This is a genomic window from Novosphingobium sp. KN65.2, from assembly GCF_001368935.1.
In the GTDB taxonomy this organism is placed as follows: Bacteria; Pseudomonadota; Alphaproteobacteria; order Sphingomonadales; family Sphingomonadaceae; genus Novosphingobium; species Novosphingobium mathurense.
Genome location: NZ_CCBH010000147.1, coordinates 1 through 57,671 on the forward strand (window position 1 = coordinate 1; position 57,671 = coordinate 57,671).

The following is a 57,671-nucleotide window of genomic DNA, read 5'->3' on the forward strand; positions in this document are numbered from 1 at the left end:
GCGCCATTGCGCGCTAACCCAGATCGTCCTTTCCGGCGGCGATAATGGCAGGATCTCCGGTATGCGCCTGCCACAAGGCATCGCGGCGCACGATCCGCCAACCCTCCTGCCGCCGCTCCCAGTGGTCGATGTACTCGCCATTGGAATCGAATATCGCTCCGGCTGGAGTGTCGGCCCGCTGGTGGCGCGCCTGCACGTAACTGCGGCTCAGCGCCGTGTCGCCGGCGATGTCTACCCAGATGCTGCCCAGCAGGTGCTGCGTTCCACCGCAACGGTCGAGATATCGGGACATGTTGTCGACCAGTGCGGCCATTCCGGAGCGCTCCCCACCCTGCCCGTAATCGAAGGTGAGATCGTCCGCGAAGACCTCGCCCAATGCGGGCCAGTCTTTCGTGTCGAGGATTCGGGCAAAGCGGGCAAGGCCACGACGTATTGCGCGTTCGTCGATCAGTTCGCGCAGTTCCGGGAGTGAGGGCATGGCATCGGCCGAAACAGGGAGGGAAGAGGCCCGCTGGTCGACCAGGAACATGCGTGTCATCTCGCGGTCGAACAGGTTTTCCTCGTCCTCGGCGATGCGCAGCGCGATATCAGGCAGGGCCGCACGCTCGATGAAGCGATCATAGGCACTGCGATCGTCGAACGTGATCTGGGTCACGACATCGAAGTCCGGCGCGGCGGCAGCCGGAAAGATGAACGCCCCTTCGGTAATGAGGTAATTGCGCCGGTAATCCCTGATCTCCGGAAACAGCGACGCGATAAGCGGCGCGTGTTGCGTCTCGTAGTACGCGACGAAGGCCCCGGTGCTCATGGCCGTACGGCGTTTGAGCAGGGCGATGCATTTCACAGTCATGATGGTATCCTCAATGGGCAAGACGCTCGTCCCGGGATCTTCGGAGAGCCGCGAGGCGAGGATGCGTGAGTGGCGGCAGCGATTCTCATGGCCCTGCCATGGCGCGTGCCGCTCGACGGCCCGAATAGATACAGTCGGCATAGGACAGGCCGCTGACGTAAAGGTTAGAGCAGATCCCCACGGCATTGCGCCCGGCGGCGTAAAGGCCGGGAACGGTGCCCTGACCGTCGCGGGCGCACACGGCACCGGTGGTTTCGTCGACGGCAAGACCGCCAACCGTCATGCAGGCGATGGGGAACATGCGCGCGTCGACCGAAGCGTCGATCGCGTAGAAAGGCCCATGTTCCAACACGGCCATTTCGTCGGGGCTCTTGTGGAAGGGGTCGGGCTCTTCACCGCGTGCGGAGCGATTGTAGGTCGCCAGGGAAGCGGCAAGAATCTCCGGGTCGCAGTCGAGCTTCTCGGCCAGTTCCCGGGCCGTCTGGCCCTTGATTGCCGCGAACAGGACGTTGACGAGCGTGATGTCGCGCTGGAAGCCCAGAACGCCTTCGCCGAAGGCATCCCGCAGCGATTGCCGATATAGCTTGCGGTCCATCACGATATAGCCGCGTCCGCCATGGCGCTCGACCATCTCGTCACCGATACGCGCGCCGTACCAGGTCTCATTGCAGAACCGTTCCCCCTTGCCGTCGACCAGCATGGCCTGCCCCCAGGCCTGCGGCGGAGACAGGAAGCGCCAGGCCGATACCCGCTCCATCAGTGCGGTTCGGCCTCCGGCAGAAACGCCCAGCATGATGCCGCTGCCATTGTCTCCGAGCGTGCCGTTGGGCAGGCCATTGGCGTAATCGGGTGCGAAGTGGCGAACCATCTCGGGATTGCAGATGAACCCGCCGGCGCTGAGGACCACGCCGCGACGTGCACGGATCCATGCGCTCGCGCGGTTCTGCGCTTCCAGCGCCCGCGCCTTGGCGAGACGGCGGTAGCCCATGGCAAAGGTGATGCGTGCCCCCGGAAAGGTGGGCGAGAGCATCGACATCCATTTGTTCGCGGCGGCGACATGGCGCGAATGTTTCTTGCGGATCTCCGGATCGAGGAGGCATTCCACGCGCACGCCGATCACCCTTCCGTCTGAATCAAGCGCGAGTTGACGGGCTTCTGCATGAGTGCGCATGACAAGCCCGAGATCGAGCGCGGCCTGCTTCAGCGGCTCCCAGATTCCGGTACCCAGGCCCCAGGGTTTGCCGCCGTTACGGCGAACAGTGCGATGGCCGCGCGGGGCGGGCGGGGTCATGTCGCGAAACGGTCCGGCAAGGCTGCTGTCCGGGTGATAGAGGTACTTGTCCAACGGCGGATAGGAGGTCTTCTTCGGCCAGTAGCTGGCTTCGAACGGCGCGCCGTGATGCCGCAGCCAGTCGAGAGTTTCTGCGCTGCTTTCGCAGAAGTCGCGCAACGTCTCGGCGCTGACGACATCGCCAACCTCGTGGCGCAGGTAGTCTTCCATGCGTGCCGGATCGTCGCTGACACCCGCTTCGCGCTGGATCGATGTCCCGCCGCCTGCGTAGTAGACGCCGCCATTGGCGGCCGAAGAGCCACCGCCATCGAACCGATCGAGCGCGATGACCGACAGGTCGCTTTCAAGGCCCTGCAGCGCTGCAGCCACACCCGCACCACCGAGGCCGACCACCACCATGTCCGCTTCCTCGTCCCAGTCGTGCCCTTCAGGCTCCGAAAGGATGAGCGGGGCGTCGATCTCAAGTCCCCATAGGCGAATGTCTCGATGGGACGGCGGGATCGGCGCTTCTTCGCGCAGGGCCCAAGGGCCGCGCGCCATGGTTTTCGGGGGAGGCGTCACTCTGCCCGGATCCTGACCTTCGGCGCATCCTTGCCACGCCGCATGGTCTCGATGAACCTGTCGAACGGGGCCGGCTCGGCCACCGGGCCGCCGTGGTCGCCCTTGCGTGCCCAGAACTCGTCGAAGCTGGGGAACAGCTTGTGGAAGTTGCCCTCGGTCCATTCGGTCCCGGGCCAGCGCATCTTCCGGTCGCCGATCGGCGGCTTGTTGAGGTCGGTCGCGTACCAATAGAGCGGCAGGCGACGCGCAAAGTACCACCGCCCGTCGCGGCGCACGTAATTGTCCGAGTACATCATTTGCATGATGACCCATTCATCGCCGGTTTCGTGCTCGTTCTTGGAATAGACGATGCCCCGGGCGTGATCGGCATCCTCGAATTCGATCACGTGTCCGCCGATATGATGCGACGTCCCGGTGAAAGGGGCGCGCAGGGTCGTGTCCATATATTCGCGCAGGGCCTTGCGCCCGGTTGTGTCACGACCGACGCGAACGTCCTCGGGAAACAGCGAAACCATTGCGTCCATGTCACGCATGTCCAGGGCAAGTGCGTAGCGCGCGGGAAGCTGGCGAATGGCTTCGAGGGACTCGAGGCGATCGAGGCGGTCTTCAATGCTGCGTTCCGTCACGCTGAATCTCTCCATGAATGCATATATGCGTAGGATATTATGATATATGTCTTCGTAATAGACAATTCTATTGCCCATTCTGTCAAGAAATCATAGATTGTCGGCGTTCAAAAATACGCGATGCTCGAATCGGGCGCGTTCGCAGGAGGATGGGATGAGGAAGTTTCTTTGCAGCACCGCTATGATGACCGTTGCGGTCCTCACGGCCGTTCCGGCCCTTGCGCAGGAGAACTCTGCGCAGCAGGGGACGTCTGACGACGATTACGGAATCGGCGCCATCGTCGTCACCGCGCAGAAGCGGTCGGAAAACATCCAGGACGTTCCCATCGCGATTTCGGCGGTGAGCGAGCAGTATCTCGAAAGCCGAGGTGTCGATTCCATCGACAAGCTGGGCACCATCGCGCCCAACGTGAAGATCGAACGCGCGCCGTCGTCGAAGACGATCTCCCAGATCTCGATCCGCGGTTCGGTCACCATCAATCCCGCGATCACGTGGGAACCTGCGGTGGGGCTCTATCTCGACGGCGTCTATATCGCCAAGGCGCAGGGCTCGATCTTCGACATTGCCGATCTCGAACGGGTCGAGGTGCTGCGCGGTCCGCAAGGCACGCTTTATGGCCGCAATGCTCTGGCCGGTGCCGTCAATCTCGTGACCAAGAAGCCCAGCGGCGAAGCAGGCGGCATGGCAGAGATCACTTACGGCAGCTTCAATGAATGGAAGCTGCGCGGGGTCATCGACCTGCCGCAGATGGGAATCTTTTCGGCCAAGGTCTCCGGTCAGTATCGCAAGCGGGACGGGCTGATCGACCTTGTCCCCGATCCATACGATACACCCGGATCCTCGCTGCCGGTCCGCAACCGGACGGACTCGATCAAGTCGGGAAGCTTCATGGTGCAGTTGCGCGCGGAACTGTCTGACGACATTACCGCCGATTACACCTACGACTATTCCAGGAACAAGCAGACTCCGCCGTTCTCGCAGCTGCTGCGGGTCAACCGCAATGGCGATCCGCGCGACATCTTCGATCCGAACTCACCCGGTTACGCTTTCGGTGGGGCCTTCTTCCCGCTCAATCTCTACACCGACCCCAACCGGGTCGGCACGGCTTCGATCGATGGCGACGTCTACGAGCATTCGCGCAGCTATGGTCACGCGCTGACCCTGACCGCCAACCTTGGTTCGGCCGAAGTGAAGTCGATCACCGCCTATCGCGACCTCGCATGGTCCGATGGCCTCGACCTCGACGGATCGCCACTCGCCGTGGCCTACACGCAGCGCATTACCGACTACCATGCCTTCAGCCAGGAACTGCAGGTGACGGGCGAGGCGCTGTCGGACAAGCTCAAGTACGTCGTGGGTGCCTTCTACTTCAGCGAGAAGGCCGAGACGAATAACCCGCAAACCTATTTCGGGGGCGGCCTCGACCTGACATCGAACTACGGTTCGCATACCAAGGCCTATGCGCTCTATGCGCAGCTCGACTACAATCTCACCGACGCGCTCAAGCTGACGCTGGGCGGGCGCTATACGCATGAGAAGAAGGACATCAGCCGCTTCCTGCGGGTGAACCTCGACGCAGCCAACGGCATCTTCACGCCGACGGTCGTCGCGGATCTGCCCTACGGCACTTTCCCGGATGCGAAGTACAACAACTTCTCTCCCGCCGCGACGCTCAGCTACGAAGTGACTCCGGACGTCAACGTCTATGCACGCTTTGCCCGTGGTTTCAAATCGGGCGGGTTCAACGGTGAGACCAATGTATTCTTCGATCCTGCGGCCCCCGCAGGCTGTCCGGCCGGAGCCACCGAGCTGTGTCGGCCCTACCGCCCGGAAAAGGTCGACAGCTATGAGCTTGGTGCGAAGACCCAGCTTCTGGGCAACGCCCTTGTGTTCAATGTCGCGGCCTTCCGGGACGAACACAAGGACATGCAACTCGCCATCTTCACCGCGGAAGGGGCTGCGGCCTCGATCGTGCGCAATGCCGGTGCGGCCCGCATCCAGGGCCTGGAATTCGAACTCGTCGCGCGGCCCGTTTCGGGCGTGACGATCAACGGTTCGCTGGCATTCCTCGATTCCAAGTACAAGAGCTTCATCGACGGCGGCGTCGACGTGGCGGACAACCGTGCGTTCCCCCATGCGCCCAAGACGACCGCCGCGCTCGGCGTCGACTGGCGCGTGATCGAGGGGGGCTGGGGCAAGCTGAACCTCTACGGCGATCTCAGCTACGTTTCGAAGTACTATACTTTCCCTTATGCGCTCTCCACGGATATCGCTTCGGACCAGAATGCGCACAACACGCAGTCACCGGGTCGGACTATCGTGAACCTGCGGGCAACGGTTTCCGAAGTCATGCTCGGGGGTGTCGAGGCGTCCATTTCCGCCTTCGTGCGCAATCTCACCAAGGAGGACAGCCCCAACAACTTCATCGACTTCGGACCCGGTTTCGGCGGGATGACGCTGGGCTATTTCCCGGAACCGCGTACCTTCGGCGTTACCGCAGGCGTGAAATTCTGAGCCGGCCGGACGGGAAGGACAGACATATGCTTTTCGAAGGGAAAAGGGCGCTCATAACCGGCGCGGCATCGGGTATCGGGCGCGCAACCGCCATCCGATTTGCTGCCGAAGGTGCGCAAGTGACGATCGGCGATCGCAACGTGCAGGGCCTGCAGGAAACGGCGGCGATGATGGCCACGCCGCCGGTGATCCAATCTTACGATGCAATGGACCACGCTTCGTCTCGGCACCTTGTCGACGTGGCGGCGAAGGAAGGGCTCGACATCCTGTGCAACATTGCCGGAATGCTGAAGTGGGGCCCTTCCCAGGACTTTGCAGTCGAAGACTTCGAGCGCCTGATGACGATCAATGCGACAAGCGTTTTCGTGCTTTGCCAGGCGGCGCTGCCGTATCTTGCAAAGTCCAGGGGCAACATCGTCAATACTGCCTCTACGGCCGCGCTTCAGGGAATCGCCTATACTATCGCCTATTCGGCTTCGAAGCATGCCGTGGCTGCGATCACCAAGGGGCTGGCCATCGAATATGGCGCTCGCGGGGTGCGGGTAAATGCGATCTGTCCCGGGCATGTGGAAACCCCGATGACCCAGACCCCGCCGCCTGAAGGTGATGTCGACTGGTCATTGGTGATGCGCAATGCGCCCAAGCTCGAAAACGGCGCCTGCGCCCCGGAAGATATCGCCGAAATGTTTGCGTTCCTGGCCAGTGACAAGGCCCGGAAAGTGACCGGCTCGCTATTCACGGTCGATGGGGGGCAACTCGCGGGGTGAGTAGCATGCGGGCGGTTTCCTGCCCGTCGAGGAGGGCATTGGCGCGATGAATGACGCGCCAGCCCTCGGCCCTGCGTTCGAGAGTCCAGCAATTGGCCGCAACGCGGTGCGCCTCGAACTGCCCGTCGCCAAGATGGCGGAAGACCACACTGTGTCCGCGCGCACTGGCAAGGTCGCCGTCCAGTTCTATGGCGACGGGGCCAAGCAGGTGAGCGCATCCCTGACTCATCAGCGACCGGTGGTTCGCCCCCTCGATCAGGCCGGCAATGGCACCGCGCCCTTGTGCGGCGGCGAATCCGACGACTTCGTATTCACCGTTATCGGTCCAGAGTTGCGAGAGCGCTTCGCCGTCGCCGCTGTCGGCGAGCGGCCCGTATTGGGCAATGATCGAACGAATCGCCTCGAGGTCCTCGAGGCGTTGAAGACGCTCGGCAAGGCTTTCCAGGGAATGGGTCATGCCAACCGTTCTGGCGCCTCATGCGCCTTGAGCAAAGCGAAAAAACCGGGAGAACTGCAATGAATGACGCATCGTGCGGCAATGCCAAGCTCGGCCACGTATGGCGTGAATTCTGCGAAGAGCTTGCGCAGGCCGGAGATGTACTGATGCGTGAGGAAGCGCCGGGCGCGGCGATCGACCAGGCCGAAGGGCTGCGCTATCTTTCGCGCCTGACGCGCACGGCGCTCAACATGCTCGTCGACAGCGCCGATCCCGATTTTCCACGCCTCTTCCTGCTCTGCGACGACAAGATCAAGATCGGCGCAGACAATCCCGACAACCTCTATCAGCAATGCGTCGTCAGCGCGGACCGCGAGTATCGCATCACGGGCAAGCGCAATACGGTTCCCTATTTCTCTATCGGCAGCAAGGCGAACCGCTATGCGACCGACGGAACCATGGCCTCCACCGGTGAGATCGAGTTCGCGGACATGGAGTTCGGACCGGACGGCAGTTTCAAGATCGTCGTCAGCAAGGATGAGAAGCCGGGCAACTGGTTGCCCATGTCGGACGACACGTCTCTGCTGATCGTACGCCAGACGTTCGACGACAAGAAAACGCAAGTCCCCGCCGACGTCCGCATCGAGCGGATTGGCCCCGGTCCCGAGACACCGCTTGTGCTGAGGCCCGAGCAGATCGAGAGCCAGCTGAAAGGCGCGGCGCAGTGGGTGCGCGGAACCGCCAATACTTTCGCCGACTGGTCAGAGTGGTTCAAGGCGCAGCCGAACCGGATCTATGACGGTGATCAGGCGGTCTTCTACCGCGCCGGCGGCGATCCCAATATCTGGTATGGGCATATCTACTTCGATCTTCAGCCCGGCGAGGCGTTGGTCATCCGGGCAACGCCGCCAGAGTGCCGCATGTGGAATTTCCAGCTCGACAACTGGTGGATGGAATCGCTCGATCACGTGAACAACCCGCACGTCTGGATCAATGGCAGCATGGCCAGATACGAGCCGGACGGCAGCGTCATCGTCGTTTGCGCCGACACAGATCCCGGTTTCGCCAACTGGATCGATCTTGCCGGACATCGTGAGGGGACCGGGCTTTGGCGCTGGCTGGGTGCCAAGGACCACCCTGTCCCGCAAGTGGAAGTGGTTCGGCTCTAGGGCTCCCATTTCCCATGTGTAGCAACTTTGTCTGCTCCAGGCCCGGAAGCATTGCGCCGATGGGGCCGTCTTCCCTTATGTCCTCATGCAGGTCGGATCGACGACCGGCGCGATCCCTCGATAGATGTAAAAGGGCAAATCCTGCGTGATCGATATCTGCGTATTATTTTCCTTACAACTGGATGCAAAGATAATTTTATTATAAATAATAATGGCATTTTGCGTAAAAACTATGGCCTAATAAGGCCGGGGCGTGTACGGTGCGGCAATGCGCCTCTCACTCGATCATCTGACGGTCATCGATGCGGATCCGGTCGAACTTGTCGAGGCTGCGCACGATGCGCGCTGTACCGGTGTCTGCCTTTTCATCCAGTCGATGCCGGTATTGCCGACGATGCCGAGGTTCGACTTGTGCGCGGATCGTTCCGGTCGGCGTGACCTCGTCAAGCGCATGGCGGATCACGGCGTCACGCTGGACCTTGCCTATCCGTTCACTCTGGCCGGGCGTACCCGCGTCGAGGACTATGTGGTGGCCATGGAATGCGCAGCCGAGTTGGGTGCAGGTCTTGTCAACGTACTTTGCTACGATCGCGAGGTGTCGCGCCGCGCTGAAAACTTCGCCGGGTTTTGCGACCTTGCGGCCGGTTTCGACCTCGCGGTAGCCGCCGAGTTCTATCCGCTGTCTCAGATCGGATCGCTTGCTGGCGCGCTCGATCTGGTTCGGGCCTTGGACCGGCCGGGGAGGGTTGGTGTCAATGTCGACCTGTTGCATCTGATGCGGTCAGGCGGATCGATCACCGAACTTGCCGCAGCTCCGGACGAATTTGTCCTGTTTGCGCAAGCCTGCGATGGCCCGCAGGCATGCCCGACAGATGATCTCGGTGCGGAGGCGTCAGGCGAGCGACTCCTGCCGGGCGAAGGCGTGTTCGACGTAGGCGGATTTCTCGGGGCATTGCCGGAACACTGCCCGGTGAGCGTGGAGATACCCCGTCACAGCGCGCTGCTCTCGGGCGAGCCGCGTGGTGTCAGGGCTCGCCGTGCGGTCGAAGCGGTCAGGCGCGCGGCCGCGCCAGTTCCTCCGGGTTAAGATCTAGGTCGGCGGCTCTGACGCCTTCTTCGATGCGGGCCGGGCTGGATCCGCCCAATACGGGGATCGTCTGGTTCGGCTGGTTGACCAGATAGGCGAGCACCACGTCGTTGATCGCCACGCCATGGCACCTTGCCAAGTCTTGCGCCGCCGCAAAGCGCCTTTGGTTGACGGGATTGCCATAGCGCGTGGCGAGATCGGTTGCGACTTCACGCTTTTCTTTCATGGCGAAGTAGCCGCCGCTGGTGGGGGCATAGGCCATGATCGGAAGCGTTTCATGCAGCGTTTCGTATTCGGCCTCGTAGTAATGCCGGTAGCCCTGCGCGCGCGTCGAACATAGCGCCCTTGGTGGCGATAATCCTGTCGGAACGATTGCCGCTCGTCTTGAGCCAGGTGCCGATGGCGCGTTCGCTCAGACCGCTTGGGTCCATTCGATGAGATGGCTGATGTCGCGGCGCTCATCTGGCTTGCGCCCGGTTCGGGCAAGGTGATGCGCGGTGATCTGGATCGCCGGATCGAGTGGAAGGACGACTTCCATGACCCGGTCGTAGATGGTGCAGGCGATTTTCCAGACGCCCCCTTCACGCCGGTATTGATCGCGGTAGATCGCCGTCCCGGACGTATGGGTCTTTTCTTCGAGGTTGATGAAGATATCTTCCAGGTACCAGATCCCCTCGGCTGAATTGTCTCCGGTCAGCCTGATCTCCGGCATATGGCCGTGATGCATCGCCACTGTGCCGGAATGGAAGGAATTGGCGAGGAATTCGATCATGTCGTCCCGTCCGGACAGTGCTACCTTGTAGGAACCGCCGCGATACTCGACGGCGACGTCCTCCGTGAACAGCGACGCCAGAAGGTCCATGTCGGCAGTGTCGATGCCGCGGAAATAGCGGTGCTTGAGCGTCCTGATATCTTCCAGATCGCTCAGGTGTTGCAGGGTATAGGCCATGGTTTCAGGCTTCCTCTAGTGCCGTGAACATTGCTTCGGCGCGCGCTTTCAATGCCCGTGCGCTGTCGTCGAAGGCGCGTTTCACCCAGGGACCGGCGAACCGGTACACATGGATTCCGTTGTTGCCGAGAAACGCGTCGGTCGAATGGTAACGACAGGTGTTGTCGCCAGTTGCCTCGATGATCTGGTCGCGACGGGCGGGATAGGGCCAGGCATCGCTGTGGATCATTTCCCAGCTCAGCAGCCTTTCCGGTTCGAAGGCACAAATATACTCGCAGTTGGGGACCAGCGATCCCGGAGCGGCATAATTGACGAGCGTCATTTCGACCGCTGCGCCCATCTCCAGCGTGGAGACGGCGCGCACACAGAAAGGATTCCATTCGGCATAACGGGCCAAGTCGGTCAGGATGTCCCACACGATACGCGCGGGGGCGTCGATTTCCACCGTATCGCCCACGGTTACAGCATCGGGATCAAAGCCGCTGACCGGATCGTCGTTGAGCTTTGGCGCGTTTTTCATCCAATCCAGCATGTTCTTCGCTCCCTCAAACAGCAACCCAGTCGCCGCCGTTGACGTCCAGCGCGGCCCCGGTCATCTCGCTCGCATAATCGGAGAGCAGGAAATAGACCGCCTTGGCGCAATCGGCGTCGGGCGGAATGTGGCCGACCGGAATTTCGGCGCTGCGCTGGTTGCGGAAGGCCTCGGCCCCGTCACCCAGCGATGCGATGTATTCCTCGAGTGGGGCGCCCATCATCCATCCCATCAGGGCGGTGTTGACGCGGATGCCGCTGCCCGAAAGTTCGACTGCAAGCTGGCGGCTCATCTGGTTGAGGGCGGCCTTGGCCATCGCATAGCCGCCTTCCCCCGGCATCGGCTTGCGCGTGGCCAGCGTCGAGACATTGACGATCGAGCCTGACTTCTGCGCCCGCATCGTCGGGATGACGGCTTGCGCCATGCGCACCGCTCCCACGGCGATGACGTCCAACGCCATCAGCAACTGGTCGATGGAATGGGTGTCGAGGCCCAACCAGTCGGGGTGGTAGTATGCGGAATTGACGAGGCCGTCGATCCGACCCCACTTGTTCAGGGCGGCCTTGGCCAGTGCATTGCACTGTTCGGTCTTCGAAACATCGCAGGGTACGGCAATCGCCTCACCTCCGGCTTCGACGATTTCGCCGGCAAGCCTCTCGATCGCGTCTTTCGAGCGCGCTGAGACTATGACTTTCGCGCCTTCAGCGGCCGCGCCACGGCACATCGCCTGCCCCATGCCCGGGCCTGCTCCGGTGATGATGACGACCTTGTCTTTGAGGATCATCGTGTTCTCTCCCAATGTTTCTTGTCGTTTTTCCGGTCTCGTGGCCGGGCTATGTCTGCGCGGCCTTGGCTCCTGCCCGGCGGCCGAAAAAGGTGCAGTCGGCGAGGCTCAATCCGGAGCTGTAGCCATGGCCCCATGCGGGCAGGCCGGACGTGCAGCGTCCCGCGGCAAAGAGCCCTGCGATGGGCGCGCCCTCCCGGTCGAGCACTTCGCCGTCGATATTCGTACGCAGTCCACCGAGCGTGAAGAAGCTGAAGTAGCTGTCGTGGAAATCGAGTTCGAGCGCGACGAACGGCCCTTCCTCCAGTGGAGTCAGGATCGGCTGACGTTTGCCGAACAGGGGATCGCGACCTTCCCGGGCGTGGCGGTTGTAGAATTCCATGGTCGCAGAAAGGGTGCCTTCTGGCATCTCCAGTTCTGCTTCCACTTCGGCCCAGGTTTCCCCGGTGCCGGTAATGCGCATGTTGGCGATATCGAGCGGCTGCGAGAAATGCGCGCAGTCGAGCAGGAGGTAGACCTTGCCGCCGGGCTGATCGACCGCGTAGCGGCTGACGCGCCCGTGGTAGCAGTCCTCGTTGATGAAGCGCTGTCCGGCGACGTTTACGAAAACGCCGTAGGCGTGGGGTTCGGGCATCGTCCAGGGGCAGGTCGTGAAGAACTGCTCCATGTGGATGGCATCTCCACCGGCCCCCATGCCGAGCAGGATGCCGGTACCGTCGTCCTTGTCGCCGATGGGATCGCTGAGTTTGAAGGTCTCGGGGCAATATTTGCGACGCATCTCTTCGTTGAACACGAAGCCGCCGGTGGCAAGCACCACGCCCTTGCTTGCCTTGACGAAGTGGTTGGCGTTGTCGATGCGCTGCACTGCGCCGACGATCCGCTCGCCATCGGCAATGAGCGCGATGGCGCGGGCATCGGTGACGATTTCCACGCCGAGGTCGCGTGTGCGCGCCTCAAGGATATCGACCAATGGTCGTCCGCCGCCCCAGCCCGCGTGCTGGATGACATGACCGCGCGGGGCGGGCGTTGCGATATCGCAAAAGGGTTCGGCCGCTTCGCTGCCCGACCAGATCAGCGTGGAATCGTCTACAGGTTCGATGTGCTTTCCGGGCAGGTAGTTACCCCGATAGGGCACTCCCTGCGCCTTGAGCCAATCGTAATGCGCCAGCGAATGCTGCGCATAAAGGTCGCACTTGGCCTCGTCCGCGCAAGGACCGCCCGCCGCCTTGAGGTAGGCGGCGAGGGCTTCTGTGGTATCTTCGAAACCCGCCGCGCGCTGCGCATCGGTTCCGCCGCCGCCACCAATGTAGATCTCGCCGCCCGAGAGCGCCGAAGCACCGCCGCTGCCCGAATTGCGTTCGAACAGCGCCACTCTGGCACCTGCATCAGCCGCTTCGATGGCCGCACAGGCGCCGGCCGCCCCGAAGCCGATGACGACGACATCGGTGTCGAAGTGCCACTCGGGCACTTCGGCGACCGGCAAAGGCCGGTGAAGCGAAAATTCGGTCATGGGATCAGGCGTTCTTTTCCTTGAGCATGTCGAGGGCGACGTCGACGATCATGTCTTCCTGTCCGCCGACCATCTTGCGGCGGCCGAGTTCGACGAGGATCGCGCGGGTGTCGATGCCGTAAGTTTCGCTGGCCTTTTCGGCGTGCCGCAGGAAGCTGGAATAGACCCCGGCATAGCCAAGGCTCAGCGTCTCGCGATCGACGCGGACCGGGCGGTCCTGAAGTGGGCGCACGAGGTCTTCGGCCGCGTCCATCAGTAGATTGACGTCGCAGCCATGATTCCAGCCCTTACGGTCGACGGCGGCGATGAACACCTCCAGAGGCGCATTGCCGGCACCGGCGCCCATGCCGGTGAGACTGGCATCGATCCGCACCGCGCCGCACTGGGCGGCAACGATCGAATTGGCGACGCCAAGACCAAGGTTGTGGTGCGCATGCATCCCGCGCTGCGTTTCCGGCTTGAGCACCCGGTCATAGGCTTTGAATCGGGCGCGCACGCCGTCCATGTCGAGCGCCCCGCCGCTGTCGGTCACGTAAACGCACTGGGCGCCATAACTTTCCATCAGGAGGGCCTGCTGGGCCAGCACCTCGGGCTCGATCATGTGGCTCATCATCAGGAAGCCAGAGACATCCATGCCGAGATCGCGGGCGATGCCGATGTGCTGCTTCGATACGTCAGCCTCCGTGCAATGGGTCGCCACGCGGACCGAGCGTACGCCGATATCGTAGGCGCGCCGCAGTTCTTCGACCGTGCCAACGCCGGGCAGGATCAGAGTGGTCAGGACGCACTTGTCGAGCACATCCGCCACGGCCTCGAGCCATTCCCAATCGGTATGTGCGCCAAAGCCGTAGTTGAAGCTGGCGCCCGAGAGACCGTCGCCGTGAGCGACCTCGATCGCGTCCACGCCGCTCTTCTCAATGGCGCTGGCGATAGCGCGCACATGGTCGATGCCGTACATGTGGCGGATGGCGTGCATGCCGTCACGCAAGGTAACGTCCTGGATGTAGAGCTTCTCGCCCGCTTCCACGTTGAACTTGGCCATCATGCATTCTCCTTGGCGGCCATGCGCCGTTGGGCCAGCAGTTCGCCGGTCGCCTTGGCGGCGGCGGTCATGATGTCGAGGTTGCCGGAATAGCTGGGCAGGTAGTCGCCCGCACCTTCCACCTCGAGCATGATCATCGATTTGATCCCGGTGAACTCGCCCATGCCGGGGATCTTGAGCTTGTTGTTGTCGCCGAAGCGTTCGAACTGGACTTCCTGCTTCAGGCGATAGCCGGGCACGTACTTCTGCACTTCGGCCACCATGTCCTTCACCGACTTGCGGATGGCGTCCTCGTCGGCGCCTTCCGACAGCGTGAAGACCGTGTCGCGCATGATCATCGGCGGCTCGGCAGGGTTCAGGATGATGATTGCCTTGCCCTTTTCGGCGCCGCCGACCTTCTCGATCGCGTTCGCGGTGGTGCGGGTGAACTCGTCGATGTTGGCGCGCGTGCCGGGGCCTGCCGAGCGCGAGGAGACCGACGCGACGATCTCGGCATAGGGGACGCGGGTCGCGACACGGCTGACGGCAGCGACCATCGGGATCGTCGCCTGTCCGCCGCAGGTCACCATGTTGACGTTGGGCGCATCGAGATTGGCGTGCATGTTGACCGGCGGCACCGTGAACGGACCGATTGCGGCAGGCGTCAGGTCGACGACCTGGATGCCGTCGGCGCGCAAGGCTTCGTCGTGGACCTTGTGCGCGTAGGCACTGGTCGCATCGAAGGCTATGCCGATTTCGGGATAGCAGGCCAGCTTCTTGAGGCCCTCGATGCCCTCATGCGTCGTGGCGATGCCATGCTCGCGGGCCATGGCGAGGCCTTCAGAGTTGGGATCGATGCCGACGACGGCCGCGAGTTCCATGTTCTGGGGATACTTGATCATCTTCATCATCAGGTCGGTACCGATATTGCCCGAACCGATGATTGCCGCCTTCACGCGTGCCATGTCAGAGTCCTTTAAACCAATTGGCCTTCAAACGAATTGCGCGATGCAGGAGCCGAGCTTGCGGCCCCCATTTTCCGGGTTGGAGTCGCTCAAGGTCATTTCGAAACGGTCACCCTTCACCGCGGGGGCAAGGGGGACCAGCGAACCGGAGAGAATGACATCGCCCGCATCGAGGGTGACGCCGTATTCGCCCAGGGTATTGGCAAGCCAGGCCACGGCCTGCGCCGGATCGCCCTGGACCGCATGGCCGTAGCCTTCGGACAGCGGCTCGCCGTTCTTGGTGACGGCCACGTGCAGGCCCGGCAGGTCGAGCCCGGCAGGATCGAGGCGATCCTCGCCCAGCACATAGACGCCGCAGGACGCATTGTCCGAGACGGTATCGACGATGGCGATCTTCCAGTCGGAAATGCGGCTGTCGACGATCTCGAAGCACGGGACGATGCTTTGCGTCGCGGCCAGCACGTCGGCTGCCGTCACACCCGGCCCCTTCAGTCCTTGCTTGAGGACAAACGCGATCTCGGCCTCGGCGCGCGGCGCGATGAGCGCCTTGTCGTCGATGTCGATGTCGCCCTCGACATACATCCAGTCGGTCAGGAAGCCGAAGTCGGGCTGATGCACGCCGAGCATGTCCTGCACGGCCTTACTCGTGACGCCGATCTTCTTGCCGACGACCTTTTCCCCGTCCGCCTGGCGGCGGGCGAGAAAGTCCAGGCTGATGGCATAGGCATCGTCGATCGTCAGCGACGGATCCTGCTCGATGAGCGGCGTGAGCGTTTTGCGACCGCGAAGGGCGTCGTAGAGCGCCTTTCCGTAAGTTTCAGCAGTGCTCATCGAGGAACCCTGTCGCATATCGGTTGAATTCGGCCGCGCGCTCGAGCTGGACCCAGTGGCCGACCTTGCTGAAGGTCACGCAGCGCACGTCTTCGCAGGCTTCGAAGAAGTAATCGATCCCGGTCAGCGGCATGAAGGCCTCGTCGCGTCCCCAGAACAGCTGGATCGGCATTTTCAGTTCCGGCAGGCGGGGGCGCACGTTGTGCGTGCGCATGCGCACGATGACGTCCTTGGGCTGGGTCTTCGACACTGCGAAGCGTTCGGCCACGAGTTCGTCGGTGACCATGGCCGGGTCATAGACGAGACTCTCGTTGAGGCGGCGCTGGTCGGCCTCGGAGAAATCGGGGCTGCCGAAGGAAGAGCGCATGTTGGCAATGCCGGGCATGGCGAAATAGACATCGAGTTCCTCGATGCAGCCGGGCGCCATGAGGATCATGTTCTCGACGAAGTCCGGGTGATCGGCGGCGATTTCGATGGCGATGCCGCCCCCCAGCGAATTGCCCACGAGCGAGGCCTTCTCGATGCCGTGCTGGCGCAGGGCATCGTAAATGGTGTCGACGAAGAGCGTCAGCGTATAGTCGATTCCTTCAGGCTTCGACGAGGAGCCGTAGCCGATGAGATCGGGCAGCACGACGCGGTAGCCCGCCTCGACGAATGCGTCGACGTTCTGCCGGAAGTTGGAAATGCCCGACGCACCGGGACCGCTGCCGTGGAAGAACACCACGACAGGGCCCTGTCCGAACTCGCGTATGTGAATGTCGTAGCCGCCAGCGACGCGGTACGTCGCTTCCTTCATGTCAGCCATGCCTCGCCCCCTTACAGGAAAGTGAACTTGGGCTCTTCGCCCAGCATCGAACCGACGAGATCGGCGGTGCGGTTGTTCGGGTCATTGGCCACGTGGGCGCGGCCGGCGTGCAGGTCGAGCCACGGCTGGATGATCGGACTGGTGTTGTAGATCGCCCGTCCGCCCAGCAGCCGCATCATCTCGTCGGCAAGATCGGCAAGACGGCGGACCACGGTGGACGACTGGTAGACGAACAGCGTGCGCTTCTCCATGGGCACCTTCTCGCCGCGCTCGGCATAGCCCATGAGCTCGTCGAAGGTAACGCGCAGCGTGGTTTCCATCTCTATGATCTGGGCATGGGCCTTGGCGATGGCCGCGTGCAGGAACGGATCGGCCTTGGATGCCTTGCCGGTGTTGGTCGACACGCGGTCCTTCATGATCTGCACCGCGGCATTCACGGCCGCGCGGGCTCCGCCGAAGGCTGCGGTGGACACCGAGCGGGTGAAGACCTGCGCCCAGGGGAGGGTAAAGAGCGGCGCGTCGTTTTCCTTCTGGCCCGGATTTTCGCAAAGGAAGCCATGGACAGAGCGGTGCGTTCGGTATTCGGGGACGAATACATCGTCAACGATGACGTCGTGGCTGCCCGTGCCTTGCAGGCCAAAGACCTGCCAGGCATCGCGGTCGATCCTGTAGTCCTTGCGGGGCAGCAGGAAAGTGCGCATGTCCGGCGCGCCGCCTTCTTCGCTCGGCGGCACCATGGCGCCGAGCAGGACCCAGTCGCAATGGACGGAGCCGGTGGAAAAGCCCCAGTGGCCCGATAGCCTGAAGCCACCTTCGACAGGCGTTACCTTGCCGACAGGCTGGTAGGACGAAGAGACCAGTACGCTCGTGTCCCGGCCCCAGACTTCCTGCTGTGCCCGGTCATCGAACAGCGCGATTTCGTAGGGGTGACAGCCGACGACGCCGAACATCCAGCCTGTCGACATGCAGCCTTCGGCGAGCGCTTTCTGCACGTCGTAAAAGACATTCGGGCTCATTTCATAGCCGCCCCAGCGCTTCGGCTGGAGAATACGGAAGAAGCCGGCGGCTTGCATCTCGGCAATCGAGTCTGCCGGCACGTCCCGATCGGCAACGCACTTCGCGGCGCGCTCCTTCAATACCGGGATCATGGCGCGTGCGCGCTCAACGAGTTGCCCGGGCGTCGGGATCGCTGCGGCCGCATCTGTGACTGAAGCTGTGCTGGCCATTTCGGTCTTCTCTCCCTCGTAACGAATCGGAGCAACGCCGCTTTGCGCTGCATTCGTAAAAATAAATGGCATGTGATACGCAAATCGTCAATTGAAAAGCCATTGAGCTTTCGATATGTGCAGATAGGCAAGGTTAGAACGGACGCGAATTTCCGTTGGCCGAATCGGTTTCGCAGGAGAGAGGAGCCCGTGATGGGCAAGCAGACCATCGATCTTACTGGGCAGGTTGCCATCGTCACCGGCGGCACGCGTGGGCTGGGCCGCGGCATTGCCGCTGCACTCGCGCAGGCGGGTGCCTCGGTGGTGGTCTGTGGCCGTAACGAACCGGACGATCTCCCTGATGGCGTGTGCTTCCGTGCTGCGGACATACGCGAGGCCGATCAGGCTGGCGCGCTGGTACAGGCTGTCGTCGAAGACCACGGCCGCCTCGACATTCTGGTCAACAATGCGGGCGGATCGCCCGATGCCCCGGCAGCAAGCGCGAGCCCGCGCTTCTTCGATGCGATCGTGCGCCTTAACCTTCATGCGGCCATGTACATGGCCCAGGCCGCCCATGCGCCGATGCAGGCTGCGGGCGCAGGAAGCATCGTCAATATTGCGAGCGTATCGGGCATCCGGCCCAGCCCCGGCACGGCAGCTTATGGAGCTGCGAAGGCCGGGCTACTCAATCTTACGCAAAGCCTCGCGCAGGAATGGGGGCCTGACGGTATCCGCGTGAATGCCCTGATTCTGGGGCTCATGCAGACCGAAACGTCCGAACTCACCTACGGCGAGGCGGAAGCGCAGACCCGCGTTGGCGCCTCCATGCCGCTGGGCCGCATGGGGACGGGCAAGGATGCGGCGGGCGCGGTGCTCTGGCTCTGCTCGGAGATGGCCTCATGGGTCAGTGGCGCGCGCATCAACGTCGATGGCGGTGGCGAGCGTCCGTACTTCCTCGACCTCGTGAAAGGACATTGAACTGAACATGGGTATCAAGGCACTTGGCTATGTCGTCGTCGAAACGGCGAGGCCTGAGGAATGGAATACTTTCCTCACGCAATTCGTCGGAGCCATGCGTGCGCCCGATGCGGGCGATGGCGCTTCGCTCTACCGCGTCGACGAACGGGTGTTCCGGTTCAGGATCGAGACCGGTGCGCGCGAATGGTTCGTCGCGGCGGGCTATGAATTGACCGATCGCACCGCGCTCGATGCCCTGGCGCTCAGGATTGCCGAGGCCGGTCGTTCGGTGGAATGGGCCGATGTGCGCGAGGCCGCGGGACGTGGCGCCGATGCGATGTTCCGCACGAGCGATCCGGCCGGAAACGGTCTGGAGTTCTACTGCGGCGATGCACGCAGCGATACGCCTTTCCTTTCGCCGATCGGCGTGCCGGAATTCCTGACCGGGGATCTGGGCATGGGCCATGCGGTATTCTCCGCTCCCGATTTTGATGAGACCATCGCGTTCCATCGCGATGTCGTGGGTTTCCATGAGACCGACATGCCGCGCTTCCACCTGATGGGGCCGGACGCACCGTCGATGGGCTTTGCCTTCCTGCACGCGGACAACGGTCGCCACCATTCGATCGCCTTCGGCGAAGGCCCCGTTCCGCCTTCGGGCGCGGTGCATATCATGCTGGAGCTTCCCGACCTGATCGAAGTGGGCAAGGCGCACGACCGCATGAAGCGCTTCGGCTATCCGGAAAGCGCGACGCTGGGCAGGCACGTCAACGACGAGACGACCGGGTTTTACGTGCAGACGCCCTCGGGTTTCGACCTTGAGATCGGTTGCGACAGCCTGATCATCGATCCGGCCAACTGGGCGGTGACCAAGCACGAAGGGATCAGCGTCTGGGGCCATGAATGGGCCTGGCAGAAAGCCCTCAAGGAACAGCAGGAACAAGAGGAAGGGGCATGATGCTCGACAAGCGGATGAGCGCGGCGGAGATGGTCGCGCAGATCAAGGACGGAATGACCGTCGGGATCGGCGGGTGGGGGCCGCGTCGCAAGCCCATGGCGCTGGTGCGCGAGCTGATGCGCTCCGACGTCAAGGACCTGACTGTCGTTGCCTATGGCGGCGCCGATGTCGGGATGCTCTGCGCGGCCGGCAAGGTGAAGAAGCTGGTCTTCGCGTTCGTCTCGCTCGATGCGATCCCGCTCGAGCCGTGGTTCCGCAAGGCGCGCGAGTCCGGCAAGCTGGAAGTCCTCGAAGTCGACGAGGGGATGTTCCAGTGGGGCCTGAAGGCCGCTGCCTTTCAGCTGCCTTTCCTGCCCACCCGCGTTGGCCTGGGTACCGATCTTGCAGAACTGGGCGGGCTCAAGACGGTGCAATCGCCCTACGCGGACGGCGAGACCTTGATTGCGATGCCCGCGCTCAAGCTCGATGTTGCACTGATCCACGTCAATCGTTCCGACTGGCGCGGCAACGTGCAGGTTTTCGGGCCCGACGTCTATTACGACGAATGGTTCGCCAAGGCGGCCGCGAAGACCTATATTTCATGCGAGGAAATGGTGGATCGCATGGAAGACCACTATCCCGAGCAGGCGCAGGCCAACCTTTTCGAACGCTGCTTCGTCAGCGGTGTCGTCGAGATGCCATGCGGCGCCCATCCCAGTTCGATGCCGCCCCATTACGGTTGGGACATGAAGGCATTCAAGGCCTACGCCGGTGCGGCGAAGGATCCTGGCGACTGGGACGCGGTGAAGGACCGCTTCGTCGGCGCAAGTGAAGCGCAATACCTTGAAAGCAATGGCGGAAAGGAGGCGGTGGCGGCTCTTCCGCTCCCGATATTCTGATGACCCAGGTTACTCTTGCAGAACTCTGCATCTTCGCGGCCTCCGAGGCCTTCCGCGGAAATGGGGAAATCGTCGCGACCGGCGTCGGTCCGGTGCCGCGTCTGGGGGCCAGCCTCGCCAAGCTGACCCACAGCCCCGAGCTGATGATGACCGACGGCGAATGCTATCTGGTCGAGCAGCCGGTACCGATCGGGCCGCGCGCCTATGACGACCGCAAGCCTGCCGGACACCTGCCGTTCTCGCGTTTCTTCGACAGCGCGGTCTGGACGGGGCGCCGTCACGCGATGGTCACGCCCACGCAGATCGACCGTTTCGGCCAGATCAATCTGTCCTACATGGGCGGCACCTACCAGCAGCCCAAGACGCAGATGCTGGGCGTGCGCGGGTTTCCCGGCAATACGATCTACCACCCCAACTCGTTCTTCTTCCCGGCGCATAGCCCGCGTGTATTCGTAGCCGGCGAAGTCGACATGATTTCCGGTGCCGGATACAACCCTGCCAAGCGGGTGGCGGGTGGCAACTACTCCGCCATCGATCTTCGCCGCATCGTCACCAACCTGTGCGTGATGGACTTCGGCGGCAGGGAGAATGCGATGCGCGTCATCTCGCTGCATAACGGCGTAACCTTCGACGAAGTGCAGGAAGCCACTGGCTTCGAACTCGAACTGGCCGAGGACGTTGGTGAAACGCCGCTGCCGGGCGCCGAAGCGCTCGCCATCATTGCCAGCCTCGATCCGCACAACATTCGCGAAAGCGTGATCAGGGACAACCCGCCGGCCCTCCGCGGCTGAGCGGGTAAAGGAAAAAGGGAGAGCAAGGATGAGCGATCTCGTCGAACCGAAGAGCGTCGACATCGTCTACGAGACCGAAGAGCCGGTTACGTACACTGTCGTCGATGGCGTGGCCTGGATCATGATGAACCGGCCGCAGTTCAACAACGCGCAGAACGGTCAGATGACCTATGCGCTCGACGACGCCTTCCAGAAGGCCACGAACGACGACGCGGTACGCTGCATTGTCCTGGGCGGCGAGGGCAAGCACTTCTCGGCTGGGCATGACATCGGCACGCCGGGGCGCGACCTGCACCGCGAATTCGACAAGCGGCTGATGGTGGCGCCGCATACCAACAAGCCGGGGGCGGAACTGCTCTATACGCGTGAGCAGGAGCAGTACCTGGGCATGTGCCGCAGGTGGCGCGACGTGCCCAAGCCGACCATCGCGATGGTGCAGGGCGCCTGCGTGGCGGGCGGTCTGATGCTGGCCTGGGTCTGCGACCTGATCGTGGCATCGGACGATGCGTTCTTCCAGGACCCGGTAAACCCGCTGATGGGCATTCCGGGCGTCGAGTACTTCGCACACGCCTACGAACTGCCACCGCGCGTCGCCAAGGAGTTCCTGCTGCTGGGCGAGCGCATGAGCGCGCAGCGCGCCGAGCAGTTCGGCATGGTCAACAAGGTGCTGCCACGCGCCGAATTGCGCGAAGCGGTCACCGCCTGGGCGACGAAGCTTGCCGGCCAGGCGCGCTTGGGCAATTGGCTGACCAAGCAGGCGGTGAACCACGTCGAGGAACTGCGCGGCAAGCGCGCGGCGATGGATGCGGTCTTCCACATGCACCACTTCGCCCACGCGCAAAACGACCTGGTCACCGGCAACTCGATCGCCGGCGTCAGCGGCAAGTCGGCGGCCAGCGCCAACAAGAAGGACGCCGGAGAAGCGTGATGGGCAACCCGCTCCATACCGTCCTGTGCGAACGTCTGGGTTGTTCGGCCCCGATCATCCAGACCGCGATGGGCTGGGTGGCCGAGCCCTCGCTGGTCATCGCCAGCTCCAATGCCGGGGCCTTCGGTTTCCTCGGTGCGGCAGTCATGACGCCTGACGAAGTGCGAGAGAAGATCCTTGCCGTGCGCAAGGGTACCGACCGCCCCTTCGGCGTGAACTTTCACTCGTTCCAGCCCGGTGCGGACAGGATCGTCGAACTGATCCTCGAAAACCGCGAGCAGGTGCGTGCGGTGAGCTTCGGACGCGGGCCCAACGCGAAGATGATCGGCCGTTTCAAGGACGCGGGCATCCTGTGCATCCCGACCGTGGGCGCGGTGAAGCACGCCCAGAAGATGGTCGAACTGGGTGTCGACATGGTCTCGGTGCAGGGCGGTGAGGGCGGCGGGCATACCGGCTCGGTGCCGACCACCGTGCTGCTGCCGCAGGTGCTCGACGCCGTTGACGTTCCTGTAATCGCATGCGGCGGCTTTGCCGATGGGCGCGGACTGGTGGCCGCGCTGTCCTACGGCGCAGTAGGCATCGCCATGGGAACGCGTTTTCTGCTGACGAAGGAAAGCCCGGTGCCTGACGTCACCAAGGCCGAATACCTCAAGGCTTCCACCGACGGGATCGTCGTGACGACCAGGCTCGACGGCATTCCCCAGCGCATGATCCGCAGCAAGTTGATGGATCGGATCGAAAGGTCCGGAAATCTTGGCATGTGGCTGCGCGCACTGGAAGCGGGAATGCAGATGAAGAAGCAGACCGGCGCGTCCTGGCTTGAATTCATCAAGGCCGCGAAAGGCATGACCTCGCACGGGGCGATGCCGCTCAAGCAGGCGATGATGGCCGCGACGATGCCGATGCTGATTCAGAAGGCCGTTGTCGAGGGAGACGTCGAACACGGGGTCATGGCGACGGGCGTCGTCGGTGGCCGGATTGCCGAAGTGCCGACCTGCCGTGAGCTGGTCGACCGCATCATGGAACAGGCACGCGAGCGGCTCGAAGCCCTTGGCGTGCCAGCGCAGCAGCCGGTTGGCGCTGCCTGAGAGGACGCAACATGCCGATCACAACGACAATCAAGGACCGTATCGCCGAAATCGTCTTCGACGTGCCTCCGGTCAATGCTTTCGACAGCGAGACCTGGCTATCGATCCCCGCGATCGTGACCGAAGCGAGCCGCAATCCCGAGGTCAACTGCGTGCTGATCCGCGCGGCCGAGGACGCGCGCGGCTTCTGCGGCGGTGTCGACATCAAGGAAATGCAGGCGCACCCCGAGCGGATCACCGTGCTCAACCGGGGCAATTACCTGACCTTCAAGGCTATCCGCGAGGCTGAAGTGCCGGTCGTTTCGGCCGTGCACAAGTTCGTGATCGGCGGCGGAATCGGCATCTGCGGCGCGTCGGACACGATCATCGCGGCTGACGATGCCTTTTTCTCGCTGCCCGAAGTCGATCGCGGCGCGATGGGCGGGGCCAGCCACCTTTCACGCATGTTGCCGCTACACAAGGTGCGGGCCGCCTTCTTTACCGGAGGGAATATCCCGGCGCAGGAAGCCTATCGCCTTGGCGCGGTCGAGACGGTGGTGCCGCGCGTCGATCTGGTGCGCGAGGCGAGGGCCTTTTGCGAAGTGATCGCGGGCAAGAGCCGCAAGGCACTCATGATCGCCAAGGAAGCGCTCAACGGCCTCGAGCCGCGCGACGTCGATCGCGGCTACCGCTGGGAGCAGGGCTTCACGCTGGAAATGTACATGCATGAAGATTCGCAGAAGAGCCGCGATGCCTTCGTCGAAACCGGCAAGGCGGCAAAGTTCTGATGGACCTGACGTACACCCCCGAGCAGCAGGCTTTCCGCGCCGAAGTGCGCGAATGGCTGGAAGCGCATGTGCCTGCCGTCCCGCTCGAACATTTCGATGCCACGCGCGAAGGTTTCGAGGCGCACCGTGAATGGGAAAAGGCGCTCAAGTCCGGCGACTGGGGCATGGTTACCTGGCCCAAGGAATACGGCGGGCGCGGGCTCGACCTGATCCAGTGGCTGATCTTCGAGGAAGAATACTACCGCGCCAGGGCCCCGGGCCGCGTCAACCAGAACGGCATCTTTCTGCTTGGCCCGACGCTGATGGAATTCGGCACGCATGAGCAGAAGTCCCGGTTCCTGCCCAGGATGGCCTCTGGCGAGGAAATCTGGGCGCAGGCGTGGTCGGAGCCGATGGCGGGCAGCGACCTTGCCGGCGTTCGCGCGACGGCTGTGCTTGAGGGCGACGAATACGTCCTCAACGGCCACAAGATCTGGTCGAGCCGCGCCGCCTTTGCCGACATGGCCTTCGGCCTGTTTCGCGCCCCGGGCAGCGAGCGGCATCACGGCATGAGCCTGATCTTCTTCCCGCTCGATGCCGCGGGCGTGACGGTCAATCCGATCCGCAAGATCAACGGCCACGTCGGCTTTGCCGAAATCTTCCTGGAGAACGTGCGCGTTCCCGCCTTCAACCGCCTTGGCGACGAAGGGCAGGGTTGGCACATCTGCATGGCAACGGCGGGTTTCGAACGTGGCCTCATGCTGCGTAGCCCGGCGCGCTATCAGGTTGCGGCGGCCGAACTCGCGAAGCTCTGGCAGGCGCGCAAGGATGAACCGGGCATCGATCCCGCGCTGGAGGCCGACGTCGTGCGCGCCTTCATGAATGCGGAAAGCTATGCGCTGTCGATCTACCAGACCGCTTCGCGCCTCATTGCGGGGGCGAAGATCGGGCCTGAAGCGTCGACGAACAAGATCTTCTGGTCCGAACTCGACATCCACCTGCACCGCACCGCGCTTGCGATCCTCGGTCCTGAAGCCGAACTGCTCAGCGAACCGGGCGCACATGACTGGATCGACGATTACATCTTCGCGCTCGCCGGACCGATCTACGCCGGTTCGAACGAGATCCAGCGCAACATCATCGCCGAGCGCATGCTCGGTCTGCCGCGCAAGTAAGGGGGAACAGGCCCATGGACTTTACCCTGAACGACGAACAGCAGATGTTCGCACAAACCGCGCGACAGCTCTTTGCAGATACCTGCACGCCGGATCACTGGCGCCGGCAGATGGAAAGCGGCGCGGTGCTGGACGCCGAACGCTGGGCGCAGATCGTCGAGACCGGCTTCCCCTTGGTTCTTCTGCCCGAGGACGCAGGCGGTCTGGGCCTTGGCGAACTGGACTTCGCGCTGATCGCGGAAGCGGCCGGTTACAATGCGCTGCCCGATCCGCTGGTTGAAAGCGCGGGCATTGCTCTGCCGCTGCTGGCGGCGGCAAAGCCGGACAGCGAGCTTCTCTGCGATCCGGCGGCGATCATCGCGATCCAGCATCCGGCCAACCCTTACGTGGCCGATGCCGAAGCGGCGACGGCGCTGGTCCTCCACAAGGACGGGCAGGCCTATCTCGCCGCGCGCGAGGACGTGACGCTCACCCGCAAGGAGAGCATCGACCCGTTCCGGCGTCTCTACCGCGTCGACTGGGACGTGGCGAAAGCGCAGCCGCTGGGCGCGGTGGACTGGGACCTGGCGCTTGAACGCGGGGCCCTGTTCGCGGCCGCACAGGGCCTCGGCCTCGCTCAGCGCGCGGTCGATCTTGCGGTCGACTACGCCAAGGACCGACAGCAGTTCGGCAAGCCGATCGGCACCTACCAGGCCGTGAAGCATCACCTCGCCTCGGCACAGGTGGCCATCGAGTTCGCACGCCCGGTGGTTTTGGCCGCCGCGGCCGACATTGCCCATGGCGATGTTCAATCCTGCGCCCGTGTCAGTCACGCCAAGATCGTCGCATTGGAAGCGGCCGACCACGCCGCCCGCGCCTCGATCCAGGTGCATGGTGCCATGGGCTACAGCTGGGAAGTGGACGTCCACCTCTTCCTCAAGCGCGCGCTCGCGCTGACCAACTCGTGGGGCACGCCCTACTTCCACCGCCAGCGGATACTGCATCGCATCGAGACGCAGCCGCTCGGTCCCGACCAGACTTTTGCCCGAGAGGCCGAACATGCCTGAAGCTTATATCGTCGACGCCGTCCGCAGCCCGGTCGGGCGCAAGAAGGGCAGCCTGGCCCAGGTTCACCCTGCCGATCTCGGTGCACATCCGATCAAGGCGCTGGTCGAACGCACGGGGATTGACCCCGGTCTCGTCGATGACGTCATCTGGGGGTGCTGCGACACAATCGGACCGCAAGCCGGGGATATCGGCCGCACCGCATGGCTTGTCGCCGGAATGCCCGAGCATGTGCCGGGGGTGACGATTGACCGCCAGTGCGGTTCGTCGCAGCAGGCCGTCCACTTCGCCGCGCAAGGGGTGATGAGCGGGACGCAGGACTTCGTCGTTGCCGGTGGCAGTCAGGCAATGAACGCCATTCCCATTTCCGCAGCGATGTTCGCCGGGCAGCCTTACGGCTTCGACAGTCCATTCCTCGGATCCAGAGGCTGGGACGCGCGCTATGGCAACGAGGAGGTCAACCAGATTCGCTCGGCCGAGATGATCGCCGAGAAGTGGGGCATCAGCCGCGATGCGATGGAGCAATTCGCGCTGGCCAGTCACCAGCGAGCCCAGGCAGCCTGGGACGCGGGCTGGTTCGACGCTGAGGTCGCGCCGCTCGAAGGTCTGGAGAAGGATGAAACGATCCGTCCGTCCACGACGCTGGAAGGGCTCGCAGGCCTGAACCCGGTGCGTGAGGGCGGGGCGATCACCGCCGGCGTTGCCAGCCAGAACTGCGATGCCGCCGCCGCGCTTCTGATCGCCAGCGAACGAGCGGTCAGGGAACATGGCCTGACGCCGCGAGCGCGCATCCATCACCTGTCGGTGCGCGCCGCCAACCCGGTGTGGATGCTCACCGGCCCGATCCCGGCGACGCAGTATGCGCTGCAGAAAGCAGGCATGCGCGTCGAGGACATCGACCTGTTCGAATGCAATGAAGCTTTCGCCAGCGTCACCATGGCCTGGATGAAGGAACTGAACATCCCGCACGAGAAGGTGAATGTGCAGGGCGGCGCGATCGCGCTGGGCCATCCGATCGGCGCGACTGGCGCACGCCTGATGACGACGCTGCTCGGTGCGCTCGAGCGAACCGGCGGCCGTTATGGCCTGCAGACCATGTGCGAAGGTGGCGGTCAGGCGAATGTCACCATCATCGAACGACTTTGAGATACGAGAGGACGGAATAATGGGTATCTGCGAAGGTCGCGTCGCGATCGTCACCGGAGCGGGCAATGGCCTCGGCAAGGCCTATGCGCTGGGTCTCGCAGCAGAAGGCTGCAAGGTCGTTGTCAATGACCTGGGCGTAGGCACGCACGGCGAGGACGGAGAAACGAGGGGTGCAGCCGAGCGCGTGGTCGATGAGATCCGCGCAATGGGCGGCGAGGCCGTCGCCAATACCGACGACGTGGCAGACTGGGACGCGGGCAAGCGCATGGTCGAGGCCGCGCTGGACAATTTCGGTGAGCTCCACGCCGTGGTGAACAACGCCGGTTTCGTGCGCGATCGCATGTTCTTTACCTGCACGCCCGAGGAATGGGATGCAGTCCTGCGCGTTCACTTGCGCGGCCACTTCTGCACTTCGCGCCACGCTGCCGAATACTGGCGCGGTCAGTCCAAGGCAGGCAAGCCGGTTGACGGGCGCATCATCAATACCACCAGCGGTGCGGGGCTTCAGGGTTCGGTCGGGCAGTCCGCCTATTCGACGGCCAAGGGCGGTATCGCTACGCTGACGCTGGTCCAGGCGGCCGAACTGGCGCGCCTTGGCGTGACCGCCAATGCGCTTGCGCCCAATGCGCGCACCCGCATGACGAACACCGGTGCCTTCGACATGGACGTGAAGGAGGGCGAGTTCGACGTATTCGCGCCCGAGAACATGGCGCCGCTGGTTGCCTATCTCGTCTCGGCGCAGTCGAAGGGCGTGACCGGGCAGGTCTTTGAATTGAAGGGCGGCGAGATATTCCTCTCGCAGGGTTGGACCGACAGCCCCTCTATCGACAAGGGCGCGCGCTTCGAGGCGGACGAACTCGATCCTATCGTGCGCAAACTGCTTGAGACCCGCGATCCGGCCAAGCCCGTTTACGGAGCGAGCTGAGGCATGGAATTCGCCTTTACCGAAGAACAGGCGATGATCGCTCAGACGGTGCAGACCTTCTTTGCCGAGAACGCCACCAGCGAGCGCACCCGCGCTGCGATGGAGGCAGGCGGCATCGACCGCGAACTGTGGGCATCGTTCTGCGAGGAACTGGGGCTTTCCGGCATCGGGATCGCCGAGGAGGACGGCGGTGTCGGGCTGGGGATGGTGGAGCTTGCGATCGTGGCCGAGGCCGCTGGATCGCAGGTTTCCGCCATCCCGTTGCTTGGGCTCGCGACGGCGGGGCAGGCGATTGCCGCAGGCGGCAACATTGCCCAGAAAGAGCAGTGGCTGGGCCCGCTTATTTCGGGAGAAGCGATTGCCGCTGCGGCCTATGCGCCCGCGCTCAAGGTCGAAGGCGGCAGGCTGTCCGGTACGGTTCCCTTTGTTGCGCATGGCAGCCTTGCGGATCTCTTCGTGTTTGTGGGAGAGGACGCAGCCTGGCTGGTCGCGGCAGAAGACGCCGGCTTGAGTGTCGTGAGCCATACGACCATGGACCAGACGCGGCCGCTTGCGACTGTCACGCTTGAAGGGGCCAATGCACAGGCATTGGATTTTGCCCCTGCGCGCGAAGCGCTTCATGCCGGGGGGTGGATCTGTCTTGCCGCAGAGGCGCTGGGCGGCGCGCAGGCGACGCTCGACCGCACCGTACAGTATTCCACCGAGCGCATGCAGTTCGGCCGTCCGATCGGCTCGTTCCAGGCGTACAAACACCGTCTGGCGGACATGATGGTGCTGATCGAGCAGGCACGCTCCGCCGTCTACTGGGCGGCCTGCGCAGTAGACGAAGGCGCGCCCGAGGCGCAGCTTGCCCTGCATTCCGCCAAGTCCTTCTGCGCCGACACCTATTTCGAATGCGCCGGGCACATGATCCAGCTCCACGGGGGCATCGGGTTCACCTGGGAGCATGATGCCCACCTGTTCTTCAAGCGCGCCACCTCGATCCGCTCGATGATGGGCGATGGGGACTGGCACCGTGAACAGGTCGCCCGCCTGACCATTGGAGAAGCCTCATGAAGCTGGGATTTTCCGCCGAGGACGAGGCATTCCGCGCCGAAGCTGCGGACTGGCTGCAGGGTCAGATGGCTGGCGAGTTCAGGGATATCGTCGGCATCCCCAACCTTGTTTCCAAGGTCGAACGCCGCAAGGAGTGGGAACGGCAGCTGGCCGCGCACCAGTGGTCCTGCATCGGTTGGCCTGTCGAGTGGGGCGGCCGCGATGCCACCCTGGCGCAGCAGGTGATCTTCGCCGAGGAATACGCGCGCGCGGGTGCGCCCAACCGTATCAATCATATCGGCGTCGAGCTGGCCGGCCCGACGATCCTCGCTTTCGGGACGCAGGAGCAGAAAGCCCGCTATCTTCCGGGCATTGCCGGGGGCACGCAAATCTGGTGCCAGGGTTATTCGGAACCCAATGCCGGCTCGGACTTGGCCAACGTCAAGACCAAGGCCCACCTCGAGGGCAACGAGTGGGTCGTGACCGGGCAGAAGGTATGGACCAGCCTCGCGCACTTCTCCGACTACATCTTCGTCGTTGCCCGTAGCGAAGAAGGATCGAAGGGGCCAAAGGGCCTGTCGTTCCTGCTGATGGCCATGGACCAGCCCGGGATCGAGGTACGCCCGATCCGCCAGATGAACGGCGAGGCCGAGTTCAACGAGACCTTCCTCGACGAGGCACGCTGCCCGGCAGACGCCATGCTGGGCGAGCGCGGTCAGGGCTGGGGCGTTGCCATGGCGCTTCTGGGCTTTGAACGCGGAGTTTCCACGCTGGCCCAGCAGATGCAGTTCCGCAACGAACTGGATGCCGTGATCGAGGCTGCCCGGGCAAACGGCAAGGCGAACGACCCAGTCACGCGGCAGAAGATCGCCAGGGCGGAGATCGGGCTCAACCTGATGCGCTACGGCGCGCTGCGCATGCTCTCGAACGCGGATGCGGCCGGGCTCGACGGCGCGGCGCTGACCTACAAGATCCAGTGGGCGACCTGGCGGCGTGACCTTGGCGAACTGGCCATGGAAGTACTCGGGCAGGCCGGCGAGATCGCCGCGGGCGACGCCTACGAATGGACACTCCTGCCCAATACCTTCCTCTTCAGCCGTTCGGACACGATCTACGGCGGCACCAACCAGATCCAGCGCAACCTGATCGCCGAGCGCGGCCTCGGGCTGCCCCGCGAACCGAGAGGTAACTCATGACCGTACCCGTTCCTTCCTATCCCACGCCCCTTGGCATGCTGAAGGGCAAGACCGTGGTGGTCACCGCTGCGGCCGGTACCGGCATCGGCTTCTCGGCTGCCAAGCGCGCCGCGGAAGAGGGCGCCAGGCTGCTCATCAGCGACTTTCACGAGCGTCGCCTTGGCGAAGCGGCCGACCGTATCGCCGATGAAGTGGGCTGCGCACGTCCCGCCACTTTCGTGTGCGACGTTACCAGCGAAGAGGCTGTCCAGGGTCTGCGCGATGGCGCGCTTGCGGCGCTCGGCAAGGTGGACGTGCTTATCAACAATGCCGGGCTCGGCGGCGAGGTCAGTGTCGTCGACATGACCGACGAGCAATGGAGCCGCGTGCTCGATGTGACACTCACCAGTCTGTTCCGCATGACCCGTGCCTTTCTGCCTTCGATGTATGCGCAAAAGTCGGGCGTCATGGTGAACAACGCGTCGGTGCTGGGCTGGCGTGCGCAGAAGGGCCAGGCCCACTACGCTGCGGCCAAGGCCGGCGTCATGGCTTTCACCCGCTGCGCAGCGGTCGAGGCAGCCGATCACGGCGTGCGTATCAACGCGGTGGCGCCCAGCCTTGCGATGCACCCCTTCCTCGCCAAGGTGACGACCGAAGAGGCGTTGGCCGAACTGGTCAAGAAGGAAGCCTATGGCCGCCCGGCGGAAGTCTGGGAAGTCGCCAACGTGATGATGTTCCTCGCGTCCGACCTGTCCAGCTACATGACCGGCGAGATCGTTCCGGTCTCGAGCCAGCACGCATGAGCGCGCCGAAGGTCTTCGAACGCCCGGCCGACCTGATCGGTGCGGAAGGCACGCAGCTTGGCCCCACCGAATGGCTGCTGATCGATCAGGAGCGGGTGAATGGCTTTGCCGATGTCACAGGCGATCACCAGTGGATCCATGTCGACGTCGAGCGCGCGAAGGACGGGCCGTTCGGAGGCACGATCGCCCATGGTTATCTGACGCTGAGCCTGGTCAACATGTTCCTGCCGCAGATGATCGAGGTTCGCCGCTTTGCGGCCGGCGTGAACGTGGGCATGGACAGGACCCGCTTCCTTTCTCCGGTCCGCGTCGGCTCGCGCATTCGCGGTACGGGCGAGATCGTCAGGGTGGAGGACGTGAAGGGCGCGATCCAGTCGACCGTTCGGGTCACGGTCGAAATCGAGGGAAGCGACAAGCCCGCGCTCGTGATCGACACCATCAGCCGCTATTTTCCGGAGACAGAGTAATGCCCGATCCCGTCAGGATGGAAGCCGCGGTCCACGAATACGTTGCCGCCTTCGCCGATGGCAGCCCCGAGCGGGTGGCGGCGCTGTTCGCCGAGGATGCCACGGTCGAGGACCCGGTCGGCACGCCGCCCCACGTCGGGCGAGAGGCGATCCTCGTCTTCTATGCCGAATCCATGAAGACGGGCGCGAAGCTCACGCTCGAAGGCCCGGTGCGCCTTACCGCGGACCATGCCGTCTTCCCCTTCTCGGTGCACCTACACTGGGAAGGCAGCGACAAGCGCGTCGATGTGATCGACACGTTCCGCTTCAACGAAAACAACCAGATCATCGAGATGCGCGCCTACTTCGGCCCGCTCAACATGCACGGATTTGCCTGAGAGGACTGACACGATGCGCGAAGCTGCAATCATTTCCACTGCCCGTACCGGTGTCGGCAAGGCCTATCGCGGCGCGTTCAACGATACCGAGGCGCCGCGCATGGCCGCCCATGTCGTCAACGCCGCGATCGAGCGCGCCGGGATCGATCCGGCCCGCATCGACGACGTTTACATGGGCTGCGCCAACCAGTGGAACACCCAGAGCTACAACATCGGCCGTCTTGCCGTGCATGGTTCGGTGCTGCCCGATACGACCAGCGGCTTTGCGATGGACCGCAAGTGCTCCTCGGGCCTCAACGCGCTGGCCTTTGCCGCGCGCGGCATCATCGCCAACGAGATCGACTGTGCGCTCTCGGGCGGTACCGAGAACGTCTCGCTCACGATCGACAAGCACTACCCCAATTTCCGCAACCGCTCGGAATGGGTCAAGGAGCACGACCCTTACGCCTACATGGCGATGATCGAGACCGCCGAAGTCGTGGCCGAGCGCTACGGCGTCAGCCGCGAAGCGCAGGACCGCTTTGCCGCGCAGAGCCAGAGTCGCGCTTCTGCCGCACAGGAAGCGGGCGCATTCGACGCTGAGATCGTGCCGATTACCGTCACCAAGGCCCTCTTCGACAAGGAGGGTAACGAGACCGGCAAGGAAGAGGTGACGCTGACGAAGGACGAGGGCGTGCGGGCCGGCACGACGTTCGAGAAGCTGCAGGCCCTCAATCCGATTTTCAGGAACGGGCAGGTCATCAAGGAAGGCCAGCACGTGACGGCGGGCAACGCCAGTCAGCTTTCCGACGGGGCTTCCGCGCAAGTGCTCATGGACCTTGCCACCGCGCAGAAGGAAGGCTTGCCGATCCTTGGTCTCTATCGCGGCTTTCAGGTTGCGGGTTGCGGCGCGGACGAGATGGGTATCGGGCCGGTCTTCGCGATTCCCAAGCTTCTCGACCGCGCTGGCCTCAAGATCGATGACATCGGACTTTGGGAGATCAACGAGGCCTTCGCCAGCCAGGCGGTCTACTGCCAGGAAAAGCTGGGCATCGATCCTGAGAAGCTAAACGTCAATGGCGGGGGTATCGCCATCGGCCACCCTTTCGCCATGACCGGTTCACGCCTCGTCGGTCATGCCCTGCTCGAGGGCAAGCGGCGCGGCGTGAAGTACGTCGTCGTCTCGATGTGCGTGGCAGGCGGCATGGGCGCTGCCGGTCTGTTCGAAGTCGCCTGAGCGAGAGACAGCAGATCATGACCGAAGCGATGGGCACTTGGCCGACGACGATCCCCGGCGCGGCGAAAGCGGCGGCCGAAACCTGGCCGGATGCTACCGGCCTGATCGTCGGCGAGAAGACCTGGACGTTCGCACAGGTCTGGGCCGATGCCCGGGCCGCCGCATCGGCCATGCTGGCCAGCGGGATCAGAAACGGCGATCGCATCGCGATCTGGGCGCCCAATACGCGCGAGTGGATACTCGCAGCTCTTGGCGCGCAGACCGTGGGCGCCACGATCGTGCCCATGAACACGCGCTTCAAAGGCACCGAGGCAGCCGACATCCTGCGCCGCGCCCGGGTGAAGATCCTTTTCGCGCCAGCCGATTTTCTTGGCCAGGACTACGCTCAGCTGATTGCCTCGGAAGACCTGCCCGACCTTGGCGAGACCGTGCATCTCGACAAGGGCTGGGAGGCTTTCGTGTCGCGCGGGAACGGCGCACAGGACCCCGAAGTCGATGCTGCATTTGCGCGGCTGACCGGCGATCATATCTGCGACATCATCTTCACATCGGGTACGACCGGCAAGCCCAAGGGGGCGCTGACGGCACATAGACAGGCGGTACAGATCTTCGGCGATTGGGCCGTCAGGGTCGATCTTCGCGCAAGCGACAGGTACCTGATCGTCAATCCGTTCTTCCATACGTTCGGCTACAAGGCGGGCTGGGCCGTCTGCTTCACCCGCGGTGCGACGATCGTGCCGATGCCGGTTTTCGACGTGGCCGAAACCATCCGTCAGATCGAACACAACCGCATCAGCTTCCTGCCCGGGCCGCCGACCATCTACCAGTCGTTGCTGCAGGAATTGGACGGCGGCAAAGCGCGCGACTTTTCCTCGCTGCGCGTTGCCGTCACCGGCGCCGCTCCGGTGGCGCCGGCTCTCGTTGAACGGATGCGTCACGAACTGGGGATGCAAAACATCGTCAATGGTTATGGCATGACGGAATGCGGCGCAGTCGCCATGACCTGCCGGGGAGACGATGCCGAAACCGTTGCCAATACCTGCGGCTATCCGTTGCCCGGCATGGAAGTGCGCTGTGTCGATGACGAGGGCAACGACCTGCCCGCCGGCCAGCCCGGTGAACTGTGGCTGCGCGGCCCTTCCGTAATGAAGGGCTACCTCGACGATCCGGTGGCGACCGCCGAGGCGATCGACGGCGAGGGGTGGCTTCATACCGGGGACATCGGCACCATCGATGCGCGCGGTTATCTCAGGATCACCGACCGCAAGAAGGACATGTTCATTTCCGGCGGCTTCAACGTCTACCCGGCCGAGGTCGAGAGCCTGATTGCAACGCATCCCGAAGTGAACATGGTGGCGGTTATCGGCACGCCGGACGAGCGTCTGGGCGAAGTGGGGCGTGCCTACGTGGTCACCCGTCCAGGGTCGTCATTGCGCGAGGACGAACTGCTGCAGTGGTCGCGCAAGCGCATGGCCAACTACAAGGTGCCGCGCAGCATACGGATCGTTCCTGAACTGCCGCGCAACGCGGCCGGAAAGGTGCTCAAGACCGAATTGCGCGACTGAGCTCGATTGGCCCTCAGGTGCCTGCCTTGGCGGCGTCCTGCGCGGGGCTGCCGCAGGCCATGCAGTAGCGGAAGAAGGCCATCTTGCGGGCATCGCATTTGCTGCAGTGATTGAAGAGCGTCATCCCGCAATGGACGCAGAAGTTCGTCTCACTGCCTTCCATTGCGGCGATCGGTCGGTCGCAGCCGGGGCAGACCTTGGCCGACATCTTCTTGAAGGCTTCGTCGTGCGAGACGAGCTTGCGCCTTTCTTCCTCCGCCTGCGCTTCCACTTCCCGGCGCTTTTCCAGGTAGTGGCGCATGTTCTTGATCAGGAAGTGCCCGGCGGCAACGGTAAGCAGGATGCCCACGCCGTAACGGATGTAGCCGCCGTAGCTGGGCAGGTAGGGCACCAGTTCGACGAAGAAGACGAAGACCGCGGCAATCACGAAGCCGCGTGACAGCGGCCAGTAAGCGCCCTTGCGCCGCTTTGCGACCAGCCATGCGGCGAGCAGCAGCATTGGCAGGGTTAGCGCCAGACGTAGCAGGAAGATCCGCAGTTCCTGCCAGAACAGGGCCTTCTCAAAAGCCGGATAGGCCGCGTCCTGCAGGTCGTTCTGTTCCTGGCGCAGTGCCGTGGCGCGCTGTTCGAGAGGCAGGCGTTCGTTCTCGAGCGTGTTGATCCGACCCTGGATCACGCGCTCGTTGCCCTTGAGCTGTTCGAGCTGACGGGTGCGCTGAACCACTTCGGGGTCCTGCTGGGGATCGGTGGTTGCGCTCCGGGTCTGGATCCAGGCCTGGAAGGTCTCGGTGGCGGTCTGCGAGGCGCGGCGGGCCTGTTCGAGCTGTAGCCGGGCGATCTGGAGCTTGTCGTCAATTGCTCCGCGGCGATCTTCGGCCTGCTTGAGTTCCCTTTGCAGCGCTTTGTCTCGCGTCTTGTCGACGAATTGATCGGGCGAAACCGTCGTTTCGATCTGCGGCAGGTCGCCGATAACGAGGTTGCCGAAGCCGACGATGAAGCCGGCGAAGATGACCGAAACTGCCCAGAGTACGATCAGATAGGCCCGCTCAGGAACCCGCGCACCCTTTATCATCTCCAAGCCTCCCGCGCCCCATTCATATCGAGAGGCTTATCATGGCCACCATACCTGTAAAGCGTTTCGCCACCATCGGTGCTGCAGCACTCTGAGTGAGCTGACTTTTCTGATGATGTAGAAACGGCGGAAACGGGCGGAGGTGTTTGTAACCCCGACCGGGGAAGTCGCACCGGTCGCATCTATCGTTATGACCTGTTTGTTGCGGCGCTGAAGGCTCTGTTCGAAGCCATCCCGCCGCTCCGACCCGCGCGATTTGCGGACATGCCAATAAATTCTCCGAGCGCGCGGATGAAATTGACCGGCGCACGCGTTCTCTCAGCCAAGCCGCATCATTCACGAGTGATGCTTCGAAAATTCAATTGGCAGGAGGTACACCCATGATCATCGACATCACGACCGCAGCAACGGTCGCATGCCCAGTGCAGGCCGCAACGCCGGAAGGGGCGCGGAGACTTCATCCGAAATTCTGACCGACAGGCCGTCGGTCCGATCTTCCGCGCCGAGCGCGGCATGGTGGCCGGGCCTGTCAGCCCGAAATGCAAACATTCAAGGCGGATATTGAAATGCGCATGTTTCACGCTGCTTCGGCGGCACTGGTTCTTTTGTTTAATGCGACGCCTGCCATCGCCGCTGACCGCGATGGCACCGGCACGCGAGCTGAGGGTTGGTCCGGCGAAGTGAGTACCGGCGTCATATATCAGGAAGGCGACTACGGCACCGACGACAGGTTCGAAACGGTCGCGGTTCCGGTCACCGTTACGGCCACGAAGGGACGATTCCACATCGGCGCATCGCTTCCCTATGTGCGCACGAGCGCTCCAGCTGGCGTCATCGTCAGCCAGGGTGGACTGTTGGGCACGCCGCTGCTTGCAACCGGTTCGTCGACCCTGGAGCGAAGCACGCGTGAAGGGATCGGAGATCTCACGATTCAGGCATCCGTTGACTTGCCCCTTGCGGGCCTTGCGACGTCTCTTGGCACATCGGTCAAACTGCCGACCGCATCTGTTGCCAAGGGGCTGGGTACCGGCAAGGCGGACTACGCTGTTGTCGGGCAGGTGGCCAGGCCAATGGGGGTGCTCACACCGTTCCTTTCGCTGGGCTATACGGTGCTGGGAGAACCGGACGGCTTCGATGTCCACAATACCCTGAGCGGATCGGCGGGAGCGCGCATGAAGCTTGGCGCTCACACCTTTGCGGCTCTCTCCTATTCCTATGAAGAAGCCGCGACAGAAACCCTCGCTGACAGACAGGCCATCGGTATTGGGCTCGGAACAAGCCTTGAAGACAACATGCGCCTGAGTTTGGAGGGCAACGCTGGCCTGAGTGAAGGTGCGCCGTCTGCCAGTATTGCAGCGCGCATCGGGTTCGGCTTCTAGCGCCAGGAGTCACGCAAGAGGCGGAAAGGGTATCCGGCTCTTTCGGTGCGATGGGTCGCGATGCGGTTCTGGCCCTGTCATTGACAAGTTACCGGCACCACCACAGTCTGCGGCAAGAACCACCGGTCGGGCGTGGCAGAATTGAGGCGTCAGTGAATTTGGACTTTGAATCGCTTTTCTCGCTTTCGCCAAATCCTTACGTCGTTATGGACCGTAACGAGACGATCGTCTGGATGAACGATGCCTATTTGCGTGCGACGATGCGCACCAGGGAGTCGATCATCGGGCGGCGCATGTTCGATGCCTTCCCCAGCGATCCCGGAAGCGACAGTTTCGAACTGCTCAGCGCTTCGTTGAAGCGTGTGGTGGAGACTGCCGAAATCGATGAAATTGCGTTGATCCGTTATGACATCGCTTCGCCCGACGGCTCCATGGAGCAGCGGTACTGGAGCGCGACCCATACGCCGCTTCTGGACAGCGCCGGGGAGGTGGATGCGATCCTGCAGCACACGGTCGACGTGACCGAACTGCACCGACTGCGCAGTCTGCGAGATGAGAGCGGGCTGTTTCGCAGGGCCGATGCGGTGCAGCACCGCAACCTCGATCTGCAGGCGCAGCGCGCCCGTCTTACCCGAATGTTCGAGCAGGCGCCCGGATTCATGGCAGTGCTTGTCGGACCGGATCACGAATTCGCCATGGTCAATGAGGCTTATACGCAGCTTGTCGGTCGCGAGCAGCTGATCGGTCGCAAGCTGGCCGAGGCCCTCCCTGAAATTGTCAGCCAGGGTTTTATCGAAATTCTCGATGAAGTGCGGCGCAGTGGCCAGCCTTACAACGGGCGTTCGCAGGAGGTCTATTTCGAGATCGAGCCCGGTGCCCCTCGCGATCGCCATTTCCTGGATTTCATCTATCAGCCGATTTTCGAGAATGGGGACGTCTCTGCGATCTTCGTGCAGGGGCAGGACATGACCGAGGTGGTCGAAGCGGCCCGCCATCAGGACCTGCTGATCAATGAGCTCAACCACCGCGTCAAGAATACTCTCGCCATCGTCCAGAGCCTGGCTTCGCAGTCCTTCCGCAATGTCGAGATGGCCGGCAGCGCGCGGCAGTCTTTCGAGGAACGGCTGCGGGCACTGGCAGGCGCGCACAACCTGCTCACCGATGCCAGCTGGCGCATGACCTCGCTGGCCGAAGTCGTGCGCGAAGCGACTGCACCTGCGGCCGGGGCCGATGCCTGCCGCATCGAGGCGAGCGGGCCGGACATTTCACTTTCTCCGCGTTTGACCGTGGCCCTGACCATGGCACTGCACGAACTGACGACGAACGCCATGAAATACGGCGCCTTGTCCAACGAGACGGGCTGCATTCGCATCGCGTGGTTCCGGGAGGCCGAGGATAGCGATTATCTTGCGCTCGACTGGCAGGAACTGGGCGGTCCGCCTGTGAAGCCCTCAGGCCGCAAGGGCTTCGGCTCGCGGCTGATCGAGCGGGGGCTCGCCGCCGAATATGGCAGCAAGGCGGAGCTCGACTTTCGCGAGGAAGGCTTGCATTGCCGCATCGGGCTCTATGTCCCCGAATGCGTCGCTGCACTGGCCGGTCAGGCGTAACGGGACTGCGAGGTCGACAGTCATTCCGCCCTTTTTTGCGTCATTGCACGTTGCAGGGCGTCGCGCAGGGACCAGGGTGAACTGGGCTTGGGGCAAAACTGCGCTTCGGGGTAGCGGTCGCGCAACTGCGCCTCGTCGGCATGGCCGGAGTGGAAGATGATTGGGACGCCGGCGGCATTGAGCCGGTCCGCGGCTGGATAGACCTCGCCATCGACCAGACGCACATCGAGGATCGCGCAGGCAGGCATCCCGTGATCGAGCGCCTCCTGCGTACAAGACAGGGATTCGCACGTTTGCGCGACCTCGAAGCCAGCCTCCTCGACGATGGCCTCGAGGTCGAGCGCGACGATCAGTTCGTCCTCGGCAATGAGCACGGAGCGCGTCATGCCAGGATCACCCGGGGCGGAAGCTGCATGTGCAGACGATAACTTTCATCGTCGACCTCGCGTGACAATTCGGCCTTGAGCTGCCGCGCGGACGTGGTGACGAGCAGCGTTCCGAAGCCGTTGCCTTGCGCGACCTCAACGTCGCCTCGCCTGCGCTCCTGCCAGTGGAGACTCAGTCCGTCTTCCTTCGTTTCCCAGCTAATGGAGAGCGTACCGCCGTCGCCGCCGAGCGCGCCGTACTTCGCGGCGTTGGTCGTCCATTCGTGGAGGATCAGCGCCAGTGAGGACAGGCAGGAGCGCTCGATGGAGACATCCGGGCCATGCAACTCGATCCGCGCGTGGCCGTCGTAGGGGGCGGTCGTCGTCTCGATCAAGGCGCGCAAGGGGATCGACTGCTGGTCGCCCGAAGGGGCCGCCAGCGAATGCGCGCGCCCCAGCGCGGCAATGCGCTCGCGCAGGTCCTCGCTGTAGCTGCGTACGTCGTTGTGTGAGCGGCCGGCAGCCGAGATCATGCCGCTGACCACGGCGAAGAGGTTCTTAACCCGGTGGTTCATCTCGCGCAGCATCAACGCCCGGGTTTCTGCCAGTGCGTACTCGGGGGTCATGTCGATGGCCGCACCGACCAGCCGCTTCGGTTCGGAACTCGATATCAGGCGGCCGAAGCTCTTGAGGTGGCGAACGCTGTCGTCCGGCAACATGACCCGGAACGAGGCTTCGAAATCGTCGTTCGCGGCGCTTGCCTTGCGCAGGTTCGCCTCGATCGTCGCGCGGTCTTCGGGATGGACGTTCGCGAAGGCATCGTCGATCCGCACCTCGCCGGTGGCGGGCAGGCCCAGCAGGCGGCGATTGGTGGCGTCCGCAATCAGTTCACCGCTATCGACGCTGTATTCCCACACTCCGATTCCGCCAGCCCTGACGGCAAGGTCGAGGCGTTCCCGCTCGGCGGCGAGATCGTGTTCCATCGACAGGGCATCGGTAATGTCGGTCAGCACCAGGGTCGCGCCGTCGATGGTGCCATGCTGTGTGCGGTAAGGCAGCACCCGAAGCGAAAGCGTACGCTTGCCGTCGCGGGTGCGTACGCGGCGCTGGATCGGCTCGCCGTGGGTCGCGACGGCGCGGGCATCGTCGAGGTAATCGCCTTCGTCGAGCCGCGTGGCGACATCGGCGAGCGAACGCCCCCGGTCGGTCACCTGCAGCGGAAAGATCGTTGTTGCCGCCTCGGTGTAGCTGCGGATGCGAAGGTCGCGGTCGAGGATGATCACGGCCAGTTCGGTGGATTCGAAGAAATTGCGCAAGTCGGAGTTGGCGACGGTAAGCTGGTCGACCTTGCTCTTGAGCTCGTCGTTGACGGTCGAGAGTTCCTCGTTGGTCGACTGCAGTTCCTCGTTCATCGACATCATTTCTTCGTTGGAGCTTTTCAGTTCCTCGTTGGCAGTCTCCAGTTCCTCGACCGCGGTGCGCAGCTTGTGCCGGGTCAGCCGCAGCTCCTCCTCAAGTGCCTCCATGTGATCGTCGCCGCTTTCGATCTCGGACAGGTCGGTGGCCTCGAAGGGCTTGAACGGGCCGCGGTCGCGGAAGATCAGGAGCAAGGTGCCATCGCCCAGTGGTTCGCCGATGACCTCGATCGGCTGAACGCCGTAGTCGGAAGTGACTTCGACCTGACGCGCAACGACCCGCTTGCCGCTATCGCGGGCCTGGCGCACCAGCGGGCCCAGCACGTCACGCAGGCCCGGCTTGGCGAGCGAAATGGCGTTCGATCCGCCGGTCCGGGTCACCGGAAAGTCGAAGTAGCGGCTCAGCTTGCCGTAGGCGGACAGCACCGCGCCGTCCTGGTTGACCACCATGGCCGGCGGCGCGTAGCCTTCGGCCAGCCGCTGGATCGCCATGCCGCCTTCCGACGCCTTCATCTTGCCGATGCGCATGGCCGAAGCGGGAGTGCGGCTGGGCTGGTTGTGTTCGTTGGCCGGCAGGTCGATTGGGTAAGTGGGATTGCCCGGCGCCCGCTCAAGGATATGGGCATGATGATCCAGCGCCGGGAACAGGTTGTCGAAGCGGCCGATGCTCTCCGAGGGGCCGAGGAACAGGTAACCGCCCGGCTTGAGCGCGTAATGCAGGATCGGCATGACCGACTGCTGCAACCGGTCGTCGAAATAGATCAGCAGATTGCGGCAGGACACCAGGTCGATGCGCGAGAAGGGCGGGTCCTTGACGACGCTGTGGTTCGAAAAGCGGATCAGGTCGCGGATCTGCCCGGCGATGGAGAACCGTTCTCCGTGCGGTACCGTCCAGCGTTCGCGCATCGGTAGGGGGATATCGGCCAGCGCGGCTGCCGGATAGCTTCCCTCGCGCGCGACCTGCAGCATCTGTTCGTCGATGTCGGTCGCAAAGATCTGCACCGGGTTCGCCAGACCTTGCTCGCGGGCGGCTTCGGCAAAGAGCATGGCGATGCTGTAGGCTTCCTCGCCGCTTGAACAGCCCGGCACCCAGACGCGTATTTCCTCTTCGGCCTCCCGCTCCTGCAGCAGCGGCTCGATGACCTTGGCGCGCAGGGCCTCGAACATGTCGGGGTCGCGAAAGAAACGCGTGACGTTGATCAGCAGGTCGCGGAACAGGGCTTCGCATTCGCCGGGATCGGTGCGCACCCGCTGAACGTAGGCGCTGGCGCTGTCGATGCTGAGCACGTGCATACGGCGCTCCACGCGGCGCACCAGCGTGGATCGCTTGTAGCCGGAGAAATCGTGACCGATGACCTGGCGCAAGGTGGCGCACAGATCGTCGACATGGTCGGCGACGAGCTGGGCTGTCTCGTCGTGCGGTTCTCCGGAGCGTCGCTCGAAAAAGGCCCGCAGACAGTCGAGGATTTCGCCCGGGGCCTTGACGTAGTCGACCAGTCCGGTGCCGACGGCCGCAACCGGCATTCCGTCATACCGTGCGGTTTCCGGCTGCTGGACGACGCAGACGCCGCCGTGTTCCTTGATTGCGCGCAGCCCGGTCGAACCATCGGCGCCGGTCCCGGAAAGGATCACGCAGGCGGCATTGGCCTGCTGGTCGGCCGCCAGCGAAATGAAGAAGTCGTCGATCGGGCGGCGCAGGCCGCGCGGCTGTGCGAAGTCGGTCAGTTGCAGTCTGCCTTCGCGGATGGCCAGGCCCCTCCCGGGAGGGATGATGTAGACACGCTCGGGCTGGAGTTCCTCGCCGCCTTCGCACTGGAGGACGTCAAGCGGGCTCGCCCGATCGAGAAGCTGGGCCAGCACGCTTTCGTGATTGGGATCGAGATGCTGGACGACCACGAAGGCGAGGTTCGTCGGTGGCCGTGCGGCGGAGAGCATCTCGCGCAGGGCTTCCAGACCGCCAGCGGATGCCCCGATGCCGATGATGGGAACGGTGGCCCCGGTGTCTGCACAGCTTCCCGCTTCCATGCGTTCTTCCCCTCGGCTCACAGGAATGAGCTGTCGTCTAGACCGGCAAGCGCCAGCTTCGCCTGCGCGATCGTTGCCGCCGAGTTGGCTATCGAGGTCAGCGTCCCTTCGACGATGATCCCGCTTTCTGCCGCGACCGGGCTGAGCTTGGTCAGGGTCTGGCCAAGGTCGCGGTCATAGGTTTGCAGTCGCCCGGGCTGGGCGCGGCTGACATCGAATTGAGAGGCGAAGATGTAGCGTGGCTCACCATTCAGTTGTCGCAGTCGCGACATGTAGAGCAGGTTCACGAAGGGCGTGCCGTCCTTGGTGAAATTGAGGATCGGGGTGCGTACATTCGGGGCGTTCTCGTCATCGAGGAAGGCCCGCAGCTTGACCCGTGCCTCGCTGCTTTCCGCGTCTTGCTGCAGCACGCGGCAATTGCGGCCGAACAGTTCCTGCTGGGAATAGCCTGTCAGCTCGACGAAGCGGCGGTTGACGAGGATGAGGGGATTGTCACGGTCCGGAGCAGCCAGGGCGAGTGCAACAGGGGAATCCTGGAAGAAGGCGCGAAGCCTCTCGGGAACCGTGTCGTCGTGCACGCTGGCATCTCCATCTTCCATCGCTCCACACGACGTATCAAAAGTATCCAAATCGATCCCGGTTCCCCGCGATCTGCAGTCAGGCAGGTCTTGCCGCAATTCACGGCGAGCGTCACGGGCGATCTGCCTGTTTTTCTTGTGTCGATGACGTTGTTTTCATGAAGAATTTACCGGGCGTGGACGCCGATTGCGATTCGGGAAAGGGAATCGCGAAGGCGATATCACGGGCCGATGTCGCCGGTGGCGTTGCGCAGCAGATGGCTCTTGGCGGAACCGAACCCCAGCGCAACGGCCACGCGGTCATCCCAGCCATAGGGATCGGCGCGGACCACCGGGTCCCCCTTCGCATCGAACAGGACGGTCTGGTAGAGCAGCCTCACCGGGATTTCGCGCGGCAGCGACACGAACGCCTCATCTCCCCTAGCGCGGGCCTTGCGCCATTGGTCGAGCACGCCTTCGTCGCGGGCCAGCAATTCGGCGAATCCCAGTGCGTCCTGCACACGCACGCAGCCATGGCTGCGCTGCCGCTGCACTTGCTGGAACAGGGACTTGGCCGGGGTGTCGTGGAGATAGATCGCGTGATCGTTCTTCATGTCGAACTTGACCAGGCCCAGGGAGTTCTCCGGACCCGATTGCTGTACGATCCAGCCGTCCTGCCAGGCCATGTTGTGGGTTTGCAGGTAATTGCTGCCCTTGTCTGCGAACTCTTTTTCCTGGATCGAGCGCGGGACCGTCCAGGTCGGGTTAGCCACCAGACGGTAGATCGGAGAGCCGAGCTGTGGCGTCTCCTTGCCCGGTTCGCCGACGACAGCCTTGCGGGTGTCGACGGCCTTGCCATCGCGCCAGTACGTAAGCCTGCCCGCAGCCGTATTCACGTCGATGCGGGTGGCCGGCGGATTGCGCTCGAGCCAGCGAAGTCGCTCCATGGCAACGGCGAGCGCGCGCGCCCTGTCGGCATCCGAGAGGTTGAGGATCTCAAGCGCGTCCTTGCCGATGATGCCGTCGGGCTTGATGCCATAGTCGGCCTGCATGCGCTTGACGGCCCGGACCATGTCCGGGGTGTAGCGATTGCCTGCACTGGCCGGGTTGTCCAGGTAATCCGATGCGGCGAGCTGACGGGCGATCGCCGGAATGCGCGGATCGCTGTCACCGGGCTCCAGGGGATCGTCCTTCAGCGGGATCCGGGGGGAAGGGGACGCCTTCTTCGCCTCAAGCTCCATGTAGGCTTTCGACAGGCGACGATAGGCTTCGCTTTGCGGAGCCAGACCTTCGAGCCAGTTATCCAGATGTCCGTCGGAGAGAGCCCGGATCAGTCCCTGCAGGAGATCGGGGCGGGGGCGCGGGATGGTGTAGATCTCGAAGAGTTCTTCCGGCGAGGTGGCGCCCAGGGCAAGTGCGCGGGCATATCGCAGGGCTTCTTGCGTAAGCGCTTCGCCGGCTTGCGACGCGCCATCTGCTGCAAAGGTGACATGGTCGAGCCCGTGGACGGCGCGCCGCTCGAGCGCTTCGCGCAGTTGCCGCTCGCTCGACGAACTCCAGCTCAACTGGCCGGAGCCGGCGTTCTGCCCGCCGGCGTCTCCGGAAGTTGCCCCGCAGCCGGCAAGCGCCATGGCCAGCGCCATGATCGAAGCGGCAATTGCACTTTTTCGCACACAGATCTCCTTGAAAGACCTGTATGTTAACGATTGTGCCGCGCCGATGTTGCACGCTTGCCAAAGTAACGGCGCGAAGAGTTCAGGCGCGTCCAGCGTAGATCATGCGGCCCTTGCCCAGAAACGAGAAAAGATCGTCGAGGTGTTTCTCGCCTACCGCGAAACACCCCTGACTGCGTCCCAGCATCCCGTGTGTCCGGATCATGTCCTCGTTCGCATACCACGCGCTGTGCACCACGATCGCGCGATCCAGAGCGTTGTCGTTCGTGGGATCGAGGCCGATCAGACGTTGCGAGCGGCCATGCTTGCCCACGTAGTAATCGTCGGTCAGGAAGGCGCCCTGGCTGGACGCGTTCGATCCGAAAACGTTGGAAAACCGCTCCACGAAGCCGGTATGGTCGGGGTCCGATCCGGAACCGTGTGCGACCAGTATCTGCGTTGCCTTGCCGTTTTCGATGTCGAGGAAGTGCATCCTTTCCTTCGACGAGGAAACCGAAAAGTCGACGAGGGCGATCCGGCCATGATCCCTGATCCGTTTCGAATGCGTTTCGAGCGCAGCGAGCGCCTTTTCCAGCAGTCTGGGGTTCACGTCGAACTTTGGCCCGGCGGCCGATCGCTTCGCTACCGCGGGCAGGCGGCGCGGTCTGGCGGATGCGACAGGTATCGCGGGAACCGGATCGGGCGACGAACGTTTGATCAATGCACCGGCAGCAAGAGTTGCTCCTGCGAACAGCAGGTTGCGTCTGTTGAATTCGGACGACCACTTAACCATGCACCCTATTATGGGGTCATTGTGCGTGCGATTTAAGGTCTAATCTGGCCCAAATCGCAGCTTTCTTCGTGCAATAGTGATCTTAAACAGGCCGTGTGTTCACTAGTGAAACGTGCCTTTCACCCAGCCTGACGTCATCCGATTCGCGCGACTACCCATATTCGGCGACGTTCTGCCAATTGCCTGCTTCGCCTTTACGATACGGTTGTGGGCGAAGCGAATGCATTGATCGTGGAGACGATCTGGTCCGCGCGGAATGGTTTGGAAAGCAGGGGGGCATTCTCGTGACCGGCTGGCAGGTTTTCGCGCCCGTATCCGCTGACGAATGCAAAGGGGATGCCGCGCGATTGCAGGGTGGCGGCGACGCTTTCCACCGCTTCCCCGCGCAGATTGCCGTCGAGGATCGCGCCGTCCGCTTCTGTGGTTTCGATCAGGCTGAGCGCTGACGCGACCGTCGATGCCGAGCCTGCGACGATGCCGCCTGCATCCTCGATAATGGTCATGAGTTCCATGGAAACGAGCGGTTCGTCCTCGATAACCAGGACGCGCATGTCTGCAAGCGTGTCGAGCGGTGTATCGGCTTCTGGCGTGCGCATGGCGCCTCCTTGCGTTTCGGACTGCTTGCGTGCGGCAATGGCCGAGGCGGGGCAGGGCAGGACGAGTTCCCACTTCATGCCCGCCGGATCGGCGTGCATCGTCGCGCCGCCGCCATCTGCTGCCAGGCTGCGTTCGATCATCGTCTTGCCGAAACCCGTTCGGGTCGGCGCCTCCACGCGCGGGCCGCCGCTTTCCACCCAGTCGAGCTTCAGCCGATCCCCGGCGATCTGCCAGGTCAGAGAAACGGTGCCCCCGGCCCCCGAAAGCGCGCCGTATTTGTGGGCATTGGTGACAAGTTCGTGCAGGACCAGCGCAAGGTGCAGGGCGGGTTCAGGGCCCAGGTCGACGTCCGGTCCCTGCGCTTTGACCCGCGCCGGGTCGAAAGTCCCGATCGCAACCTGCCCGGCAATGAGCTGGCGAAGATCCGCGCCCTGCCATGTTGCGCTGCTGAGCAGCGAATGTGCCTTTGCCAGGGCGTCGATACGCCCAAGGAAAGTGGCGGAGAAATCCCCCGGTCCGGAGGAAAAACGCAAGGTCTGGCGAGAAATCGCCTGAACCGTGGCGAGCGTGTTCTTCACCCGGTGATTGAGTTCGCCGTTGAGCAGGCGCTGCGCCTCCTCGGCCCGGACGCGGTCGGTGATATCGAGGATCTGCAGGTTCACGGAGATCAGGTGTCCGGCAGGATCGTAAATGGCCGAGCAATGGCATTCGCAGGTCAAGGTAGAGCCGGTCGTGGTAAGAAACCGCAGCGTGTGTGTTTCGCGGTTTGCCGTGCCGCCGATCATATCGCCGACAAGTGCGCTGAATGTCTCGGCATCTTCGGCGCTGAGCCAGTCGATCCGACTAGCGTTGTATCCTTTCACTTCGGCCGCGCGCCAACCGAACAGGCGTTCAGCTCCGTTCGACCAGGCAATGACTTGCTGCGTGCTGTCCAGTTCGACGATTGCGAGCGGTGAATTGTCGCTGTGCGCGGTCAGTCGCGCCAGCGCCGTGGCCAGATCGTCGCGCTGGCGGGCCAGTTCTCGCCGCTGGGCGTAGAGCTCGGTGAACACCTTGACCTTGCTGCGCAGGATGTGGGTGTCGACCGGTTTGAGAAGGTAATCGACCGCACCAGCTTCATAACCGCGAAAGCGGCGGCGTTCATCGGTGGCGACTGCGGTAAGGAAGAGGATCGGGATCGAACGGGTGCGTTCGAGGCCGCGCATCAATTCGGCCAGTTCGAAGCCGTCCATGCCCGGCATCTGCACATCGAGGAGAGCCAGCGCGACATCGTGGCAAAGCAGCAGTTCCAGTGCTTCCTCGCCCGATCTGGCCTGAAGGATCTCTACCTCGCCATCGGCCAGAAGGGCATCGAGCGCGACGAGATTTTCGACGATATCGTCAACGGCGAGGATACGGATGGGGTCAGGATTCATGGGTGATCTCTCGCAGCGGCAGGGTGTTGCGACGGTAGATCTTCATGTGATCGTCGAAATCGCCAAAACCCTGGGAATAGCGTGAAAGGCGCAGGGTCTCCTTGGTCCCCAGCCCAAGGAATCCGCCTCGAACGAGTGAGTCCGCGAACAGGCCCAATGCCCTGTCCTGAAGCGGCCGGTCGAAGTAGATGAGCACGTTGCGACTGGAAACGAGGTGCACTTCGGAAAAGACCTCGTCACTGGCAAGGTTATGTTCGGCAAAAACGGCGCGCCGACGCAATGACTTGTCGAAGATCGCGCTGCCATAAGCTGCGGTGTAATAATCCGACAGGGACGTGCGCGCGCCGGATTGCTGGTGGTTCTCGGTGAACTGTGCGATCCGGTCGAGGTCGTAGACGCCGGCCTGCGCGCGCTTGAGGGCGGCGGGGCTGATGTCGGTGCAATAGAAGATGGCCCGGTCCTCAAGCCCTTCCTCGCGAAGGAGAATGGCCAGCGAGTAGAATTCCTCGCCGTTGGCGCATCCCGCTATCCAGATCTTGAGCGAGGGGAAGGTCTTGAGATGTGGGATCACGTTTTCCCGCAGGGCGCGGAAATAGGCGGGATCGCGGAACATCTCGCTCACCTGGATGGTGAGGAAGCCCATCAGTTCTGCGAAGGCAGCAGGCTCGCGCAGGATGCGGTGCTGCAGCTCGGAAAGACTGGCGCAGCCGAACCTCTGCATCGCCCGCACCAGGCGGCGGTGCAGCGAACTGCGCGAATAACCGCGGAAGTCGTAATGGTAATGTCGCCAGATCGCCTCGAGCAGCAGATCCAGTTCGACTTCTTCGTGCGGTTCGAAGGTTTCGATCAACGCGGCATCCATACGCGCACCAGGCTCAGGAGTTTGTCGACGTCGAGGGGCTTGGAAAGATAATCGCTGGCGCCCGCCTCGATGCATTCCTGCTGATCGCGCGCCATGGCCTTGGCGGTCAGGGCGATGATCGGCAGGGTGCGGCCCCATTCGCGCTCGCGGATCTTGCGGGTGGCGGTAAGGCCATCCATTTCCGGCATCATCACGTCCATGAGCACCAGTTCAACGGGCGTGCTGCCGGTCATCGCCTCGTCCAGTGCATTGAGCGCCTCGATCCCGTTGCGCGCGATGCGCACGTTGACGCCGTGCGGCTCCAGGACGCTCGACAGGGCATAGATGTTGCGGATGTCGTCTTCGACGACAAGCACGTTGCGCCCTTGCAGCGCTTCGTCGCGGTTCAGCGACTTTGCGATCAGCTGTTGCTGCGGCTCGGGAAGGTCGGAGACGACCTTGTGCAGGAACAGGGTGACTTCATCGAGCAGGCGCTCCGGCGACTTTGCGCCCTTGACGATGATCGACTTGGAATAGCGGCGAAGCTTGAGCTCTTCCGCGGCCGAAAGGTCGCGCCCGGTATAGACGATCACCGGCGGGAACGGGACGCTCTCGTCCGCGCTCAGGCGTTCGAGCAGTTCCATTCCCGATGCGTCGGGCAGGTTGAGGTCGAGCACCATGCAATCGAAACTCTCGCGCCCGAGCATCTCGAAACACTGTGCGGCCGAGAAGGCCTCGACGGTTTCGACATCGCGGGAACCCAGCAGGAGGCTGACGCTCTCGGCCTGCTTGGCATCGTCTTCAACAACGAGGACGCGGCGCATGCGCTGTACCATGCGCTGTTCAAGGCTCTCGAGCATTTGCACGAGCTGCTCGCGCTGAACCGGCTTGAACAGATAGCCCATAGCGCCGCTCGCCAGGGCCGTCTGGCTTTCGTCGTCGACCGAGACGACGTGGACCGGGATGTGGCGGGTGCGCACGTCCCGCTTGATGCGGTCGAGTACCGACAGTCCGGTATGATCGGGCAGGTTCATGTCGAGGATGACGGCGCTGGGCACGTATTGTCGGGCGAGTAACGCGCCTTCGTCGGCGGTGTCCGCGATCAGTGTGGAAAAGCCCTGCTCGCGCACCAGATCGCGCAAGATCCGGGCGAATACCGGATCGTCCTCGACGATCAGGATCACCCGGTCGTCAGCGGTGAGGCGCTCGCGATCGTCTTCGGGCGCGTCGGGAGAGCGGACGGGAGCCGCGGGCGCCGGCACGGGCTTGCTTCTTGCTGCAGAAGGCGCCGGTGCGGGACGTGGCGCGACCTGCCCGGCCGGAGAAAAGAACTTTGCAGGCAGGACAAGCGAGAAGGCACTGCCTTCACCCGGTGCGCTTTCGACTGCGACTTCACCGCCCAGCACGTGCGCCAGTTCGCGCGAGATCGAAAGGCCAAGGCCGGTCCCGCCGTACTTGCGGCTGACCGACCCGTCGGCCTGGCGGAATGCTTCGAAGATCGCGCCTTGTTGATCGGACGGAATGCCGACACCCGTGTCGCGCACGGTGAAGGCGATCCTGTCATCCGTCTGGCGGGCAACCGACAGGGCGATCCGGCCGCGATCGGTGAACTTGATCGCATTGGAAAGGAAGTTCTTGAGCACCTGCTCGACGCGCTGCGGATCGGTTTCGAGGGCAAGATCCGGCTCGTCGATTTCAATGGCGAATTCCAGGCCCTTGTCGGTAGCCGCCGGTTCGAACAGCCGCCGCAGCTTTTCTGCGATGCCGGATACACCGGTGACATGGGGATCGAGCTCGACCTTGCCGGCTTCGATCTTCGAGATGTCGAGAACGTCGTTGATCAGGATGAGCAGGTCGTTGCCCGAGGTTTCGATGGTCTGGGCGTGCCTGACCTGTTCCTCGGTCAGATTGCCGGAACGGTTCTCTGCCAGCAGTCGCGCCATGATCAAAAGTGAATTGAGCGGGGTGCGCAGTTCGTGGCTCATGTTGGCCAGGAATTCGGACTTGTAGCGGCTCGCCTGTTCAAGGTCTCCGGCCTGCGCCTTGAGCGATTTCTGCGCCCGCGTCAGGTCGTCGCGCTGGACTTCGAGCTGCCGTGCCTGTTCCTCGAGTTGGGCATTGGTCTGCTCGAGTTCGCTTTGCTGCGCTTCCAGCTCCTTGGCGGAGTCCTGCAACTGGCGGCTTTGCGTCTCGAGTTCTTCGTTGCTTGCGCGCAGTTCCTCGCTCTGGGCCTGCAGTTCCTCGGCCTGCTGCTGCGTTTCGGCGAGCAGTTCCTGCAGCCTTTCGCGGTATTTGCCCGAGCGGATGGCGACGCCGAGTTGGCCTTCTAACCGTTCCAGCAGTTCCTGCGCATGCGCGACCCTGCTTGCCGGAAGGCCAAGTTCGATCACCGCGTTGACCACGCCGTCTGCATAGGCGTTGGCGATCAGCAGTGTCGCCGGTTTAGCCTGTCCCAGGCTCGAGCCGAAATAGAGATAACCGTCGGGCACCTGATCCAGCACGAACGAGCGCCGCTCTCTCACCGCCTGCCCGAGCAGGCCGTCGCTGACGTCGAAGCGCAGGGGGATCGGTGCCTCGGCCGGCACGCCATATGTCGCATAACGGCGATATCCCTGGCCGTTGCGAATGTAGATCGCACCGGCGCGAGCGCCGAGATAAGCGGCAAGATAGCGCAGCGCGGCATCGCCCAGTTCATCCAGTTTCTTCTCGCCGCTAATCTCGCGGGCAAGCCCCACCTGCCCGGACTGCAGCCAGCGTTCATGCAAGACCGTCCGCCGGTTGCGAATGAACAGATAGCCCACTCCGGCAAGCAGCCAGGTTACAGCGGTGCCGACACTGCGGTTGGTGATGGCAAGGGTGGGGTCGATGCCTGCCGGGGCAAACAGGAAGCCGAGCACCGCCAGCGCCGTGGCAGTCGCGGCTATGACTGGTGGCACAATGGGCGATGGCGCTACATAGGCCAGCACCACGGGCAGCAGATAGACCACCCACACGGCCGTGCCGAGGGGGAAGGTCAGGTCCGCAAGGAAGGGCAGGAGCAGGGAGAGTGCGAGCCCGAAATAGACAAGGGAGGGATGCCCGGATTTGACCTTATCCTTCATCCCTCAAGCCACTCGTGGAGCGAGTGAGAAGAACTTCCGGCCACCGCGCACGAATTGCGCCTGCTGCCGGTACCTGACGATTGCATCGAGAAATCCCCTGTGTCGACTGCGCGCTAACGCACGAAATCGACACGGGTTCCCGTAATGTGCGATCAGACATTTGATCCGCGCCTATGGAAATGCCTTCTGAGTCGCAATCCCCATTCCGGCGCGGTCATGGCGCTGCCGATGTAATTGCGTGCGGTCTGTCCTGCCAGGTGCCGCCAAGGGCGCGGAAGAGATCGACTTGGGCGCGGGCCACGCCCTGTGTCGCCTGTGCGTAGGCGGCTTCGGACTGGGCGAGGGTGCGCTGTGCGTCGAGGACGTCGAGCGCGTCGATCTGACCGCGGCTCTGGCGGGCGATGCTCACTTGCGCGGCGCGGTCCGCGGCTTCTCGTGCCGATGCCAGCTGTTGTTTGTGCAGCAGGGCATTGCGGTAGGCCGAGAGTGCCGTCTCGGTTTCTTCAAGGGCATGCAGGACAGTGCCGTCGAAGGCGGCAAGGTCTGCCTTGGTATCGGCCTTCGCTTCGCCGATCCGGGCGCGGATCGCTTCCTGGTTGGGGAAGGCCCACGAGATCAGCGATCCCAGCAGCCATCGCAATGGTCCACCTGCAAAGATGTCGGTCGCGCCCACCGCAGTGGTTCCGACCGATCCGCCCAGCGTGATGCGTGGATAGAGGTCGGCGGTGGCGACGCCGATGCGGGCTGTATCGGCGGCGAGACGGCGCTCTGCGGCCCTGACGTCGGGACGTCGGGCAAGCAGCGCCCGGCCATCGCCTACCGGGATAGGCTGGGTTACGTCAGGTGTCGTGCGGCGTTCGCGTGCGGCCGCGGGGAGGTCCTGCGGGGTCTTGCCGGTGAGGGTTGCCAGGCGGAAGAGGGCTGCATCGCGCTGGGCCTGGATCGCCGGGATCGCCGCGGCCTGTTCATCGCGTAGCTGCGTGACGCGGATGACATCGAGCTTCTGGTTGAGTCCGCGTTCGAAACGCGCGCCGGTGATGCGCACCGAGCGGTCGAGCAGGTCGACCGTGTGCTGCGCGACGGCAAGCTGCTCGGCATAACTGGCGGCATCGACATAGGCGCGTACGGTGTCGGCCACGACCGTGACCCGCACGGCATCGGCATCTTCCTGCGCGGCACCGAGGCCTGCGCGCGATGCCTCGATCCCGCGCGAAACCCGGCCGAACAGGTCCACCTCGTATGATACCGAGAGCCCGGCGTCGACTGTTCTTCCTTCCCGATCCGCACCGGGCAGGGTGCGCGCTTGCGATGCCCGGCCGCAAGTCCCCGAGCCCTCGATGGAGGTCTGGGGCAGGATCTGCGAACGCGTGCCGCGCAGGCTGGCCCGCGCTCGCTCGATCCGGGCGACCGCCACCCTGATATCGGTATTGGCTGCCAGGGCATCGGAGACGAGTGCGTCGAGCACCGGATCGTCATAGAGCCGCCACCAGTCGGCCTGCGCCGGGCTCGTCGCCACTTCGGGTGACGCCGCGCCGATGAAGTCGGCTTCGGCACGCGCAGGAGGCGCAGGCGCTACATAGTCGGGCCCGGCAGCGCAGGCCGCGAGGCTGGTCGCGGCAAGCAATGCGGCAAGGAGATGGCGTGCATTCATCGGGGTAACTCCTTTCACTCCGCCGGGGCGGGCAGGGGATAGTTCTCCTGCGAACCGGCTGAAGGTTTGCGGCGCAGCCGCTCGCCAAGTGCGCGGCACACGACATAGAAGGTCGGGGTGAACAGCAGGCCGAAGCCGGTGACGCCGACCATGCCGAAGAACACGGCGGTGCCCAGTGCCTGTCGCAGCTCCGCCCCTGCGCCCTGCGCGATCACCAGCGGCACGGCGCCCAGGATGAAGGCGAAGCTGGTCATCAGGATCGGACGCAGGCGGGTGCGCGCGGCAAAGACGGCGGCCTCGACCGGCGACATGCCCTGTTCGTCCTCGGCCTGCTTGGCGAATTCGACCACGAGGATTGCGTTCTTGGCTGCCAGCGCGATCAGGACCACGAGGCCGATCTGGGTCAGGATGTTGTTATCCATGCCCCTGATGTCGACACCCAGCATGGCCGCAAACAGGCACATCGGCACGATCAGGATGATCGCCAGCGGCAGGGTCAGGCTCTCATACTGCGCTGCAAGGACAAGGAAGACGAACAGTACGGCCATACCGAAGACGACACCGGCTGTATTGCCGGCGCTGGTCTGCTGGAAGGCGATGCCGGTCCATTCGTGGCCGTAACCTGCCGGCAGCGTATCGTCGGCGATGCGCTCCATCGTCGTCAGCGCCTGTCCGGTCGAATAGCCCGGTGCGACGCTTCCGTCGACTTCGACCGCGCGCTGCAGGTTGTAGCGCACGACACGGTAGGGGCCGGTCTTGTCCTCGAAGGTCGCGACCGAACCGATCGGCACCATCGCGCCCGAGTTCGAGCGGGTCTTGAGGTTGGCAATGTCTGCCGTCGTCCCGCGATAGGGTGCATCCGCCTGTGCAGTGACGCGATAGGTACGGCCCAGCAGGTTGAAGTCGTTGACGAAGGCGGAGCCGAGATAGACCTGCAGCGCTTCGAACACGCGTTCGGGAGGGACGCCCAGCATGTCCGCCTTGCGCCGGTCGACATCGGCATAGACGCGCGGGGTGTTGAGGTTGAACAGGGTATAGACCTGGTTCAGTTCGGGCGTCTGGTTCGCCTGCGCGATCATCGCGCCTGCGGCTTTTGCCAGCTCGGCATAGCCGCGCCCGTCCTTGTCCTCCACGATCATCCGATAGCCGCCGGGAGGGACGATGCCGTTGATGGTTGGCGGGGGCAGCAGCAGGACCTGTGCCTTGTCGAAGCCCTTCAGCGCGGCTTGCGCCTGTTCCATGATCCCGGCGTAGGTGACGCCCAGCTTCTTGCGCTCCTCGAAACTCTTGAACGGGAAGTAGATGGCGGCGGCATCGGGGGCAGCCGTGCGCGAGGGGCCGTGGAAGCCGGCAAACATCACCGCGCCGCGCAGGCCCTTGACCGGAAGGATGCGCCTGGCGACTTCCTGGGTTGCTGCATCGGTTCGCGACAGCGAGGAACCGGGCGGCAGGAAGATCGCCGCCATGAAATAGCCCTGGTCCTGTTGCGGCACGAAGCCGGTCGGGGTTGCCCAGAACAGGCCGACAGTCGCGGCAATGAGCGCGCCGTAGGTTGCCATCATGCGCACCGGCTTTCTGACGAGGCGCAAGGTGAGCCCCGCATAGGCTGTGCTCATCCGTTCGAACCCGCGATTGAAGCGGTCGGCTGCAGAATGCAGTGCGCGCTTCCAGCGCGGTGCATCGTCGGGCAGGGCATGGCGTTCGCGCAGCAGGATCGCCGCCAGTGCCGGCGACAGTGTGAGCGAGATCAGCAGCGAGATCGCCGTTGCGGTCGAGATCGTGACGGCAAACTGCTTGTAGAACGCCCCCGATATGCCGGAGATGAACAGGGTGGGCACGAAGACCGCGCAGAGCACCAGGACGATGGCGACAAGCGCGCCGGAAACTTCGTCCATCGAGCGGCGGGCGGCGTCGATCGGGCGCATCCCTTCCTCGATGTAACGTTCGACGTTCTCGACCACGACGATGGCGTCATCGACGACAATGCCGATCGCGAGTACCATGCCGAAGAGCGAGAGATTGTTGAGCGAATAGCCGACCGCCGCGAGCATGATGGCGGTGCCGATCAGCGACACCGGGATGGCCACGATGGGGATGACCGCCGCGCGCCAGTTCTGCAGGAAGACAAGGATGACGAGGACGACCAGCACCACTGCCTCGAGCAGGGTGTGATAGACCGCGTCGATCGACTGGCCGATGAATTCGGTGGGATTGTAGATCACCGAATATTCCAGGCCCTGCGGGAACGACTTGGAGAGCTCGTCCATCTGCGCACGAACCGCCTGCGCCGAATCGAGCGCGTTCGAACCCGGGCGTTGCATTACGGCCATGACTACGGTTGGATTGCCCGAAAGATAAGTGTTGGTCGTGTAGTCCTGTGCGCCGAGTTCGACCCGGGCGACGTCGCGCACGCGCACCTGCCGGCCGTCCGCATCGGTGCGCACGATGACATCGCCGAACTGCTCGGGCGTCTTCAGGCGGCCCTGCAGTTCCACGCCGATCTGGTAGGCGTTGCCGGTGTCGAACGGCGGTTGGCCGAGCGCGCCGGAGGAAACCTGCACGTTCTGCGCGCGCAGGGCCGAGACGATTTCGCCCGCGGTCAGGTCCAGCGCGGCTGCCTTGCCCGGATCGATCCATATCCGCATGCCGTAGTCGCGCGCGCCGAACAGGCGCACATCGCCCACGCCGTCGATGCGGGCCAGCTTGTCCTTTACCTGGGTCAGGGCATAGTTCGAAAGGTAGTCGCGATCGAACGTGCCGTCGGGCGACTGCAGGTTCACCACCATCAGGAAGTCGGGCGAGGACTTGCGGGTGACGACACCGAGTTGCTGCACTTCCTGTGGCAAGCGCGGGGTCGCCACGGCAACGCGGTTCTGCACGAGAACCTGCGCGGCATCGAGATCGGTGCCGATCTTGAAGGTAACGGTGATCGTCACCTTGCCGTCGCCGGTCGACTGCGAATCCATGTAGAGCATGTCGTCGACGCCGTTGATCTCCTGTTCGATCGGCGCGGCGACAGTATCGGCTACGGTTTCGGCGGAGGCGCCGGGATATTGCGCGCTCACCGTAACGGTGGGCGGGACGATGTCGGGGTACTGGGTGACGGGAAGGCCGATGAACGCAAGCGCCCCCACCACGGTGATGATCACCGCGATGACGCCTGCGAAGATCGGCCGGTCGATGAAGAACCGGGAAAATCGCATGATAATGTGCCCCTGCTAGGGGGACGCGTGCCTAGGGAGATCGCGTCCCCGTTACGGGTGGATCAGTTGTTGAGGGTCGCCTGCGAGGCCATCGGCACCGATGCGCCCGGGGCGGTGATCGTATGCGTATTGGCCGCGATCATGCCCCTGCGGGTCTCGACCTTGGCGCCGGTGACGGCGGCCTGATAGTTCGAGATCACGACGCGGTCGTCCTTGGAAAGGCCCGAACGGATCACCCGCAGGCCGTCGACCAGCGGGCCGAGTTCGACCGGCTTGGCAGCGACCGTCCCGTCGTTGTTGACGGTCAGCACCACCTTGCGTGCCTGATCGGTCTGCACCGCATCGTCAGGCACCAGCAGGGCTCGGGTCTTTCCGCTTTCAGCGAGGCGCATGTTGCCGAACATGCCCGGGGTAAGGAAGCCGTTGGGATTGTCGAGTACGGCGCGGACCCGGATCGTGCCCGAGCGTGGGTCGAGACCGTTGTCGGTGAAGTCGAGTTTGCCGTTCCACTTGTATTCGGCTTCGTCCTGCAGGCGCACCTGCACGCGTGCGGGGGAATGGCTCGCTTCCTGCTCGCGCCGGGCCTTGAGGAACAGCGCTTCGGAAGCATCGAACGTGAAATAGATCGGGTCGACGGCATTGATCGTGGTCAGCAGCGTTGCGTTGGCGTTGTTGTCGCCGGAGACGAGGTTGCCGATATCGACGCGCCGGTCCGAGATGCGGCCGGAGATCGGCGCGCGCACCGTGGTGAACTCCACCTCGAGCGCACGCTGCCGTTCGCGGGCCTGGGCGGCGGCCAGTGCCGCTTGCGCCGAACGCA

At 63.5% G+C, this 57,671-nt stretch carries 50 protein-coding genes (1 of these 50 running past the window's edge); 24 read left to right on the forward strand and 26 right to left on the reverse strand.

All coding sequences use genetic code 11. The features are described from left to right. Positions 1-13: 13 nt before the first annotated feature. The 3 genes from SPHV1_RS24435 to SPHV1_RS10720 all read right to left on the reverse strand — a co-directional run bounded on the left by SPHV1_RS24435 (position 14) and on the right by SPHV1_RS10720 (position 3,328). Positions 14-850, reverse strand: a complete 837-nt coding sequence (locus tag SPHV1_RS24435; RefSeq protein ID WP_082430959.1) for a nuclear transport factor 2 family protein — start codon at positions 848-850, stop codon at positions 14-16. A gap of 85 nt (positions 851-935) precedes the next feature. Next, a complete protein-coding gene (locus tag SPHV1_RS10715; RefSeq protein WP_231634629.1) occupies positions 936-2,702 on the reverse strand; it encodes an FAD-binding protein in 1,767 nt (588 codons plus the stop codon). After that, complete coding sequence (locus SPHV1_RS10720; RefSeq protein WP_231634630.1) at positions 2,699-3,328, reverse strand: nuclear transport factor 2 family protein; 630 nt, start codon at positions 3,326-3,328, stop codon at positions 2,699-2,701. Before SPHV1_RS10720 ends, SPHV1_RS10715 begins: the two co-directional genes overlap by 4 nt. A gap of 154 nt (positions 3,329-3,482) precedes the next feature. On the opposite strand from SPHV1_RS10720, the gene SPHV1_RS10725 reads away from it, so the two are divergent. Further along, positions 3,483-5,843 (forward strand): TonB-dependent receptor, encoded by a 2,361-nt coding sequence (locus SPHV1_RS10725; RefSeq protein WP_054946036.1) that lies wholly within the window; start codon positions 3,483-3,485, stop codon positions 5,841-5,843. A 26-nt stretch (positions 5,844-5,869) separates the two neighbouring features. Next, a complete protein-coding gene (locus SPHV1_RS10730; protein ID WP_054946037.1) occupies positions 5,870-6,610 on the forward strand; it encodes an SDR family NAD(P)-dependent oxidoreductase in 741 nt (246 codons plus the stop codon). Here the strand turns inward: SPHV1_RS10730 and SPHV1_RS10735 are convergent. Beyond that, positions 6,579-7,067, reverse strand: a complete 489-nt coding sequence (locus SPHV1_RS10735) for a nuclear transport factor 2 family protein (RefSeq protein ID WP_054946038.1) — start codon at positions 7,065-7,067, stop codon at positions 6,579-6,581. The two genes, SPHV1_RS10730 and SPHV1_RS10735, sit on opposite strands and share 32 nt — an antisense overlap. Positions 7,068-7,126: 59 nt before the next feature. Here SPHV1_RS10735 and SPHV1_RS10740 point away from each other — a divergent pair, with 59 nt between their 5' ends. Next, positions 7,127-8,215, forward strand: a complete 1,089-nt coding sequence (locus SPHV1_RS10740) for a DUF1214 domain-containing protein (protein ID WP_054946039.1) — start codon at positions 7,127-7,129, stop codon at positions 8,213-8,215. A gap of 253 nt (positions 8,216-8,468) precedes the next feature. Then, positions 8,469-9,302 carry a sugar phosphate isomerase/epimerase gene (locus SPHV1_RS10745; RefSeq protein WP_231634631.1) on the forward strand — a complete coding sequence of 278 codons (834 nt, stop codon included), beginning with the start codon at positions 8,469-8,471 and terminating at the stop codon, positions 9,300-9,302. On the opposite strand, the gene SPHV1_RS10750 is transcribed toward SPHV1_RS10745, so the two are convergent. From SPHV1_RS10750 to SPHV1_RS10795, 10 genes are all read right to left on the reverse strand, one after another. After that, a complete protein-coding gene (locus SPHV1_RS10750; RefSeq protein ID WP_054946041.1) occupies positions 9,268-9,564 on the reverse strand; it encodes an aldo/keto reductase in 297 nt (98 codons plus the stop codon). The two genes, SPHV1_RS10745 and SPHV1_RS10750, sit on opposite strands and share 35 nt — an antisense overlap. Positions 9,565-9,714: 150 nt before the next feature. Next, positions 9,715-10,251, reverse strand: coding sequence for a nuclear transport factor 2 family protein (locus tag SPHV1_RS10755; protein WP_054946042.1), 537 nt, complete (start codon positions 10,249-10,251; stop codon positions 9,715-9,717). A gap of 4 nt (positions 10,252-10,255) precedes the next feature. Further along, positions 10,256-10,783: an SRPBCC domain-containing protein gene (locus tag SPHV1_RS10760; RefSeq protein WP_082430961.1), complete on the reverse strand. Its 528-nt coding sequence runs from the start codon at positions 10,781-10,783 to the stop codon at positions 10,256-10,258. 13 nt (positions 10,784-10,796) lie between these two features. After that, a complete protein-coding gene (locus SPHV1_RS10765; protein WP_054946043.1) occupies positions 10,797-11,567 on the reverse strand; it encodes an SDR family oxidoreductase in 771 nt (256 codons plus the stop codon). Positions 11,568-11,616: 49 nt separating this feature from the next. Further along, positions 11,617-13,077 carry an FAD-dependent oxidoreductase gene (locus SPHV1_RS10770; RefSeq protein WP_054946044.1) on the reverse strand — a complete coding sequence of 487 codons (1,461 nt, stop codon included), beginning with the start codon at positions 13,075-13,077 and terminating at the stop codon, positions 11,617-11,619. A 4-nt stretch (positions 13,078-13,081) separates the two neighbouring features. Further along, entirely contained in the window at positions 13,082-14,122 is a 1,041-nt protein-coding gene (gene dmpG / locus SPHV1_RS10775) for a 4-hydroxy-2-oxovalerate aldolase (protein WP_054946045.1), read from the reverse strand. Beyond that, positions 14,119-15,063 carry an acetaldehyde dehydrogenase (acetylating) gene (locus SPHV1_RS10780; RefSeq protein WP_054946046.1) on the reverse strand — a complete coding sequence of 315 codons (945 nt, stop codon included), beginning with the start codon at positions 15,061-15,063 and terminating at the stop codon, positions 14,119-14,121. The genes dmpG and SPHV1_RS10780 overlap by 4 nt, the downstream gene beginning before the upstream one ends. Before the next feature lie 27 nt (positions 15,064-15,090). After that, positions 15,091-15,894, reverse strand: a complete 804-nt coding sequence (locus SPHV1_RS10785; protein ID WP_054946047.1) for a fumarylacetoacetate hydrolase family protein — start codon at positions 15,892-15,894, stop codon at positions 15,091-15,093. After that, a complete protein-coding gene (locus SPHV1_RS10790; protein WP_054946048.1) occupies positions 15,881-16,699 on the reverse strand; it encodes an alpha/beta fold hydrolase in 819 nt (272 codons plus the stop codon). Before SPHV1_RS10790 ends, SPHV1_RS10785 begins: the two co-directional genes overlap by 14 nt. An 11-nt stretch (positions 16,700-16,710) precedes the next feature. Further along, positions 16,711-17,925 (reverse strand): acyl-CoA dehydrogenase family protein, encoded by a 1,215-nt coding sequence (locus tag SPHV1_RS10795; protein WP_054946088.1) that lies wholly within the window; start codon positions 17,923-17,925, stop codon positions 16,711-16,713. A 192-nt stretch (positions 17,926-18,117) separates the two neighbouring features. On the opposite strand from SPHV1_RS10795, the gene SPHV1_RS10800 reads away from it, so the two are divergent. From SPHV1_RS10800 to SPHV1_RS10885, 18 genes are read left to right on the forward strand one after another with little or no spacing between them, the layout of a single operon-like run. Further along, complete coding sequence (locus tag SPHV1_RS10800; RefSeq protein WP_054946049.1) at positions 18,118-18,882, forward strand: SDR family oxidoreductase; 765 nt, start codon at positions 18,118-18,120, stop codon at positions 18,880-18,882. A 7-nt stretch (positions 18,883-18,889) separates the two neighbouring features. Further along, positions 18,890-19,819, forward strand: coding sequence for a VOC family protein (locus SPHV1_RS10805; protein ID WP_054946050.1), 930 nt, complete (start codon positions 18,890-18,892; stop codon positions 19,817-19,819). Further along, positions 19,816-20,697, forward strand: coding sequence for a CoA transferase subunit A (locus SPHV1_RS10810; protein WP_342743671.1), 882 nt, complete (start codon positions 19,816-19,818; stop codon positions 20,695-20,697). Before SPHV1_RS10805 ends, SPHV1_RS10810 begins: the two co-directional genes overlap by 4 nt. Beyond that, a complete protein-coding gene (locus SPHV1_RS10815; protein ID WP_054946051.1) occupies positions 20,697-21,488 on the forward strand; it encodes a CoA-transferase subunit beta in 792 nt (263 codons plus the stop codon). Before SPHV1_RS10810 ends, SPHV1_RS10815 begins: the two co-directional genes overlap by 1 nt. Before the next feature lie 28 nt (positions 21,489-21,516). Beyond that, positions 21,517-22,416: an enoyl-CoA hydratase gene (locus SPHV1_RS10820; protein WP_054946052.1), complete on the forward strand. Its 900-nt coding sequence runs from the start codon at positions 21,517-21,519 to the stop codon at positions 22,414-22,416. Continuing rightward, the gene (locus SPHV1_RS10825; protein WP_054946053.1) at positions 22,416-23,504 is read left to right on the forward strand and encodes a nitronate monooxygenase family protein; all 1,089 of its coding nucleotides are present in this window, start codon (positions 22,416-22,418) and stop codon (positions 23,502-23,504) included. Before SPHV1_RS10820 ends, SPHV1_RS10825 begins: the two co-directional genes overlap by 1 nt. Before the next feature lie 11 nt (positions 23,505-23,515). Then, positions 23,516-24,271, forward strand: a complete 756-nt coding sequence (locus SPHV1_RS10830; RefSeq protein WP_054946054.1) for an enoyl-CoA hydratase family protein — start codon at positions 23,516-23,518, stop codon at positions 24,269-24,271. After that, positions 24,271-25,425 carry an acyl-CoA dehydrogenase gene (locus SPHV1_RS10835; RefSeq protein WP_054946055.1) on the forward strand — a complete coding sequence of 385 codons (1,155 nt, stop codon included), beginning with the start codon at positions 24,271-24,273 and terminating at the stop codon, positions 25,423-25,425. Before SPHV1_RS10830 ends, SPHV1_RS10835 begins: the two co-directional genes overlap by 1 nt. A 14-nt stretch (positions 25,426-25,439) precedes the next feature. Next, on the forward strand, positions 25,440-26,471 hold the full coding sequence (locus SPHV1_RS10840) for an acyl-CoA dehydrogenase family protein (protein ID WP_054946056.1): 1,032 nt from the start codon (positions 25,440-25,442) through the stop codon (positions 26,469-26,471). After that, entirely contained in the window at positions 26,464-27,615 is a 1,152-nt protein-coding gene (locus SPHV1_RS10845) for an acetyl-CoA C-acetyltransferase (protein WP_054946057.1), read from the forward strand. Before SPHV1_RS10840 ends, SPHV1_RS10845 begins: the two co-directional genes overlap by 8 nt. A gap of 19 nt (positions 27,616-27,634) precedes the next feature. Continuing rightward, positions 27,635-28,540 carry an SDR family oxidoreductase gene (locus SPHV1_RS10850; RefSeq protein WP_054946058.1) on the forward strand — a complete coding sequence of 302 codons (906 nt, stop codon included), beginning with the start codon at positions 27,635-27,637 and terminating at the stop codon, positions 28,538-28,540. Positions 28,541-28,543: 3 nt separating this feature from the next. Then, positions 28,544-29,596, forward strand: a complete 1,053-nt coding sequence (locus SPHV1_RS10855; RefSeq protein ID WP_054946059.1) for an acyl-CoA dehydrogenase family protein — start codon at positions 28,544-28,546, stop codon at positions 29,594-29,596. Continuing rightward, positions 29,593-30,771: an acyl-CoA dehydrogenase family protein gene (locus SPHV1_RS10860; protein ID WP_054946060.1), complete on the forward strand. Its 1,179-nt coding sequence runs from the start codon at positions 29,593-29,595 to the stop codon at positions 30,769-30,771. The genes SPHV1_RS10855 and SPHV1_RS10860 overlap by 4 nt, the downstream gene beginning before the upstream one ends. Beyond that, positions 30,768-31,553: an SDR family oxidoreductase gene (locus SPHV1_RS10865; RefSeq protein WP_054946061.1), complete on the forward strand. Its 786-nt coding sequence runs from the start codon at positions 30,768-30,770 to the stop codon at positions 31,551-31,553. The genes SPHV1_RS10860 and SPHV1_RS10865 overlap by 4 nt, the downstream gene beginning before the upstream one ends. After that, positions 31,550-32,020: a MaoC family dehydratase gene (locus tag SPHV1_RS10870; RefSeq protein ID WP_054946062.1), complete on the forward strand. Its 471-nt coding sequence runs from the start codon at positions 31,550-31,552 to the stop codon at positions 32,018-32,020. The genes SPHV1_RS10865 and SPHV1_RS10870 overlap by 4 nt, the downstream gene beginning before the upstream one ends. Further along, the gene (locus tag SPHV1_RS10875) at positions 32,020-32,397 is read left to right on the forward strand and encodes a steroid Delta-isomerase (protein ID WP_054946063.1); all 378 of its coding nucleotides are present in this window, start codon (positions 32,020-32,022) and stop codon (positions 32,395-32,397) included. The genes SPHV1_RS10870 and SPHV1_RS10875 overlap by 1 nt, the downstream gene beginning before the upstream one ends. 13 nt (positions 32,398-32,410) lie before the next feature. Continuing rightward, positions 32,411-33,613 carry an acetyl-CoA C-acyltransferase gene (locus tag SPHV1_RS10880; protein ID WP_054946064.1) on the forward strand — a complete coding sequence of 401 codons (1,203 nt, stop codon included), beginning with the start codon at positions 32,411-32,413 and terminating at the stop codon, positions 33,611-33,613. Between the two features lie 17 nt (positions 33,614-33,630). Then, positions 33,631-35,178, forward strand: a complete 1,548-nt coding sequence (locus SPHV1_RS10885; RefSeq protein ID WP_054946065.1) for a FadD3 family acyl-CoA ligase — start codon at positions 33,631-33,633, stop codon at positions 35,176-35,178. Between the two features lie 13 nt (positions 35,179-35,191). Here SPHV1_RS10885 and SPHV1_RS10890 read toward each other — a convergent pair whose 3' ends face one another. Next, positions 35,192-36,250: a zinc ribbon domain-containing protein gene (locus tag SPHV1_RS10890; protein WP_054946066.1), complete on the reverse strand. Its 1,059-nt coding sequence runs from the start codon at positions 36,248-36,250 to the stop codon at positions 35,192-35,194. A gap of 566 nt (positions 36,251-36,816) precedes the next feature. Between SPHV1_RS10890 and SPHV1_RS10895 the strand changes: the two genes are divergently transcribed. After that, entirely contained in the window at positions 36,817-37,629 is an 813-nt protein-coding gene (locus SPHV1_RS10895) for a transporter (RefSeq protein ID WP_054946067.1), read from the forward strand. A 152-nt stretch (positions 37,630-37,781) separates the two neighbouring features. Next, the gene (locus SPHV1_RS10900) at positions 37,782-39,236 is read left to right on the forward strand and encodes a sensor histidine kinase (protein WP_231634632.1); all 1,455 of its coding nucleotides are present in this window, start codon (positions 37,782-37,784) and stop codon (positions 39,234-39,236) included. Positions 39,237-39,256: 20 nt separating this feature from the next. On the opposite strand, the gene SPHV1_RS10905 is transcribed toward SPHV1_RS10900, so the two are convergent. The 11 genes from SPHV1_RS10905 to SPHV1_RS10955 form a co-directional block, all read right to left on the reverse strand. After that, positions 39,257-39,622 carry a response regulator gene (locus SPHV1_RS10905; protein ID WP_054946068.1) on the reverse strand — a complete coding sequence of 122 codons (366 nt, stop codon included), beginning with the start codon at positions 39,620-39,622 and terminating at the stop codon, positions 39,257-39,259. Beyond that, positions 39,619-43,041, reverse strand: coding sequence for a CheR family methyltransferase (locus tag SPHV1_RS10910; protein WP_054946069.1), 3,423 nt, complete (start codon positions 43,039-43,041; stop codon positions 39,619-39,621). The genes SPHV1_RS10905 and SPHV1_RS10910 overlap by 4 nt, the downstream gene beginning before the upstream one ends. Positions 43,042-43,058: 17 nt before the next feature. Further along, positions 43,059-43,619: a PAS domain S-box protein gene (locus tag SPHV1_RS10915; RefSeq protein ID WP_369817892.1), complete on the reverse strand. Its 561-nt coding sequence runs from the start codon at positions 43,617-43,619 to the stop codon at positions 43,059-43,061. Positions 43,620-43,840: 221 nt separating this feature from the next. Then, a complete protein-coding gene (locus SPHV1_RS10920) occupies positions 43,841-45,271 on the reverse strand; it encodes a L,D-transpeptidase family protein (protein WP_231634633.1) in 1,431 nt (476 codons plus the stop codon). Positions 45,272-45,353: 82 nt separating this feature from the next. Next, positions 45,354-46,043 (reverse strand): murein L,D-transpeptidase catalytic domain family protein, encoded by a 690-nt coding sequence (locus SPHV1_RS10925; RefSeq protein ID WP_054946071.1) that lies wholly within the window; start codon positions 46,041-46,043, stop codon positions 45,354-45,356. 194 nt (positions 46,044-46,237) lie between these two features. Continuing rightward, the gene (locus tag SPHV1_RS10930) at positions 46,238-48,055 is read right to left on the reverse strand and encodes a response regulator (RefSeq protein ID WP_054946072.1); all 1,818 of its coding nucleotides are present in this window, start codon (positions 48,053-48,055) and stop codon (positions 46,238-46,240) included. Beyond that, positions 48,045-48,917, reverse strand: coding sequence for a protein-glutamate O-methyltransferase CheR (locus tag SPHV1_RS10935; protein ID WP_054946073.1), 873 nt, complete (start codon positions 48,915-48,917; stop codon positions 48,045-48,047). Before SPHV1_RS10935 ends, SPHV1_RS10930 begins: the two co-directional genes overlap by 11 nt. Beyond that, positions 48,902-51,997 (reverse strand): response regulator, encoded by a 3,096-nt coding sequence (locus tag SPHV1_RS10940; RefSeq protein ID WP_054946074.1) that lies wholly within the window; start codon positions 51,995-51,997, stop codon positions 48,902-48,904. The genes SPHV1_RS10935 and SPHV1_RS10940 overlap by 16 nt, the downstream gene beginning before the upstream one ends. Before the next feature lie 214 nt (positions 51,998-52,211). After that, positions 52,212-53,648, reverse strand: coding sequence for an efflux transporter outer membrane subunit (locus SPHV1_RS10945; protein WP_054946075.1), 1,437 nt, complete (start codon positions 53,646-53,648; stop codon positions 52,212-52,214). Between the two features lie 14 nt (positions 53,649-53,662). Further along, the gene (locus tag SPHV1_RS10950; RefSeq protein ID WP_054946076.1) at positions 53,663-56,851 is read right to left on the reverse strand and encodes an efflux RND transporter permease subunit; all 3,189 of its coding nucleotides are present in this window, start codon (positions 56,849-56,851) and stop codon (positions 53,663-53,665) included. Positions 56,852-56,913: 62 nt separating this feature from the next. Beyond that, a protein-coding gene (locus tag SPHV1_RS10955) for an efflux RND transporter periplasmic adaptor subunit (protein WP_197277706.1) crosses the window boundary here: on the reverse strand, positions 56,914-57,671 show its 3' portion. Its footprint extends 520 nt past the window's final position; only the last 758 of its 1,278 coding nucleotides appear in the window; its start codon lies off the right edge, out of view; its stop codon occupies positions 56,914-56,916.

Excerpts from the sequence above, each read along its gene's own strand:
- SPHV1_RS10825 (WP_054946053.1), top strand. The coding sequence starts at position 22,416 with ATGGGCAACCCGCTCCATACCGTCCTGTGCGAACGTCTGGGTTGTTCG.
- SPHV1_RS10785 (WP_054946047.1), bottom strand. The coding sequence starts at position 15,894 with ATGAGCACTGCTGAAACTTACGGAAAGGCGCTCTACGACGCCCTTCGC.
- SPHV1_RS10815 (WP_054946051.1), top strand. The coding sequence starts at position 20,697 with ATGACCCAGGTTACTCTTGCAGAACTCTGCATCTTCGCGGCCTCCGAG.
- SPHV1_RS10740 (WP_054946039.1), top strand. The coding sequence starts at position 7,127 with ATGAATGACGCATCGTGCGGCAATGCCAAGCTCGGCCACGTATGGCGT.
- SPHV1_RS10880 (WP_054946064.1), top strand. The coding sequence starts at position 32,411 with ATGCGCGAAGCTGCAATCATTTCCACTGCCCGTACCGGTGTCGGCAAG.
- SPHV1_RS10935 (WP_054946073.1), bottom strand. The coding sequence starts at position 48,917 with ATGGATGCCGCGTTGATCGAAACCTTCGAACCGCACGAAGAAGTCGAA.
- SPHV1_RS10820 (WP_054946052.1), top strand. The coding sequence starts at position 21,517 with ATGAGCGATCTCGTCGAACCGAAGAGCGTCGACATCGTCTACGAGACC.
- SPHV1_RS10945 (WP_054946075.1), bottom strand. The coding sequence starts at position 53,648 with ATGAATGCACGCCATCTCCTTGCCGCATTGCTTGCCGCGACCAGCCTC.
- SPHV1_RS10925 (WP_054946071.1), bottom strand. The coding sequence starts at position 46,043 with ATGGTTAAGTGGTCGTCCGAATTCAACAGACGCAACCTGCTGTTCGCA.
- SPHV1_RS10835 (WP_054946055.1), top strand. The coding sequence starts at position 24,271 with ATGGACCTGACGTACACCCCCGAGCAGCAGGCTTTCCGCGCCGAAGTG.
- SPHV1_RS10735 (WP_054946038.1), bottom strand. The coding sequence starts at position 7,067 with ATGACCCATTCCCTGGAAAGCCTTGCCGAGCGTCTTCAACGCCTCGAG.
- SPHV1_RS10930 (WP_054946072.1), bottom strand. The coding sequence starts at position 48,055 with ATGAATCCTGACCCCATCCGTATCCTCGCCGTTGACGATATCGTCGAA.
- SPHV1_RS10910 (WP_054946069.1), bottom strand. The coding sequence starts at position 43,041 with ATGGAAGCGGGAAGCTGTGCAGACACCGGGGCCACCGTTCCCATCATC.
- SPHV1_RS10790 (WP_054946048.1), bottom strand. The coding sequence starts at position 16,699 with ATGGCTGACATGAAGGAAGCGACGTACCGCGTCGCTGGCGGCTACGAC.
- SPHV1_RS10855 (WP_054946059.1), top strand. The coding sequence starts at position 28,544 with ATGGAATTCGCCTTTACCGAAGAACAGGCGATGATCGCTCAGACGGTG.
- SPHV1_RS24435 (WP_082430959.1), bottom strand. The coding sequence starts at position 850 with ATGACTGTGAAATGCATCGCCCTGCTCAAACGCCGTACGGCCATGAGC.
- SPHV1_RS10865 (WP_054946061.1), top strand. The coding sequence starts at position 30,768 with ATGACCGTACCCGTTCCTTCCTATCCCACGCCCCTTGGCATGCTGAAG.
- SPHV1_RS10760 (WP_082430961.1), bottom strand. The coding sequence starts at position 10,783 with ATGCTGGATTGGATGAAAAACGCGCCAAAGCTCAACGACGATCCGGTC.
- SPHV1_RS10845 (WP_054946057.1), top strand. The coding sequence starts at position 26,464 with ATGCCTGAAGCTTATATCGTCGACGCCGTCCGCAGCCCGGTCGGGCGC.
- SPHV1_RS10895 (WP_054946067.1), top strand. The coding sequence starts at position 36,817 with ATGCGCATGTTTCACGCTGCTTCGGCGGCACTGGTTCTTTTGTTTAAT.
- dmpG (WP_054946045.1), bottom strand. The coding sequence starts at position 14,122 with ATGATGGCCAAGTTCAACGTGGAAGCGGGCGAGAAGCTCTACATCCAG.
- SPHV1_RS10905 (WP_054946068.1), bottom strand. The coding sequence starts at position 39,622 with ATGACGCGCTCCGTGCTCATTGCCGAGGACGAACTGATCGTCGCGCTC.
- SPHV1_RS10860 (WP_054946060.1), top strand. The coding sequence starts at position 29,593 with ATGAAGCTGGGATTTTCCGCCGAGGACGAGGCATTCCGCGCCGAAGCT.
- SPHV1_RS10950 (WP_054946076.1), bottom strand. The coding sequence starts at position 56,851 with ATGCGATTTTCCCGGTTCTTCATCGACCGGCCGATCTTCGCAGGCGTC.
- SPHV1_RS10800 (WP_054946049.1), top strand. The coding sequence starts at position 18,118 with ATGGGCAAGCAGACCATCGATCTTACTGGGCAGGTTGCCATCGTCACC.
- SPHV1_RS10890 (WP_054946066.1), bottom strand. The coding sequence starts at position 36,250 with ATGATAAAGGGTGCGCGGGTTCCTGAGCGGGCCTATCTGATCGTACTC.
- SPHV1_RS10725 (WP_054946036.1), top strand. The coding sequence starts at position 3,483 with ATGAGGAAGTTTCTTTGCAGCACCGCTATGATGACCGTTGCGGTCCTC.
- SPHV1_RS10840 (WP_054946056.1), top strand. The coding sequence starts at position 25,440 with ATGGACTTTACCCTGAACGACGAACAGCAGATGTTCGCACAAACCGCG.
- SPHV1_RS10850 (WP_054946058.1), top strand. The coding sequence starts at position 27,635 with ATGGGTATCTGCGAAGGTCGCGTCGCGATCGTCACCGGAGCGGGCAAT.
- SPHV1_RS10885 (WP_054946065.1), top strand. The coding sequence starts at position 33,631 with ATGACCGAAGCGATGGGCACTTGGCCGACGACGATCCCCGGCGCGGCG.
- SPHV1_RS10940 (WP_054946074.1), bottom strand. The coding sequence starts at position 51,997 with ATGAAGGATAAGGTCAAATCCGGGCATCCCTCCCTTGTCTATTTCGGG.
- SPHV1_RS10870 (WP_054946062.1), top strand. The coding sequence starts at position 31,550 with ATGAGCGCGCCGAAGGTCTTCGAACGCCCGGCCGACCTGATCGGTGCG.
- SPHV1_RS10830 (WP_054946054.1), top strand. The coding sequence starts at position 23,516 with ATGCCGATCACAACGACAATCAAGGACCGTATCGCCGAAATCGTCTTC.
- SPHV1_RS10730 (WP_054946037.1), top strand. The coding sequence starts at position 5,870 with ATGCTTTTCGAAGGGAAAAGGGCGCTCATAACCGGCGCGGCATCGGGT.
- SPHV1_RS10780 (WP_054946046.1), bottom strand. The coding sequence starts at position 15,063 with ATGGCACGCGTGAAGGCGGCAATCATCGGTTCGGGCAATATCGGTACC.
- SPHV1_RS10795 (WP_054946088.1), bottom strand. The coding sequence starts at position 17,925 with ATGGCCAGCACAGCTTCAGTCACAGATGCGGCCGCAGCGATCCCGACG.
- SPHV1_RS10875 (WP_054946063.1), top strand. The coding sequence starts at position 32,020 with ATGCCCGATCCCGTCAGGATGGAAGCCGCGGTCCACGAATACGTTGCC.
- SPHV1_RS10750 (WP_054946041.1), bottom strand. The coding sequence starts at position 9,564 with ATGGCCTATGCCCCCACCAGCGGCGGCTACTTCGCCATGAAAGAAAAG.
- SPHV1_RS10755 (WP_054946042.1), bottom strand. The coding sequence starts at position 10,251 with ATGGCCTATACCCTGCAACACCTGAGCGATCTGGAAGATATCAGGACG.
- SPHV1_RS10770 (WP_054946044.1), bottom strand. The coding sequence starts at position 13,077 with ATGACCGAATTTTCGCTTCACCGGCCTTTGCCGGTCGCCGAAGTGCCC.
- SPHV1_RS10810 (WP_342743671.1), top strand. The coding sequence starts at position 19,816 with ATGATGCTCGACAAGCGGATGAGCGCGGCGGAGATGGTCGCGCAGATC.
- SPHV1_RS10765 (WP_054946043.1), bottom strand. The coding sequence starts at position 11,567 with ATGATCCTCAAAGACAAGGTCGTCATCATCACCGGAGCAGGCCCGGGC.
- SPHV1_RS10805 (WP_054946050.1), top strand. The coding sequence starts at position 18,890 with ATGGGTATCAAGGCACTTGGCTATGTCGTCGTCGAAACGGCGAGGCCT.